Source organism: Xenorhabdus anantnagensis, from assembly GCF_028598555.1.
In the GTDB taxonomy this organism is placed as follows: Bacteria; Pseudomonadota; Gammaproteobacteria; order Enterobacterales; family Enterobacteriaceae; genus Xenorhabdus; species Xenorhabdus anantnagensis.
In genome coordinates, this window is sequence record NZ_JAQRFN010000010.1 from 1 (window position 1) to 57,432 (window position 57,432).

At 41.8% G+C, this 57,432-nt stretch carries 55 protein-coding genes, 9 tRNA genes and 9 pseudogenes (1 of these 73 only partly in view); 37 read left to right on the forward strand and 36 right to left on the reverse strand.

All coding sequences use genetic code 11. The annotated features are described in order from the left end of the window. Positions 1–67 precede the first annotated feature (67 nt). Positions 68–760 carry a DNA adenine methylase gene (locus tag PSI14_RS09370; protein ID WP_273575662.1) on the reverse strand — a complete coding sequence of 231 codons (693 nt, stop codon included), beginning with the start codon at positions 758–760 and terminating at the stop codon, positions 68–70. Here PSI14_RS09370 and PSI14_RS09375 point away from each other — a divergent pair. The 3 genes from PSI14_RS09375 (at position 731) to PSI14_RS09385 (ending at position 1,926) form a co-directional block, all read left to right on the forward strand. Beyond that, positions 731–889: a hypothetical protein gene (locus tag PSI14_RS09375; protein ID WP_273575663.1), complete on the forward strand. Its 159-nt coding sequence runs from the start codon at positions 731–733 to the stop codon at positions 887–889. The two genes, PSI14_RS09370 and PSI14_RS09375, sit on opposite strands and share 30 nt — an antisense overlap. 264 nt (positions 890–1,153) lie before the next feature. Next, positions 1,154–1,579: a hypothetical protein gene (locus PSI14_RS09380; RefSeq protein ID WP_273575664.1), complete on the forward strand. Its 426-nt coding sequence runs from the start codon at positions 1,154–1,156 to the stop codon at positions 1,577–1,579. Beyond that, entirely contained in the window at positions 1,579–1,926 is a 348-nt protein-coding gene (locus PSI14_RS09385) for a DUF3969 family protein (RefSeq protein WP_273575665.1), read from the forward strand. The genes PSI14_RS09380 and PSI14_RS09385 overlap by 1 nt, the downstream gene beginning before the upstream one ends. A gap of 276 nt (positions 1,927–2,202) precedes the next feature. Here PSI14_RS09385 and PSI14_RS09390 read toward each other — a convergent pair whose 3' ends face one another. After that, entirely contained in the window at positions 2,203–2,601 is a 399-nt protein-coding gene (locus PSI14_RS09390; RefSeq protein ID WP_273575059.1) for an antiterminator Q family protein, read from the reverse strand. Next, on the reverse strand, positions 2,594–3,259 hold the full coding sequence (locus PSI14_RS09395; RefSeq protein WP_273575666.1) for a helix-turn-helix domain-containing protein: 666 nt from the start codon (positions 3,257–3,259) through the stop codon (positions 2,594–2,596). The genes PSI14_RS09390 and PSI14_RS09395 overlap by 8 nt, the downstream gene beginning before the upstream one ends. A 104-nt stretch (positions 3,260–3,363) precedes the next feature. Here PSI14_RS09395 and PSI14_RS09400 point away from each other — a divergent pair. The 5 genes and pseudogenes from PSI14_RS09400 to PSI14_RS09420 form a co-directional block, all read left to right on the forward strand. Continuing rightward, positions 3,364–4,047, forward strand: a pseudogene (locus PSI14_RS09400) (IS6 family transposase); the annotation flags it as partial. Positions 4,048–5,173: 1,126 nt separating this feature from the next. After that, a pseudogene (locus tag PSI14_RS09405) lies at positions 5,174–5,299 on the forward strand (hypothetical protein); the annotation flags it as partial. A 71-nt stretch (positions 5,300–5,370) separates the two neighbouring features. Beyond that, a pseudogene (locus tag PSI14_RS09410) lies at positions 5,371–6,362 on the forward strand (Tn3 family transposase). Between the two features lie 419 nt (positions 6,363–6,781). Further along, positions 6,782–7,222, forward strand: a complete 441-nt coding sequence (locus PSI14_RS09415; protein WP_273575667.1) for an EndoU domain-containing protein — start codon at positions 6,782–6,784, stop codon at positions 7,220–7,222. A gap of 8 nt (positions 7,223–7,230) precedes the next feature. Then, a complete protein-coding gene (locus tag PSI14_RS09420; RefSeq protein WP_273575668.1) occupies positions 7,231–7,698 on the forward strand; it encodes a hypothetical protein in 468 nt (155 codons plus the stop codon). Between the two features lie 63 nt (positions 7,699–7,761). Here the strand turns inward: PSI14_RS09420 and PSI14_RS09425 are convergent, their stop codons facing one another. The 4 genes and pseudogenes from PSI14_RS09425 to PSI14_RS20365 all read right to left on the reverse strand — a co-directional run. Then, positions 7,762–7,905 (reverse strand): hypothetical protein, encoded by a 144-nt coding sequence (locus PSI14_RS09425; protein WP_273575669.1) that lies wholly within the window; start codon positions 7,903–7,905, stop codon positions 7,762–7,764. Positions 7,906–8,230: 325 nt separating this feature from the next. Beyond that, the gene (locus PSI14_RS20165) at positions 8,231–8,524 is read right to left on the reverse strand and encodes a hypothetical protein (RefSeq protein ID WP_370688840.1); all 294 of its coding nucleotides are present in this window, start codon (positions 8,522–8,524) and stop codon (positions 8,231–8,233) included. Between the two features lie 309 nt (positions 8,525–8,833). Continuing rightward, the gene (locus PSI14_RS09435; RefSeq protein WP_273575670.1) at positions 8,834–9,262 is read right to left on the reverse strand and encodes a hypothetical protein; all 429 of its coding nucleotides are present in this window, start codon (positions 9,260–9,262) and stop codon (positions 8,834–8,836) included. Beyond that, positions 9,234–9,365, reverse strand: a pseudogene (locus tag PSI14_RS20365) (IS982 family transposase); the annotation flags it as partial. The gene PSI14_RS09435 and the pseudogene PSI14_RS20365, both read right to left, overlap by 29 nt. 64 nt (positions 9,366–9,429) lie before the next feature. Here PSI14_RS20365 and PSI14_RS09440 point away from each other — a divergent pair. The 6 genes and pseudogenes from PSI14_RS09440 to PSI14_RS09465 form a co-directional block, all read left to right on the forward strand. Next, positions 9,430–9,870: pseudogene (locus PSI14_RS09440) on the forward strand (IS110 family RNA-guided transposase); the annotation flags it as partial. A gap of 303 nt (positions 9,871–10,173) precedes the next feature. Next, positions 10,174–11,121: a glycosyltransferase family 9 protein gene (locus PSI14_RS09445; RefSeq protein WP_273575672.1), complete on the forward strand. Its 948-nt coding sequence runs from the start codon at positions 10,174–10,176 to the stop codon at positions 11,119–11,121. A 468-nt stretch (positions 11,122–11,589) separates the two neighbouring features. Continuing rightward, on the forward strand, positions 11,590–11,961 hold the full coding sequence (locus PSI14_RS09450; protein WP_273575673.1) for a YkgJ family cysteine cluster protein: 372 nt from the start codon (positions 11,590–11,592) through the stop codon (positions 11,959–11,961). Positions 11,962–12,102: 141 nt separating this feature from the next. Continuing rightward, the gene (gene mtnK / locus PSI14_RS09455; protein ID WP_273575674.1) at positions 12,103–13,368 is read left to right on the forward strand and encodes an S-methyl-5-thioribose kinase; all 1,266 of its coding nucleotides are present in this window, start codon (positions 12,103–12,105) and stop codon (positions 13,366–13,368) included. 9 nt (positions 13,369–13,377) lie between these two features. Continuing rightward, complete coding sequence (mtnA, locus tag PSI14_RS09460; RefSeq protein ID WP_273575675.1) at positions 13,378–14,478, forward strand: S-methyl-5-thioribose-1-phosphate isomerase; 1,101 nt, start codon at positions 13,378–13,380, stop codon at positions 14,476–14,478. A 21-nt stretch (positions 14,479–14,499) separates the two neighbouring features. Continuing rightward, complete coding sequence (locus PSI14_RS09465; RefSeq protein ID WP_273575676.1) at positions 14,500–15,144, forward strand: L-fuculose-phosphate aldolase; 645 nt, start codon at positions 14,500–14,502, stop codon at positions 15,142–15,144. A 235-nt stretch (positions 15,145–15,379) separates the two neighbouring features. Here PSI14_RS09465 and PSI14_RS09470 read toward each other — a convergent pair. From PSI14_RS09470 to PSI14_RS09500, 7 genes are all read right to left on the reverse strand, one after another. Beyond that, positions 15,380–15,455 (reverse strand) — tRNA-Val (locus PSI14_RS09470). Between the two features lie 21 nt (positions 15,456–15,476). Continuing rightward, positions 15,477–15,552 (reverse strand) — tRNA-Lys (locus PSI14_RS09475). A 30-nt stretch (positions 15,553–15,582) separates the two neighbouring features. Further along, a tRNA-Lys gene (locus PSI14_RS09480) sits at positions 15,583–15,658 on the reverse strand. A gap of 30 nt (positions 15,659–15,688) precedes the next feature. Beyond that, positions 15,689–15,764: transfer RNA gene (locus PSI14_RS09485), tRNA-Lys, on the reverse strand. A 45-nt stretch (positions 15,765–15,809) separates the two neighbouring features. Next, positions 15,810–15,885: transfer RNA gene (locus PSI14_RS09490), tRNA-Val, on the reverse strand. Between the two features lie 44 nt (positions 15,886–15,929). Continuing rightward, positions 15,930–16,005: transfer RNA gene (locus PSI14_RS09495), tRNA-Val, on the reverse strand. A gap of 35 nt (positions 16,006–16,040) precedes the next feature. Continuing rightward, positions 16,041–16,116: transfer RNA gene (locus tag PSI14_RS09500), tRNA-Val, on the reverse strand. Positions 16,117–16,385: 269 nt separating this feature from the next. Between PSI14_RS09500 and gltX the strand changes: the two genes are divergently transcribed. The 3 genes from gltX (at position 16,386) to PSI14_RS09515 (ending at position 18,301) form a co-directional block, all read left to right on the forward strand. Beyond that, complete coding sequence (gene gltX / locus PSI14_RS09505) at positions 16,386–17,861, forward strand: glutamate--tRNA ligase (protein WP_273575677.1); 1,476 nt, start codon at positions 16,386–16,388, stop codon at positions 17,859–17,861. Positions 17,862–18,081: 220 nt separating this feature from the next. After that, positions 18,082–18,157, forward strand: a tRNA-Ala gene (locus tag PSI14_RS09510). Positions 18,158–18,225: 68 nt separating this feature from the next. Beyond that, positions 18,226–18,301: transfer RNA gene (locus tag PSI14_RS09515), tRNA-Ala, on the forward strand. A 47-nt stretch (positions 18,302–18,348) separates the two neighbouring features. Here the strand turns inward: PSI14_RS09515 and PSI14_RS09520 are convergent. From PSI14_RS09520 to PSI14_RS09555, 8 genes are read right to left on the reverse strand one after another with little or no spacing between them, the layout of a single operon-like run. After that, a complete protein-coding gene (locus tag PSI14_RS09520; RefSeq protein ID WP_273575678.1) occupies positions 18,349–18,894 on the reverse strand; it encodes a GNAT family N-acetyltransferase in 546 nt (181 codons plus the stop codon). A 6-nt stretch (positions 18,895–18,900) separates the two neighbouring features. Continuing rightward, the gene (locus tag PSI14_RS09525) at positions 18,901–20,076 is read right to left on the reverse strand and encodes an arginase family protein (protein ID WP_273575679.1); all 1,176 of its coding nucleotides are present in this window, start codon (positions 20,074–20,076) and stop codon (positions 18,901–18,903) included. Continuing rightward, positions 20,000–21,835 (reverse strand): ABC transporter ATP-binding protein, encoded by a 1,836-nt coding sequence (locus tag PSI14_RS09530; RefSeq protein WP_273575680.1) that lies wholly within the window; start codon positions 21,833–21,835, stop codon positions 20,000–20,002. The genes PSI14_RS09525 and PSI14_RS09530 overlap by 77 nt, the downstream gene beginning before the upstream one ends. Beyond that, on the reverse strand, positions 21,836–22,513 hold the full coding sequence (locus tag PSI14_RS09535; protein ID WP_273575681.1) for a 2OG-Fe(II) oxygenase: 678 nt from the start codon (positions 22,511–22,513) through the stop codon (positions 21,836–21,838). Continuing rightward, positions 22,503–23,249 (reverse strand): cupin domain-containing protein, encoded by a 747-nt coding sequence (locus PSI14_RS09540; protein ID WP_273575682.1) that lies wholly within the window; start codon positions 23,247–23,249, stop codon positions 22,503–22,505. The genes PSI14_RS09535 and PSI14_RS09540 overlap by 11 nt, the downstream gene beginning before the upstream one ends. A 14-nt stretch (positions 23,250–23,263) precedes the next feature. Further along, complete coding sequence (locus tag PSI14_RS09545) at positions 23,264–24,457, reverse strand: hypothetical protein (protein WP_273575683.1); 1,194 nt, start codon at positions 24,455–24,457, stop codon at positions 23,264–23,266. After that, positions 24,454–25,611, reverse strand: coding sequence for a hypothetical protein (locus tag PSI14_RS09550; RefSeq protein ID WP_273575684.1), 1,158 nt, complete (start codon positions 25,609–25,611; stop codon positions 24,454–24,456). Before PSI14_RS09550 ends, PSI14_RS09545 begins: the two co-directional genes overlap by 4 nt. Positions 25,612–25,662: 51 nt before the next feature. Next, positions 25,663–25,821, reverse strand: a complete 159-nt coding sequence (locus tag PSI14_RS09555) for a hypothetical protein (RefSeq protein WP_273575685.1) — start codon at positions 25,819–25,821, stop codon at positions 25,663–25,665. A 726-nt stretch (positions 25,822–26,547) separates the two neighbouring features. On the opposite strand from PSI14_RS09555, the gene PSI14_RS09560 reads away from it, so the two are divergent. Beyond that, positions 26,548–27,894 carry an MATE family efflux transporter gene (locus PSI14_RS09560; RefSeq protein WP_273575686.1) on the forward strand — a complete coding sequence of 449 codons (1,347 nt, stop codon included), beginning with the start codon at positions 26,548–26,550 and terminating at the stop codon, positions 27,892–27,894. A gap of 76 nt (positions 27,895–27,970) precedes the next feature. Here PSI14_RS09560 and PSI14_RS09565 read toward each other — a convergent pair whose 3' ends face one another. From PSI14_RS09565 to zipA, 5 genes are all read right to left on the reverse strand, one after another. Next, positions 27,971–28,723, reverse strand: a complete 753-nt coding sequence (locus tag PSI14_RS09565) for an SDR family NAD(P)-dependent oxidoreductase (protein WP_273575687.1) — start codon at positions 28,721–28,723, stop codon at positions 27,971–27,973. A 77-nt stretch (positions 28,724–28,800) separates the two neighbouring features. Then, entirely contained in the window at positions 28,801–29,016 is a 216-nt protein-coding gene (locus tag PSI14_RS09570; RefSeq protein ID WP_273575688.1) for a DUF3820 family protein, read from the reverse strand. Positions 29,017–29,138: 122 nt separating this feature from the next. After that, positions 29,139–30,329 (reverse strand): NupC/NupG family nucleoside CNT transporter, encoded by a 1,191-nt coding sequence (locus PSI14_RS09575; protein ID WP_273575689.1) that lies wholly within the window; start codon positions 30,327–30,329, stop codon positions 29,139–29,141. Between the two features lie 170 nt (positions 30,330–30,499). Further along, on the reverse strand, positions 30,500–32,518 hold the full coding sequence (ligA, locus tag PSI14_RS09580) for an NAD-dependent DNA ligase LigA (protein WP_273575690.1): 2,019 nt from the start codon (positions 32,516–32,518) through the stop codon (positions 30,500–30,502). 60 nt (positions 32,519–32,578) lie between these two features. After that, positions 32,579–33,532, reverse strand: a complete 954-nt coding sequence (gene zipA, locus PSI14_RS09585) for a cell division protein ZipA (protein WP_273575691.1) — start codon at positions 33,530–33,532, stop codon at positions 32,579–32,581. 220 nt (positions 33,533–33,752) lie between these two features. Here zipA and cysZ point away from each other — a divergent pair, with 220 nt between their 5' ends. From cysZ to crr, 5 genes are all read left to right on the forward strand, one after another. Then, complete coding sequence (gene cysZ, locus PSI14_RS09590) at positions 33,753–34,529, forward strand: sulfate transporter CysZ (RefSeq protein ID WP_273575692.1); 777 nt, start codon at positions 33,753–33,755, stop codon at positions 34,527–34,529. Between the two features lie 253 nt (positions 34,530–34,782). Beyond that, positions 34,783–35,736 carry a cysteine synthase A gene (gene cysK / locus PSI14_RS09595; RefSeq protein WP_273575693.1) on the forward strand — a complete coding sequence of 318 codons (954 nt, stop codon included), beginning with the start codon at positions 34,783–34,785 and terminating at the stop codon, positions 35,734–35,736. Positions 35,737–36,468: 732 nt separating this feature from the next. After that, on the forward strand, positions 36,469–36,726 hold the full coding sequence (gene ptsH / locus PSI14_RS09600) for a phosphocarrier protein Hpr (protein WP_273575694.1): 258 nt from the start codon (positions 36,469–36,471) through the stop codon (positions 36,724–36,726). A 127-nt stretch (positions 36,727–36,853) separates the two neighbouring features. Further along, on the forward strand, positions 36,854–38,581 hold the full coding sequence (gene ptsI / locus PSI14_RS09605) for a phosphoenolpyruvate-protein phosphotransferase PtsI (RefSeq protein WP_273575695.1): 1,728 nt from the start codon (positions 36,854–36,856) through the stop codon (positions 38,579–38,581). A 47-nt stretch (positions 38,582–38,628) separates the two neighbouring features. Further along, positions 38,629–39,138 carry a PTS glucose transporter subunit IIA gene (gene crr / locus PSI14_RS09610; protein ID WP_273554926.1) on the forward strand — a complete coding sequence of 170 codons (510 nt, stop codon included), beginning with the start codon at positions 38,629–38,631 and terminating at the stop codon, positions 39,136–39,138. Between the two features lie 188 nt (positions 39,139–39,326). Here crr and cysM read toward each other — a convergent pair whose 3' ends face one another. From cysM to PSI14_RS09645, 7 genes are all read right to left on the reverse strand, one after another. Further along, a complete protein-coding gene (cysM, locus tag PSI14_RS09615) occupies positions 39,327–40,208 on the reverse strand; it encodes a cysteine synthase CysM (protein WP_273575696.1) in 882 nt (293 codons plus the stop codon). A 133-nt stretch (positions 40,209–40,341) separates the two neighbouring features. Then, positions 40,342–41,430 carry a sulfate/thiosulfate ABC transporter ATP-binding protein CysA gene (gene cysA / locus PSI14_RS09620; protein ID WP_273575697.1) on the reverse strand — a complete coding sequence of 363 codons (1,089 nt, stop codon included), beginning with the start codon at positions 41,428–41,430 and terminating at the stop codon, positions 40,342–40,344. 10 nt (positions 41,431–41,440) lie between these two features. After that, the gene (gene cysW, locus PSI14_RS09625) at positions 41,441–42,319 is read right to left on the reverse strand and encodes a sulfate/thiosulfate ABC transporter permease CysW (protein WP_273575698.1); all 879 of its coding nucleotides are present in this window, start codon (positions 42,317–42,319) and stop codon (positions 41,441–41,443) included. Next, positions 42,319–43,152, reverse strand: a complete 834-nt coding sequence (gene cysT, locus PSI14_RS09630) for a sulfate/thiosulfate ABC transporter permease CysT (RefSeq protein WP_273575793.1) — start codon at positions 43,150–43,152, stop codon at positions 42,319–42,321. Before cysT ends, cysW begins: the two co-directional genes overlap by 1 nt. Beyond that, entirely contained in the window at positions 43,149–44,186 is a 1,038-nt protein-coding gene (cysP, locus tag PSI14_RS09635) for a thiosulfate ABC transporter substrate-binding protein CysP (protein ID WP_273575699.1), read from the reverse strand. The genes cysT and cysP overlap by 4 nt, the downstream gene beginning before the upstream one ends. Before the next feature lie 186 nt (positions 44,187–44,372). After that, entirely contained in the window at positions 44,373–44,951 is a 579-nt protein-coding gene (locus PSI14_RS09640) for an RpoE-regulated lipoprotein (protein WP_273575700.1), read from the reverse strand. A 550-nt stretch (positions 44,952–45,501) separates the two neighbouring features. Then, the gene (locus PSI14_RS09645; protein ID WP_273575701.1) at positions 45,502–45,924 is read right to left on the reverse strand and encodes a GNAT family acetyltransferase; all 423 of its coding nucleotides are present in this window, start codon (positions 45,922–45,924) and stop codon (positions 45,502–45,504) included. Positions 45,925–46,243: 319 nt separating this feature from the next. Between PSI14_RS09645 and PSI14_RS09650 the strand changes: the two are divergent. The 4 genes and pseudogenes from PSI14_RS09650 to PSI14_RS09665 all read left to right on the forward strand — a co-directional run. Beyond that, a pseudogene (locus tag PSI14_RS09650) lies at positions 46,244–47,078 on the forward strand (tyrosine-type recombinase/integrase); the annotation flags it as partial. Positions 47,079–47,282: 204 nt separating this feature from the next. Next, a complete protein-coding gene (locus tag PSI14_RS09655) occupies positions 47,283–47,495 on the forward strand; it encodes a primase-helicase zinc-binding domain-containing protein (protein ID WP_273575702.1) in 213 nt (70 codons plus the stop codon). Further along, positions 47,461–47,994: pseudogene (locus PSI14_RS09660) on the forward strand (DNA primase); the annotation flags it as partial. The gene PSI14_RS09655 and the pseudogene PSI14_RS09660, both read left to right, overlap by 35 nt. Positions 47,995–48,344: 350 nt before the next feature. Further along, a complete protein-coding gene (locus PSI14_RS09665) occupies positions 48,345–48,824 on the forward strand; it encodes an Hcp family type VI secretion system effector (protein WP_047965205.1) in 480 nt (159 codons plus the stop codon). On the opposite strand, the gene PSI14_RS09670 is transcribed toward PSI14_RS09665, so the two are convergent. Further along, the gene (locus PSI14_RS09670; protein ID WP_273575703.1) at positions 48,821–49,243 is read right to left on the reverse strand and encodes a hypothetical protein; all 423 of its coding nucleotides are present in this window, start codon (positions 49,241–49,243) and stop codon (positions 48,821–48,823) included. The genes PSI14_RS09665 and PSI14_RS09670 overlap by 4 nt on opposite strands. Continuing rightward, the gene (locus PSI14_RS09675) at positions 49,221–49,907 is read right to left on the reverse strand and encodes a hypothetical protein (protein WP_273575704.1); all 687 of its coding nucleotides are present in this window, start codon (positions 49,905–49,907) and stop codon (positions 49,221–49,223) included. Before PSI14_RS09675 ends, PSI14_RS09670 begins: the two co-directional genes overlap by 23 nt. Before the next feature lie 516 nt (positions 49,908–50,423). Between PSI14_RS09675 and PSI14_RS09680 the strand changes: the two genes are divergently transcribed. From PSI14_RS09680 to PSI14_RS09725, 10 genes and pseudogenes are all read left to right on the forward strand, one after another. Continuing rightward, entirely contained in the window at positions 50,424–50,720 is a 297-nt protein-coding gene (locus tag PSI14_RS09680) for a hypothetical protein (protein ID WP_273575705.1), read from the forward strand. A 136-nt stretch (positions 50,721–50,856) separates the two neighbouring features. Further along, a pseudogene (locus tag PSI14_RS09685) lies at positions 50,857–52,014 on the forward strand (phage major capsid protein). Positions 52,015–52,056: 42 nt separating this feature from the next. Further along, the gene (locus tag PSI14_RS09690; RefSeq protein ID WP_273575706.1) at positions 52,057–52,605 is read left to right on the forward strand and encodes an HK97 family phage prohead protease; all 549 of its coding nucleotides are present in this window, start codon (positions 52,057–52,059) and stop codon (positions 52,603–52,605) included. A gap of 2 nt (positions 52,606–52,607) precedes the next feature. After that, positions 52,608–53,831 carry a phage portal protein gene (locus tag PSI14_RS09695; RefSeq protein WP_273575707.1) on the forward strand — a complete coding sequence of 408 codons (1,224 nt, stop codon included), beginning with the start codon at positions 52,608–52,610 and terminating at the stop codon, positions 53,829–53,831. Beyond that, positions 53,828–54,166, forward strand: a complete 339-nt coding sequence (locus tag PSI14_RS09700) for a phage head closure protein (RefSeq protein ID WP_273575708.1) — start codon at positions 53,828–53,830, stop codon at positions 54,164–54,166. The genes PSI14_RS09695 and PSI14_RS09700 overlap by 4 nt, the downstream gene beginning before the upstream one ends. Continuing rightward, positions 54,159–54,461, forward strand: a complete 303-nt coding sequence (locus PSI14_RS09705) for a head-tail connector protein (RefSeq protein ID WP_273575709.1) — start codon at positions 54,159–54,161, stop codon at positions 54,459–54,461. The genes PSI14_RS09700 and PSI14_RS09705 overlap by 8 nt, the downstream gene beginning before the upstream one ends. Beyond that, positions 54,461–54,895 (forward strand): HNH endonuclease signature motif containing protein, encoded by a 435-nt coding sequence (locus PSI14_RS09710; protein WP_273575710.1) that lies wholly within the window; start codon positions 54,461–54,463, stop codon positions 54,893–54,895. Before PSI14_RS09705 ends, PSI14_RS09710 begins: the two co-directional genes overlap by 1 nt. 176 nt (positions 54,896–55,071) lie before the next feature. After that, a complete protein-coding gene (locus PSI14_RS09715) occupies positions 55,072–55,431 on the forward strand; it encodes a phage terminase small subunit P27 family (protein ID WP_273575711.1) in 360 nt (119 codons plus the stop codon). 12 nt (positions 55,432–55,443) lie between these two features. Next, positions 55,444–57,105, forward strand: a pseudogene (locus PSI14_RS09720) (terminase large subunit). Between the two features lie 279 nt (positions 57,106–57,384). Further along, positions 57,385–57,432 carry the beginning of a helix-turn-helix domain-containing protein gene (locus PSI14_RS09725; protein WP_273575794.1) on the forward strand. 204 nt of this gene lie beyond the right edge of the window, so 48 of the gene's 252 nt are visible here — the first part of the coding sequence; the start codon lies at positions 57,385–57,387; its stop codon lies beyond the right edge, outside the window.

Below are 57,432 nucleotides of genomic sequence, written 5' to 3' on the forward strand. Positions count from 1 at the left end.
GGTTAATAGGAGGTCGATATCGGAATTCCGATATCGAATGAATATCAAATAGTTTTGAATGGATTGGTCATTTCATCATAAACAGCGATTCAATTGATGTCGTTTTTGTTCCTGAGATACCGCTAACTACCTCGCGCGACCAAATGCAATCAAAATCATCGGGCGCAGTGTATTCACTGACCAATACAGTGCAGCGATTCGATAATTCACGCACCCAATCCCAGAACTCAGCTGTATTAAATGCGTCGCGGTATTGCCGGGTGTTCGCATAGGGTGGGTCACAGTAGACCACAGCGCCATCTGGGATATTCAGTTCTTTATAATCAGTGCACAACAATTGCACGCCATCCAGATCACCTATCTGACGTTGGATATTGTTGATAGCCTCCGATTGGTAATCACGAATGCCGGATTTTGTCAGTGTGGCGCCTGCGTACCCATCGAACCACTTACCCGCGTAACTACAGTTGAACCCCACCCATCCTGTTAGATGTGGGATTTCATCCTTGTTGTTCTTTATTGCGTAATACTGCTCTCGTGATATTTGTCTTGGAGGTTGCCAGCCAGAGAGTAAGGCTCTCCACATTTCAATCAAATATTCGTGGCTGTCAGCAGCAATAACAGGACCAGCATGTTTGGTATTGATATGACTCACCATGTTCATACCACCCGCAAACGGCTCAACATAAACCGTCTCTGTCGTTAAGTGCGCCAAAATGAAGGAGGCGATATGTTTCGCGATACGGGATTTACTTCCCATGTATTTCACTGCTCCGCCTCCCTCTCTGTTGGTGCAGCCAGAAAACAAAAAGGCCACGCCATGCGCAGCCTTGAATTGGTTATCCGTGATCAAATAACACTATCCGTTATCAAATGGTGTTATCCGTGATCAAACGGGATTTTGAACTACCCAGGATTCTTAGGTAGTTGGGTTGTAAATTAAAAGATTTCACTCACCATATAATTTTTAATAATCAACTTCATTTATCTTTTATTTATCTTTTATTCATATTTTATCCGAAATAAATCAGTTCTGGTTTTAATTCCGTTTAGTTGGGTATCTATATAATGCTTCATATTACACCAGAGTCATTCTAATTCTGTTGTGAGAATACCTAAAACCGACTGACTTATATTGAGGATATTTAACATTATGAAGCGATTTGCAAAGGTTTTATTTAGTTTTGTATTGGTATTACTTCCCTTTTCGGGACACAGCTTTCAAGCGCCAGATACGGCGACAAACATACATCAAATCTCACTCATTAAGATTCCAAAAACTCCGAAAACTCCGAATAAACAAGGAAATGAATTAAGTAGCATTAAGCATACTTACAAATCAATCAAGGATGCACCGCAATATCCTAAAGGGTTTAGGCCAGTCCAAGATGGAACAACTAAGCATATTATTAACAGGAAAGACTTATTGCGGGATCTAAGAAAAGTAAAAGCAGGAAAATGGTATAAAGTGTATAAAAATGGTAGTGTTAATGGAAATAAAGTGTCCATTCATTATTTTCAGCATGAAAGTGGTCAAGTATTTAATGTGAAAGTAGTGAATCGCTGGAGTATAAAGTAATGAAACTTAGTTATACTATTGAACAGAAACATGCAGAGAAATTCATTGGTTTTCTAATCGTAGGAGTACTGTATTCTCTTGAAAAAAAAATAATATCTATTGATGAAGCAGAAGGATTTATATTTCAGCCCGATGAAATAAAATCATTGAAAAAAATAAATGCATCCCGTGAATTAATTGATATTATTGAAGGAGGCTGTCAACTTGAAGATGTGGAAAGTTTAATACCTGAAAAACTTCCAAAAAATATTCGCGAATTGCTGCAAGAAACATTACTAGTCATCAGAAACAACAAAGAAATTGGACGATTAGTAGAGAAAGTAATCACGGTGAAATCAAACTGGTAGATAAACATAGAAGGTTTACCTAACCTAAACTGTGTTATTGGTGTTTCTCTGAATTAGGGAAACGCCAATTAATCCTACCGATTCAATTCGCGCAGTTTCTATAACACCAACTCAATACAGTTCACTGAATATTATGTGCCGTGGGCACGATACCCGACTCGACGGTTTTAGGCATCCCTTCCAGAAAGCAAAAAATCCCGCCGAGGCGAGGTCTGATAATTCAATAAGCTGTGTGACATTGCTATCACTCTTATCACAATATACCGACTTTTGTAATTACGCAACTCTATTAACGATTTCTTTTTGTACGCATTTGTCCAGTTCCAGAACCACATCAGAAACGGCCAGTACCCCTTCAATAAATCCCTCAGCAGCCTGTAACCGTTTTGCCACCTCGTTGTGGGAAATGCCTAACTTAGTCCCCATTGTTCTTAATGGTGAGGCCTTAATGTAGTGCAATACGATCAATTGGTAGGAATACGGGTTATGCTTCTTTAACCGCAGAACGGCGGCATCAATCGCAATTCCATCATCATCACAACATTGGGCGCGGGTCTTTCTGGTGCTGGGAACCAGACCTTTAAACCCTGCGGCAATGGGTTCCCAGTCAACGTCACTATTCCCCTCACTGGCCCATGCGCCCCACTGATTAAGTATTATCCGCATATCACGCATTCGCACACTCCCCCACCAGATTGAGGATAATCCTGTCGGTCAGCTCACGATCATGGAACCGCTCTTCCTCCAGCACCCATTTACAGACGTCGATAGCCTCTTGGCGGTTCACGGCTTGGAGGGTGACCAGTTTTTCTTCAAGGTAATCTTCCCGGTCATAGACATAATATCGTTCATCGCCATACCCGCCCGGATTAAGTTCCTTGTCGGCCACATTGCGCATCTGATATAACCAGTCCCAATACAGGAACTCACGCACTACATCAGATAATGTATGCGGTTCGGGAAGCTGTTCAGCAAACCCTTTCGCCGTTGCTTTGCGTAATTTCTCGGTTTCGTGAACCCGATCACCACGCATACAGCCTTCCGCCAGCTCTTTTTCGTTCCAGTAGTAACCTGCCTCATAGATTTCTGCCAGTTCACCCACCAGCATTAATTTTTCCGGTTCAGTCAGTTCCAGTGCACCTTCGTAGCTCTCAAAGGTTCCCCTGACTTTCGCTGCTTCACTGATCTGCTCCTTCGCACGATCAATATAGCCCTGTGGGTTATCCATGCTCAGGGTGCCAAAGGCAATCTGGAGGGCATGGGCACCCGATTTCATCAGGTAATCAGCGTATTTCGTTTGGGCCTCTTTGGGCGTGATTTTCAATTTCTTCAAGGCCGCTTCTGCTGCCTCAAGGTGGGCGGGCGGTTCTGTCGCATTAAGGCAAAGTTAGCTAAGATATCTGCTTTTATTGTATGGTCTCATCATGTCTTTAATTCAAAAAAACCTTCAAACGTCTCCATTATCCGACTGATATTATGGCTCAGTGTATTCGCTGGTATTTAGCTTATGCCTTGAGTTTACGCAACCTCGAAGAAATGATGGCTGAACGCGGTATTAACGTTGATCATTCAACGTTGCACCGTTGGGTTACTCGATTAGTGCCGCTATTGGATAAGGCCTTTCGTCGGCATAAACGTCCTGTGGGGCGTCGATGGCGTATGGATGAAACTTACATAAAAGTCAAAGGGCAATGGAAATATTTGTATCGCGCTGTCGATACCGCCGGTCAAACGATTGACTTCCTACTGACCGCTAAACGCGATACGGCAGCTGCATTGCGTTTCTTCCGCAAAGCCATACGCCATCAAGGTAAACCCGAGGTTGTGACGATAGACAAAAGTGGCGCTAACACGGCAGCCTTAGAAACGCTCAATATTGGTAAACCCGAAGAGGAAACTATTGCGATCCGACAAAGCAAATACCTCAATAATTTGATAGAGCAAGATCACCGTAATATCAAACGTCGAACACGCTCGATGCTCGGGTTTAAATCCTTTCGGCTAGCCCAAACGCTGCTAGCGGGCATAGAAATCATTTCGATGTTACGTAAAGGTCAATATGTTCAACCGAAAGGAAAGACCTTATCACCCGCAGCCATGTTTTATCATTGGGTCGCCTAAATAATCAGCAATGCGCCTTTATTCAAACTCTTGTCGTTAATGCGACAGAACCGAATTTCCGCCCTCAGCCACAATCACGTCAATTCAACACTATCTGGAACGCTATTTGTCTCTTGACCGTATTGGTATTGATACCCTCGGGTCGCGAATGGTAGATCCTGCTTTTATGGATTATCTCTACAAATTAGCGCTTCGATACGATGCCAGAGATATCAGGCGGTTTAAAGAAAACAAACGTTACGCTTTAATGCTTTGTTTCCTGCTGGAGACAGGGAAAGTACTGTTAGATTATCTGGTGAAAATGCATGACCAGTACATCATGGATATGTTGCGTAAGGGAAAACAAAAATACGAAAAGAAACACCGTGAATTTCGTCAGCGTCAGAAGAAAGCTATTGATATCATGCTGGAGACAACACATTTTCTCCTGAATTGGTTGGATGATAAACCCTTAAACAAAGCGGATCTGTGGCACAGGATTGATGAAAAGAGACTGCTGAAATCGGTGGCAGACTTGCACATCTTTAAACAACTGGAAGAACGTGGATATGGCGATATTCTGCTGGCTCGTTATCCCAGTTTGAGAAAATATTTCCCAGCGTTCCTGCATCTGCCATTTCAGGCTAAACCGGGAACGGAGTTACTTCTGAAAGCGATTCAAGTGATTCGCCAGCTTGACGCCGGTGAATTGCAAAAACTGCCTCAAGATGTACCCACCGATTTTATCCCTCGGGAACTTCGGCGTTCTCTGAAAGGAAAAGAAGGTAAAATCCAACGTAATGCTTGGGAGCTGGGTGTGGCGATTGCTATTAAGGAAGCCTTACGTTCCGGAAATCTGTTTATACCCAAGAGTAAACAGCACATCTCTTTTTGGGATTTGATGTTAAATCAGCATCATTGGCAAGATACCCGTGATTCTGCCTACCATGACTTTCAGCTCCCTTTCAAAGATCAGATAAAAGCACACTTGCTCCTACGTTTTCATCACAGTGTGGAGGAAGCAGAAAAGTACTTTGCACGGGATAGTTTTGCTGAAATTACGGAAGGAAAACTCAAACTGAAACGTTATGACAAGGCCGATACTCCGCAGGAAGTAAAAAAGCTACAAAAAGTCATTGATGCCAGTATGCCTTCTATTCGTATTGAACAATTACTCATTGAGGTGGACAGAAAAACGAATTTCACACGCCACTTTATTCCTGTACAACAGCATCAATCCAGACCACCGGAATTTGACAAGACACTGATTTCAGCCCTGATTTCTCAAACGACTAATTTGGGTGTGGTCGCAATGAGTGCAAGTGTTGATGATACACCGTCGATATGCTGCGACATGTCTTGCAATACTATGTGCGTGAAGAAACCCTTACCGCAGCCAGTGCCGAGATTGTTAATCAGCATCATCAGTTACCATTCAGTGAAATACATGGAACGGGTCAAACATCGTCATCCGACGCACAACGTTTTCGTATCCGGGCTGACAGTTTATTGGCAGCATATTACCCCCGGTACTATGGTTACTATGAAAAAGCGATAGGGATCTATACCCATGTGTCTGATCAATATTCGGTATACAGTACGAAAGCTATTTCTTGCAATCCAAGAGAAACGTTATATGTCCTTGACGGTCTTCTGGAAAACAATACTATTTTGAAACCCCAGGAACATACCACAGACACACACGGCTATACCGAGATAATCTTCGCTTTGTGCTATTTACTGGGATATTACTTTATGCCTAGGATACGTGATCTGAAGGATCAACAACTTTACCGGGTGGAGCGTCATGTCAATTATAGTGTATTCATGCCGCTGTTGAATAAAACCGCCGATCTCAGCATCATTGAAGAGCAATGGACGAAATGATTCATGTGGCTCAGTCACTCAAAAAACGAACCGCCCCGGCGCATGTGATTGTAGAGCGCCTGACCAACAGTTTTCCTTCCGACAGGTTATCAAAAGCCTTCACCAATTTGGGGCGAGTTATCAAAACAGAGTATATCTTACGCTATATTACCGATGAAAATTTACGTCGTACCGTTCAACGCCAACTCAACAAAGGCGAATACCGTCACAATTTGCCACGCTGGATCTTCTTTGCCAATCAGGGAGAATTTACGACCGGTGATTATGTAGAGATCATGAATAAGGCGAGTGCCCTAAGCTTGGTATCTAATGCGATTCTATACTGGAATACGATCCGAATTAGCCACATTGTTGATGAGCTCCGGCGGCAAGGTGAAACACTGGATAACGAGATACTCGCACACATTTCTCTATTGCCTTATAAACATGTAATGAATGTGAAACCGTAAGTTTCTGTTCAAATGTTCCCGCTAGTCCATTGTAGGCATTTTGTTGTTCTAGACTCGGAGTTTGAAAATCGGTATTTTTTTAGTTCAGTTTTGGTGACCAATATTTCAGCATCAGCCAATTTAAGCCAAATTTTATCTACTATCAATGATCAAATTCATTAATTTATTAAACGAAATTAAAATTATTATAAATCAGAATGCTTATATTTATAATCCAGTAAATCATTCATTTATTATAAATTAAATTCAGATGGTTATTTAAAAATTAATCTAAAAAAACTATTTCCTCTATTTAAATTAATGCTGTAGTTTCCAATTTCACATCTGCATATTCTGTATGTTCCTAGTTATAGAGTAATAGTAAATACCTCATGTCAAAGCGATATGACCAATTTTTTATTGTAAAATAGGAAATAATGATGAAAAAATTATTTGTCGCCATTCTGACGATTTTTTGTGTGGCATTCGGTTCACTGTCTCATGCGAACTCTGTGGTAAATCCCGATAAAAAAGCCTGTAAACATAATGTCGTTAATGAACTTAGGTCATTTAATGGCAAAACTTACAAAATTGGAAATCAAACTTTTAAATTAGATAGAAAAGGAATGAAACACATCCTCGAGCGACATCACCCTTATTTCTGGAATGGTACAACCAAACCGACTCAAACGTATTTTTCTTGCAAAATGTCAGTAAAAGAGATTATTCACGCCATTGAGAGTATAATGAAAAAACACAGAAAGATTTTGTTGCGGGAAGGGGCTGGTCAATACCAAATTGAAGGACGATACAAAGGTAAGCTGTATGTCGTTGGATTTAACAGGGGAAGAATAGGCCAGTTTTATCCGAAGTTAGAATAGAGGTAAAAATGATATATACAAATATAAACATAAGTACATATATTAAAGTTGGAGATGAATTTATTGATATATTTCAATATGAAGGTGATATAAAAGACATTGATTATATCGATGGCGCATTGGAATTAACCATCAATGGTAAGCCCCTTATCACTAAATTAATGTGGGACTACATAGATCAAATTTGGAGTTATTTTTCTAAAGGATTGTCATTAGTATATGAAAATCAGGAGTTTAAATGTTATTTTCCTGATCAACCAATAGAAGTGAAGTTCATCCCATTAAAAGGGCATAGACGAGTATGTGTCAGTGTAAATTGTCATTCAGAGGTTAAAACTTCTATCGATAAAAATGAATTTTTAATTGCGATGAAGGATCATGCAATTAAATTCTTTGAAAGGCTGGAATATTTAAAATCCTCAACAATGGGGGCACGTGTATATGCCATGCGATATCTAGAAAAAATAAAATTATAAATCAATTAATACAAGGCTAATTTGGCCGTTATACTCATTTCAACATGAATGACGGTCGTTTTTTTATCTGTACGGGGAGCGCAAGGGAACTTCCCCCCTGCGCTCCCACGGAACCGGACGTGACAGTCTCCCGTCATCCGGCTCTTGTCGTTGACCGTTCGCGCCGCGTACAAATTTCCCAGTGTGCAAACAAACCAGGCTTAACACTCTTTATCCTTCTTAACCATTCATATGCCTGAATTCTGGCGGAATTGCTATAGGGTAAAGAAATACCAAAATACTATTGAGTCGCCATACCATTTCTAGATGAACTTCGAGATGCACAGTTCCTTTAAGATATGTTCTAATACGCAATATACCACCGCCAATGGACAGCCATTGCCCATCTTTTTTCTTGAATCATTAAATATATCTCTTCCATAAATAACTACCCAAAAACCATAACTACGCAACTATTTCGTTTAAAAACAGTCACAAGAACACATTTTTTGCTGTCAGCATTGATAATCATCAGATATTTGAACTTAGAGTCTCAGTGGCCCCAAACTTCAACGTTGTCCACACTGCCATATTTTCTGGCCTTATGACGTGCCACTTTTTCATCGAATGGCTGCAATTGGAGTTCTGGATGCTGGAGACGGGCAACAAGAGAAGCCCACGGTTTTTTGGGACCTCCAGAAGTGATTCTGGCCTGGTATTGATCAATAGCGTGTTGAGTCACCAGAACGGGACCGATCGCCGGTGTGCTGATCTCGTCATAGGTTTGGGTGTAGACCTGCTTGTCTGCATCAAGGAGTTCTACATTACCCTCTCTCAGCTCATCCATGAACTCTATGCTCTGTGATACTTCAATGGAGACCTTTTTCAACCGGCCAGAGAGGCAAGACGCGAACTTAACAGCGAATTTCTTGCTGGATTTACCCAGCGCCAGCTTCTTGATGGCTCCTTTGGAAACTACCAGCTTGTAACCGGAGCCTGCTCTAGGTTCTCGGCAGAACACTTGCTTGTCCAATGCCAGATAGCGTATAGCAATTAGTTCCGCAACAGATCGGATTCTTCATGGTCAAAGTCAATACGGCCATCAAGTATGCCCTTACGTTTTGTTCCAACGCACCAAAATACAAGAGCCGACTTGTTAGATGTCTTCTTCGATACTGTCGTCAGTATCATCATGGTCTTTTACTCCGTAGTCGGGAAGGTGATTGGCTTCGCCATCAACTTCCCTTTTGTTAAGATTTACTTTGATGCTATCACGGGTTTTCAAAATGCAACTCCCGCCAAACTGCCCTATTAGGGATCGTTTCAGAAAACGGGATTCGTCGATGTCCAGGCTTGACTCGCAGTACACGGGCAATTTTGGATACCCAAATTCCAGCGCAATTTTCTCGATATCATCAACCAGTGAGTCATTGATCAAATCGTGATTGATATCGCAGTAAGAAACACTGGCATTGCAGCATAGTTTGCCTCTATTAATCAGGTGATACATTTTCTGATAGAAGAAAAACTCAAACAGGTAAGGGTCTAAGTTAACCTCAGTTTTGTTTAAGCATCGCAATTTCATGGGTACGTAAACCTAAGCTCGGCTTTTTCGGCTGGAAGGTATAAGCAATGAGTCCTGATATAATCTCCAGTAAAAAGCCGACTACGCTCCGATGCCTTGAATAATGAAATGGCCCCCTCCCCAAATCGGCTTCAGTGAGCCATGCTGAATATATGAAGAGGTGTCCCATGGAACAAATTATCGGAATTGATCTGGCAAAGCGAGTTTTTCAGTTAAATATCGTGTCTTCTTCTGGGAAATCGATTCAAAACAAAGTGGTGTCCCGTGAAAAACTTATGGCTTTCATGGCCCAACAGCCGTCTTCAAGGATAGTTATGGAAGCCTGTGGCAGTGCCAATTATTGGAGCCGCCAATTCAGACAATTTGGGCATGAAGTCAAACAAATCAGTCCTCAATATGTCTCGCCTTTCAGAATGGGCAGCAAGAATGATAAAAATGACGCCATTGCCATTGTGGAAGCTGACAGTCGTCCGGGTATGCGTTATGTGCCGGGAAAAACGATAGAACAACAAGATATTCAGTGCCTGCACCGAATTCGTCAGCGTCTGATGAAAAATCGGACAGCGCTGATTAACCCGATACGGGGATTTGGACTGGAATATGGTATCTTTAGTTCCCTTCTTAAACGAAGCTGAAGTTAAGGAGATAGTATGTCTGACGTTATTAAGCCTGAACATTTAAAAATAGAACAAATATTTTTATTTAAAATCAACTAATTAACTATCATATTTCATTTCTGCAGACGCTCGCAAAATCATCTAAACACCATCAATAACAATTCTCTATAGTTCAATATTTGAACAAGTGCAGTTTTTATTAAATAACAAAACTCAATATCATTGTTTTCTATTTTTGGCTATAGTTACACAAATTATAAACGATAAAACTTGTTTCATTTTAATAGCCTCCATATGAAAATAGCCATCTTACGTCGAAATGGACTTGGTGATCTTATTTGCACTCAGCCATTAATAAAATTCTTACAGAAAAAATATCCCAACGCAGAGATCAATCTATTTATAGATATGGGTAATGCTGAGCTTGCTCATTATTTGTGCCCTAAAATCAATATCCACATTATTCCCAGAGGAAATAAATATCTGTCTATTTTTAAAACTGCGTTAGCATTTCGTCGAAAAAAATTTGATATTGCTATATCGGCCAAACCAACGCCGATGAAGTTAAATAATTTATTTCTATGGTTATTAGGCGCGAAAAAACGCTATGCCGTTGTTACAGACAAACAGTGGCATTCTAAATTAATTAACTATCCAGTGAAGCAAGTGCAAGTCAACGGTTATCATCAGGCCTTAAAAGTATTACGCACATTTTCATCTATTGAGAACAAATTATCCCCTGAATTTTTTCCTTATATTAAATTTGAAAATGTGATTCAGACTGCTGAACATCAATCCCCCAGAGTTTTATTTTCTGTTTCCAATAATAGAAAAAATAGTCTCATTAATAATGAGAACCTAACTCTAATAGCAAATAAAATACTAGATAATTATCCAGAGACAAAATTTATTATTTCTTCATATAAACAGAATACTCCTTTAGCCGAGGATTTAAGAGCGCGTATAGGAAAAAATAGTGAAGTTGTAATATCTGACTCACTAAATTCTTTTTTAGCTTTATTGAACAGTATGACATTGATTATTGTCGGTGATGGTGGTATCTGCCATTTAGCTGCTGCATTACAAAAAAATCTTATCGCCTTTTACGGTGTGACAATGCCTGAAAATTGGGCTCCACTGGCTACAGAAGATAAATGTATTATATTTTACGATCCTAATGATGTTAACAATATCGATTTAGATACAGTCTATCCAGCTATATTCTCCTTGCTTAAAAAGTAAATAATAAACTGCAAGTTGTAATCAATAGCACTACAACTTGCAAAAATAAACCCATCATCAAAAAATACGCTCATCATTATGAATAAATATTTGATCTATTTTGGAAGGTAATTTTAGCTCCATATCCACTCTCTATTTCACTGAAACTACTATATTTAGTTTGCCAAAAAACGCTTCAAGTTCCAATTCTTATTACTAAAACTATTAAATTAACATTAAAAAACAATTCATAACCAAAGAAACAATAACTAATTATAACTATAACTTATCCACCAATACTTTAATAGGAAGTAATTTATTTAATAATTTCAAACACATCCAAATAATATAAATTTTTCTTGAAGAAATATATAATTTGGCAACATAATCTCTTTTAAAGAGACTCGCTTTTTTATTGAAAAGCAGCCTTTGAGGATAAGGTAATTTTACCTAAGTTTATGTCTTAAACATCAGATAGTGACATCTGGTATGAGTCAAACGTTAACTTCTCAATCTAAGTTACAGGATAATGTCTGTATTAGCTGTGGTGCTTGCTGCGCCTACTTTCGTGTTTCATTTTATTGGGCTGAAGCTGAGGATGGCGGCGGTACAGTTCCCATATCCACGACAGAAAAATTAAATGATTTCATGCGTTGCATGAAAGGAACAAATGAACCCCATCCCCGATGTATCAATTTATGCGGTGAAATTGGTGAGTCGGTCTCCTGCTCCATCTATGACAAAAGGCCCTCTCCTTGCAGAGAATTTCCTCAAGCTTGGGAAACTGGCGATTATAATGAAAGTTGTGATCGTGCCAGAGCGGCTTACGGCCTTCCTCCCCTGCCAAAACCTCAAACTTAACTGATGTTTAATGTTAGTTCCATCACAGACACCATACTTTTGCATATCTATAGTTAACAAATGTAAATTCCATTACAGCAGAATAAGTTATCGCTGTGCAGTTTATGAACGTTCCTTCATGAAATTATCAGGATGAAAATAATGTCTGCTCATGTCCCTACAGGATATATCCCACAAACTTGCGAATCTTTACCTCACTATCTTGCTGAAAATTTACCAACAACCATTTCACTTGGCGGTTCCCCTGAAACTTGGCAAATTCAAGAAGTGGGTGATGGAAATCTCAACTTAGTATTTATTGTCTCCGGAAAAGAAAAGACGATTGTCGTGAAGCAAGCCCTGCCTTATGTACGGGCGGCGGGGGAATCATGGCAGCTTTCTCTTGTTCGTTCTCATTTTGAATATCATGCCCTGATTGAAGAAAAAAAAATCGCCAAAGAATATGTTCCTGATGTCTATTTTTATGATGAGAACATGTCTCTCTTTGCCATGGAGTATTTATCTCAGCATATCATCCTACGTAAGTGGCTCATTGCTGGGGAAAAACTTCCCCATCTCGCAGAAGATATTGGAATTTTCCTTGCAAATACGTTGTTTCATACTTCCGATATTGGAATAACGGGTAAAGAGAAAAAAAATCTCATTGCCTGCTTCGCTAACAATCATGAACTTTGCAAGATCACTGAAGATCTGATTTTCACTGAACCTTATTTCAACGCAGAGAGAAATAACTGGACGGCCCCTCAGCTTGACGACGAAATCTACTCCATCTGGCAAGATCGAGCACTCATTCAAGCAGCCATGCAATATAAGTATCAGTTCATGACGCAAGCACAAGCCCTGCTGCATGGTGATCTCCATTCCGGCTCAATCATGGTGACGCCAAATTCCACCAAGGTGATTGACCCAGAATTCAGTTTCATGGGGCCAATGGCGTTTGATATCGGTAACTACATCGGTAATTTATTGATGGCTTATTTTGCTCAGCCAGCCCTACGAGAAAATAATGCACAATGTGTTGATTATCAAACATGGCTTCTGGAGCAAGTAGAAACAACTTGGTCAGTGTTTGAGCGTCATTTTCGTCAATTATGGAATGAGAAAGAGATTGGGGATGCTTATCCTGTTGTGCTTTATCAGCAAGGTACATTCGATGCATCCTTCTTGAAAACAGTACAAGATGACTTTCTATCTACTTTATTTAAGGACACGCTCGCTTATGCTGGCCTGGAAATTAATCGCCGTATTGTTGGATTTTCTGGTGTTGCCGATTTCAAGCAGATTGAAGATCAAAACCAGCGCGCCATCTGTGAAAAGCGGGCGCTGAAATTGGCGCGGGAATTGATAGTCAATCGAGAAAATTATCCCAATTTTTCGCTAATTAAACGTTATATTGCACAGTGTTAAGAGGTTGATATGAAAATTAATGGCACTCATTACCGTTCTGTCTGGCTTGCTGACGATGGTCATACCGTCGAAATTTTCGATCAAACCAAGTTCCCTTTTGAAGTGCAAACTATTCAACTACGCACTATGCAGGATGCAGCAACAGCCATAAAAGAAATGTGGGTGCGGGGAGCACCTTTGATTGGTGCTGTTGCCGCATATGGTATGGCTTTAGCAATGCGTCAAGAAAATAGCGATGTGAATCTGCGGCAATCTTACGATATTTTGGTTAAAACCCGCCCCACCGCAATCAATTTAAAATGGGCATTGGATCGGTCATATCGAATATTGGAAAATATTGACTCTTCGTTACGTGCAGAAACTGCTTACCATATTGCCAATGAAATTGCAGATGAAGATGTAGAACTCTGCCGCAACATTGGTGAGCATGGCTTAAAAATAATCCAAAGCATGGCAAAGACCAAATCAACAGGTGAAGCGGTCAATATCCTGACTCATTGCAATGCTGGCTGGCTCGCGACGGTAGACTGGGGAACTGCACTGGCTCCCATTTATATGGCGCATGATGCAGGGATCAAAGTCCATGTCTGGGTTGATGAAACCCGCCCACGTAACCAAGGTGGACTAACTGCTTTCGAATTAGGTTCACATGGTATACCACATACTTTGATCGCAGATAATGCCGGGGGGCATTTGATGCAACATGGCAAAGTGGATCTCTGTATTGTCGGCACAGACCGGACAACCGCCCGTGGTGATGTATGCAATAAAATCGGTACGTACCTCAAGGCATTGGCAGCCAAAGCTAATCAGGTGCCTTTTTATGTTGCCTTGCCATCCCCTACGCTGGATTTTACGGTCTGGGACGGCGTAAAAGAAATTCCCATTGAGCAGCGTTCGGGCGAAGAGCAATCGCATGTATATGGCATTACACCTGAAGGTACGCGAAATTGGGTCAATACAGCACCACAAGGAACATTTTGTGGAAATTATGCCTTTGATGTTACACCTGCTGAATTTATCACCGGACTGATCACTGAACGTGGAATTTGCGATGCCAGTGCGGAAGGATTACGGGTTCTTTTCCCTGACTTATGTGGGAAACCGTAGTTATCATTCAAGGTAATAATGATGAATAGAGAACAAATCGCACAAGAGATTATTGAAACTTGTCTCAAAATGAACGCGCTCGGACTGAATCAAGGAACGTCGGGTAATATCAGTGCCCGCTATCAAGACGGTTTTTTGATTACCCCCAGTGGGGTGCCTTATGAAAAGCTAACACCCGATCAAATTGTGTATGTCAGTAATCAAGGCGAGTATGCAGCCAATAAAGTACCTTCAAGCGAATGGCATTTTCATCTCTCTTGCTATCAAGCACGTTCTGATCTTAATGCCGTTGTACATAACCATGCTGTTAATGCAACAGCAGTCTCCATTCTCAATCATGCGATACCTGCCATTCACTACATGATTGCTGTTACAGGAATTGATCACGTTCCCTGCATTCCCTATGCCACTTTCGGGACGGCTGAGTTAGCTGACAATGTGAAAAAGGGGATCTCGTACAGTAAAGCATTACTGATGCAGCATCATGGCATGATTGCAATGGAAGTTAATCTGGAAAAAGCACTGTGGTTAGCAAATGAGATTGAGGTATTGGCACAACTTTATTTAAAAGTGCTTCCAATTATGGAAACAGTACCGATACTGCCTCCGGCAGAAATACAACGTATTTTGGAAAAATTCAAAAGTTATGGATTAAAGACAAAATAACTGAATATTTCATCTAAAGGCGTATTATCTTATGATATTACAGATGATACGCCTTTATTTTGTTCAATTTGATAACAAAAAATCCGCAGTAACTTCATCAATGATCAAGCCAGCACGGAGCAATGAATTTTCATAGGGAATAAATTTTAATGGAATATGGTTTTAGAAGAATATGATTTTAGGGAGATATGATTTTAGTGGAAGAAAGTGCCAGATAAAAAATTCTGAGATGAAGTGGTGGGCGATACCAGATTCGAACTGATGACCCCCTCCTTGTAAGGGAGATGCTCTACCAACTGAGCTAATCGCCCACTTCAATCTTCATACCTAAATGGTGGGTCGTGCAGGATTCGAACCTGCGACCAATTGATTAAAAGTCAACTGCTCTACCGACTGAGCTAACGACCCGATTAGGTAATTCTGATTTTTATATCTAAATGGTGGGTCGTGCAGGATTCGAACCTGCGACCAATTGATTAAAAGTCAACTGCTCTACCGACTGAGCTAACGACCCAATTAGATAATTTTGATTTTGATATTTGAATGGTGGGTCGTGCAGGATTCGAACCTGCGACCAATTGATTAAAAGTCAACTGCTCTACCGACTGAGCTAACGACCCATTCTAAATATCAATATGATATTGCTACGAAACAACCAGATGAAGTGGTGGGCGATACCAGATTCGAACTGATGACCCCCTCCTTGTAAGGGAGATGCTCTACCAACTGAGCTAATCGCCCACTTCATGATGACTATAACGACATCAATACCACTGATTTATGATTGGTGGGCGATACCAGATTCGAACTGATGACCCCCTCCTTGTAAGGGAGATGCTCTACCAACTGAGCTAATCGCCCAATCATAAAATCATTTTTTATCACAACGAGAAATATGGTGGGCGATACCAGATTCGAACTGATGACCCCCTCCTTGTAAGGGAGATGCTCTACCAACTGAGCTAATCGCCCCGTCGTGATGGAGTCGCATTATAGGGATAGTTCGGGGTGAGTCAACGCTTTTTATTACTAAAATAATCGTTCGTCGTAAAATTAAACAGAATGAAACATTTATAATCACGCGATGGTATCATTTGGTCAATTTATTTTGGCTTTTCTCAATAACCTATAATTAACGCCATTGAGGAATTGATGTGCAGTGATAAAATAACCCCCACTATTGTTACTTTGATCATACAAAACGCACTCTAAAAAGAGAAACGTAATTAAGGCAATTCCTGATGAGTAAAATTAAAACCCGTTTTGCACCAAGTCCTACTGGCTATCTTCATGTTGGTGGTGCGCGTACTGCTCTTTATTCTTGGTTATACAGTCGCCACAATAAAGGTGAATTTGTTCTTCGCATTGAAGACACCGATCTTGAGCGTTCAACTCAAGAAGCCATCGACGCAATTATGGACGGTATGAACTGGTTAAATCTGAATTGGGATGAAGGCCCTTATTATCAGACCAAACGTTTCGACCGTTACAATCAAGTTATTGATGAAATGCTGGAGCAAGGTACAGCTTACCGCTGCTATTGTTCCAAAGAGCGTTTGGAACAACTGCGTGAAACTCAGATGGCAAATGGTGAAAAACCTCGTTATGACGGACGATGCCTTGATAGCGCGTGCCAGCATAAGCACGATGAACTACATCACCATGAACTACATCACCATGAACTACATCACCATGAACTACACCACGATAAACCACATGTTGTGCGTTTCCGTAACCCACAAGAAGGTTCCGTCATTTTTAATGACAGCATCCGTGGCCCGATTGAATTCAGCAATCAGGAACTGGATGATTTGATTATTCGCCGCACCGACGGCTCACCAACCTATAACTTCTGCGTTGTCATTGATGACTGGGATATGGAAATCACCCACGTTATTCGTGGTGAAGACCATATCAACAATACTCCACGTCAGATCAACATCTTGAAAGCCCTCGGCGCCCCGGTTCCAGAATATGCCCACGTTTCCATGATCCTTGGCGACGATGGTAAAAAACTATCCAAACGCCACGGAGCTGTCAGCGTAATGCAATATCGCGACGATGGCTATCTGCCTGAAGCACTGTTGAACTATCTGGTTCGTCTGGGTTGGTCACATGGTGATCAGGAAATTTTCAGTGTTGCAGAAATGACTGAATTATTCAGCCTTGATGCCATCAGCAAATCCGCCAGTGCATTCAACACTGAAAAGCTGCAATGGCTGAACCATCATTACATCAATACCCTGCCGGCAGAAGAAGTTGCTGTACATTTAGCATGGCATATTGAACAACAAGGTATTGATACTCGTACTGGCCCAGAGCTGGTTGATTTGATCAAACTGCTGGGTGAGCGTTGTAAGACACTAAAAGAAATGGCTGAATCTTGCCGTTACTTCTATGAAGAATTTGCTGAGTTTGATGCAGATGCTGCGAAGAAACATCTGCGCCCTGTTGCTCGCCAACCATTGGAAGTTGCCCGTGCGAAACTGGCAGCGATTACTGAATGGACACCGGAGAATATCCATCATGCCATTCAGGTGACGGCTGATGAACTGGAAGTGGGCATGGGTAAAGTAGGTATGCCACTGCGTGTTGCTGTAACAGGGGCAGGCCAGTCTCCGAGTGTTGATGTAACAATTCATGCTATTAACCAAGCACGTTCACTGTCTCGTATTGATAAGGCTCTGGCTTATATTGCTCAGCGTGAAGCACAATAAATCGTCATTTGTAAATAATGACGCATAAATAAGCTATACGACTCAAAATCATATTATGTGAATAATAAAGGCACTCAATTTATTTCAGTGCCTTTATTTTTTGCTCTCAAAATTGGTTATTGATGGCTTTTCCAGCGCTTACACAGAGAATATTAATGAATCCATTGACAGAAATCTCTGGGTCTCATATGATTCGCCCCGTTCCACAGGATTTTGATTTGGGGCTATAGCTCAGCTGGGAGAGCGCTTGCATGGCATGCAAGAGGTCAGCGGTTCGATCCCGCTTAGCTCCACCAAATACTCTTATTACCTGCCGATAAAACAGTAATCAGTATTTGGTATTCAAAACCTGAACCACATTTGTGGGGCTATAGCTCAGCTGGGAGAGCGCTTGCATGGCATGCAAGAGGTCAGCGGTTCGATCCCGCTTAGCTCCACCATATTAATCCCTTGTTATTAAAGCGTTTTTTCCCTTCACTTGAATCCTCTAAAAAAGATATCCCAACATATCTATCTTTCCATTCGGCCAGTCCTTGTCTCTTATCGCCTTCACAAGAAAACAATCTGAAAGATCGCGTTCAATCAAGGAAATACTTTCCACATCTTCAACAGCAAGCCATTTTGTTATCGCTGGTGTAACTTGCTTAAAGCCATTTGCCTTATAAAGTGCATCGTTATCTCCCATCAAAACAAGAAATTCTACGTTAGAAGTTGCTGCTAATTGTTCAATAGTCTTCAGGAGATTTGTAGCGATTCCAATGTAGCGATGGCTTGGTTTAACACAAAGATCAATGACACCCAAAATCCGAACAGTTTTACCACCGACTTTTATCACTCGGTGATCAACCCCCATATGACCAATCAGTGTATCACCTTGAAAAACCAGATATCGGAAATGAGGCAATTGCTTGAAATAAGATCGTCCGTCGAAAGTGTCAGGAAAACATTCATCCAGAAGATTCACAATCTCAGCAGTCATTACAGTGCCGATTTCATATTCATTGATCGAAAGTAATTTATAATCGTCAATCATCAAATATCACTCACTCATAACAGATAAAATTTGTTCAGCAATGAAAGGAGACTCTTCTGTTGTCCCCGCTTCAACCAAGGATACGCTATCGATAACCTCTTCCTGAAGTATTTTTCTTATCATGTTGATTAACTTCTCCAACGACCATCCGCCGTTGATGGGGCTGCACACATTAGGGACAATTGATGGATCGAGAATGTCAATATCGACAGATAAATGGGTATGTATTTTTTCACTTTTAGCCTTAAGCAATTTAGCCTTAAGCGATTTAGTCTTAAGCAGAATAGGATGATACTCAGAAGCGTAAGTTAGTGGAAAACCTTGGTTAATCGCTCGTTCAATCGGTGAAGGATTATCACGGCAGCCAATCAAAAAAGCTTCGTTAATTGTTCCTTCCGCGAGCAGACTGAGTAGAAAGTTTGAATGAGCAATTGCCTCAGAAGGAAGTTTGTAGCTTGAACCATATAGATCGTGATGCGCATCAATGTGGATATATCTTATTTTAGTATCGCTTGCCATTGAAGCTCGCAATGCTTTCAGAATGGCCCAGGCCACACGATGGTCACCGCCCAAAACCCCGAGACGCTTGCCTGCATGAGAAGCTAATAAACTAACCTGACAAAGATGTTGTATACACAGTTCAGTCGGATTCATAAAAGGAAATACACCGAGAAAAGGAAGGTCTTTTCCGTTAAGCTGATCAATAATGCTGGCAAGTCCAAGAGCCGTCGAATGCCTGATGTTAGTCAGATGGCAAAACGGCAAACCTACCCAAATAGTATTAATCGGAAGCGGCCCGCAAAACCACTCCTTCACAGGATACGCTGCTGCGTGATCGGGAAATTGCTCTTCATAAAACGAACGGCCAGCAACTGGAAAAATTGTATCGTTAAGACCAAAGCACAAAAGCCGCGCACGCAAGAGGCTTTCGATATTATTCATACTTATCCCTTCACGTTGTAACTCTTCGACCGAGTACCATTCACGTGAGAGATTGGCAAGTTGCTGCAAGGGAGCAGGTAACGAGACTGGAGGATTGTCGTAACACTTCAGCCATTTGCTCGTAACCCATTCCACCCGTTTATCCAATTTTAATGAAAACATATCAAACCTCAGTAGAGAAAATGATTGACTGGTATAGACTGGATTCGCGTTGTAGTTCACTGTGGGTTCCAGACGCAACAATAATCCCCTCGTTCAATACAAGCACGCGAGTGCATTTCTCCAAAATATGTTCATCGTGGGATGCAACCAGAACCGCCCCCTTGTGAGCCGCTGCTTGCAATGAATGAGCGATTTTCAAGCTATTAGTGAGATCCAAGGCGCTCGTCGGTTCATCAATTAACATGACAGAAGCCCCCCGAAAAAAAGCCCGCGCCAAAGAAACCCGTTGGGCTTCTCCCCCTGACAAACCAGCCATTTCCATATCAGAATACTTGTCGAATCTGCTGATAAAATTCGCCACAGAAGCCATTTCGATGGCTGACTGCAAGGCGCTATCCTCTCCCTCCATTGGTTCTTTCAAGGCCAATTCTTTCAAGACCAAGTTCTGCCTTAAATCGACCGGAAATATCGCACTGGCTTGAGAAATGTAAGTGATATATTGTCTAAATTCGTCTTCTTCAATTTTTTCAATACTAATGCCCTGATAGAAAATTGATCCATCACTTGGTTCTATAAGCCTTGCCAACAAGCGCAACAAAGTGGATTTACCACTGCCGGATTCCCCCGCAAGTCCGATCATCTCTCCGGGGTGAATATCAAATGAAATACCATTCAAAATTCTAATCGGTTGATTGCTCTCGGAGCATCCGTTATATACCAGACCAGATACTTGCAAAGGCAAAGCTGACGAATTAGTGGCAATAGCGTTGCTATTTAATGAGTTTTGGATCGGCAAAGGTGGTACGGAGGAACGATCTACAACATGATCCACAAACAGCGATAAACGCTCCATTGACACAATTCCTTTGGAGATCGCCTTGGCTGAACCACTGATATTCTCCAGTGGCCCCATAACCATTGCAAAGTAAGCCAGAACCGCGACAAACTGCCCTAGCGTTATATCAATCGGCGCTGAGTTTTTTCCCAGCAACCCCGGCAAACATAGTGCCCAGACGATCAGGAGACCAAAAAGATTTATGCATGATGTGATAAACATAAAGCTGGTCGAGCGGAAGTGTGCTTTATTTGCCAGCCTCGTGACGTCTTGGCTCTCTCGCCCAATGGACTGGTTGACCCAAGGCTGAGCACGAAAAGAAACAACTGTTTCATACGCTGCGAGTGCGGAAGTAATGAATCCGATCATCCGGTCAAACTTCGGCGATGCATCGGCAAAGTAACGCCTTACTTTTTGCCCATTCCGATAAAATGCGAGAGAAAAGAAAATAGATATCGTAATTAATATTACGCCGAGCAGTGGATTTATTGAAAAAACGATAAGGCACAAGACTAATATCATTATCGCCGATGAAATTAAGTCAGTGAGTGCGAATCCAAATAAATCCCAAAGCGATTCAATATCCCGGCTAAAGAATGACAATATTTTTCCACGATCATTTTTAAAAAACGGTTCGTGTTGAGAGCCTTCATGAAAGATAGTCTTGGCTAACTTTGCCCTCAGATAATGGGAAATTTTTTCACTTTGCGAAGCCGCCGTGTAATTTGCCCATGCTTTCAAACCCGAAGCAACCATTTGAATCAATAGATAAATTATTACAAGCCTGATGGCCTGACTAAATAAAGTCTCCTGACTCATTCCGTCCTGTACAGATGAAATTGCATCTATAATCTTCCCAAAAACCAGAGGGGCGGCGGCCGAAAGAATCGTTGCCGCAATAGTCAAAAATAACGTTATGGTATATGGCAACCAAAAGATACGCCCAATAATTGCAAAAGGGCGTAGCTTGCCTTTAATCGCGTTGATATCAATGCGTTTCATTCAGAGCAACCAACCGGAAAACGCAAGTCGGCAAAAATGAATTGAAGGATCAACAGATCCAGAAGGAATACCGTGGTTTGTTTCCGGTGAAGGCACAAATAAGACACTTCGGTTGGGGATTGCCGGTATTGCTGTTTTTTGTCCACGATAATCAAACACGAGATCGGCTTGTTCTGGAAACATCCCTTCGCCACCAAAATACAGTAGTAACGTAAGCTTATATCTGGCAGCATCGGGAACATAGTCTGTGTGCATGTCCAGAAAACAGAACGGGGTATAAGCCGTCAGTGAAAAATTTGTCTGATCCCAGTGACCAATCAGCGCCCTGATTTCAGCGCTCCATCCCTTAATAACCTCGGTTCTGATTTGAGAAACCAACCCGACCTCATCATTATCCTGATGGAGTGAATGGTAAAGGTAGCTAAACCCTGAGTACCGGGATTCCATTTGTTTATTAAGCAGTGAACGGATTTTTTGAACATTGGCTAATGATTGTAACGGAAGAACTTTGGCTTCAGTTGTTCCTTTAACTCTTGTGCGCCAGCCTGTACCTTTATGCCAAGATTTAATGACCTCTTGGTTCAGATTCTGGAATACATCGTTTGGCAAAAAGTTGTCCCGATATATAAAACCCGCATTTTCCAGCGTATCTTTCATTGAACCTGTTTCACTTAGCATGAGTCTTCCTTTTTTGTTCTGTCAGAAGAATAGCTTGAAGGACGTGCGAATATTTAGGCGCTTTTATGTTCATTGACGCCAAAATACTATCGACTGATCGGCGTAGAACCAGATTTTTAGAAAAACAGATAGAAGAATCTTTGTAAGTTACGCTATGCCACCAATTTTCCGGTATCCAGACCATTTCACCGGGATTTTGCTCGAACTGGAATGATGGCATCGCACGCTCTGCGGCTGGTACATCCGGCTCCCAGAACAACCATTCCTTTTTCCCTGAAAACAACAAATTCCAGCTTGCTGTGCCGAACATATCCTGATGAGCCTTTACAGACATCGTTCCGGGGCCGATGATAGCCCATGCAAAACGCGGAATTTGCTCGAAATCATAAAGATCCAAAATACAACCCAGATTTGGTGAAGACTCAATAAGCTGCTCTGTAACAGTATCAATTACCTTTTGTAAGGCAGCAGAGCGACATTTTTTATGAATAGGCCAATGAGCCACATGACCGTTAAGTATCGCTTCAGATGAGATCTCCGTTGCACTTTCCCACCATCTCGCCAAATTACTTAATGGGGTATTTTTGACAAAATCCCCTTGTTTATCAGTGACCTCAATTACCACTTCACCAAACTGTCTAAAAAAATCCGACGCACTCCTATAGGGTAAGGTATCAAATATCGGCAAGCTCAGGAGTGCTGGCTTCGTATCATCAAAATCGTGATGTGTTGTCATTTTATTTCAGCGGTTCACAAACACGCTGCTCCCTTGGTTGCAATTAACCAACCGAGTAATACTGTGCCTTTATCGCCTCTCTTCATAGCGTCCTTAAATAAGGACATATTAAAATCAAATGTTCCCATTTGGACGGCAGCTTTAAATGTTTCGATATGCTGAGGCTCGGATAAAGATGCATGGTGTCCACGTGAGTACACATGCAACAAACCTTCATTCTCAATCAGTTGTACATTTGATTTGTCTGTGATCTTAAATACAGTCAATTCTGTTGGAGGACTAGAGGTATCTATTGGAAATACCTCAATAAAGTAGTTATTGCTGCGGTTGCGTGTGCGAGCATGCTCAAGGAGTTTTTCGAAGCCAATAGTCGAGGCAACATTCCAGACCTTCGGGAACATATCAGGATCGGGCCTGCTTTCGAAATTCCGGCGATAATCCTTGGCTGATTCCTTAACGGGCGCAAAAAGACCTAGCATATTGAGGGCAGAATTCATTTGAAGCCGATAATTTTGCCGTGTCAGAGCCAATGAGATTACAACACTCACCCCCTGCGGACTTCTGCCAACATGGTAATAATCGGCGGGAAGAAAAAAACACCCGCCAACTTCCATGGGATACGTAACAGACTCTTGTTCTGATACGGAATCAAGCGGTCTGGCAAGATCACCATTATAGGTAGCCAAATACTCTTCACTCGACCACAAGATCATTTCTTTTGCACAAGGGCCAAGATTAAAGTGAAAAACACGATCCGTTGCATCGTCGATATGAACCCCAAAAGGCGTTTCTTCGTATTTTCCAATGATCAGATGGTGCTCAATAGAAATACCTTCTGGTTCAAATTGAGTACTAAAATCTCCGATGAATTTTCTTGATGTTTCACTGAGGTCATTGGATAAAAGTGCAGCATAATTGACAAAAATTAGAAACGGCTCACCGTCAGTAACCTCGTCCCAATTGATCGATTCCAGACTTGGGTAACGGCTCAGTATGATGACAAATGCTTTCGCTTCAAACGGCCCCAATTGCCTGCCACCACGATAAATTCGACAATTTTTATTAATTTTAGAACCCAACTCTCCAGCCAGATTATCTAAACACTCCTTTACCATTTCCATGGTATAGGGATGATCGACATGATTTTTCCCGTATGGATGGCGAAAACGCTCAGTAAGATCATAAAACTCATCGAACAGATTCATCATTGCAACACCTCAAACGTGCCTGTATCTATGAAAAATTTCAGCAACAAGAGCTTCTGTTTTAATGTTTCTCTTCCGCCTGACAACAAAGACAGGAAGTTCTGAACATCAAATATTTCTTTTTGAAGAAAATGATCGAAAATAGACTCTTCCAGAACCTGCTCATACACATGATGGTATCCGCGTGAATACACTAATGTTGTGTGATTAAGTGGGGCGATTTTTACACCCGCAGATTTGGATGGCCTGAGTGTTGTTCGCTCTGTTATTGCCGACATATCAAAGAATTTCTTCGCAGGTGAATAGCGAAGGTAGTGATTTGAAGCATTACGAAGGCTATTAAGCCATATAAGATCCTCAAAACTGAGATGCCTCACATCACATTTTTTCATTTCAGACATTACATCGAAGAAAGAACCAATGTTTTGTGCTTCCCTCGCTACCGCTTTTCCTGCACTCACAATGTCCACCACAATAGCAACGGCGGTTGATAGAGTACTGTTTAGCCCTACGTGATACCGTTCAGATGGCAAGACAAACGCTTCGCCCGGTTTAAAAAAATATTTTTCGGGATCGGCATGTATAGATGCGGGATTGAGTATGTTACGAACCTTGCCGAACTGTTTGAGAATGTCTTCATTTTGCCAAAGGGCAATCCCCTTCTCTCCTGGGCCAAGATTGAACAGGATCGTGCGATGGCTGGAATCATCAATGTGAACCCCAAAAGGCGTGGAGCCGTAAGCACCAATAAACAATATGACATCGAAGGTAATTTGCTGGTTGGGATAAAGTAATGCAATTTCTTCCGCATGGATACCCGCTGTTTCTTGAAGTATCTCGGACCATTGCAATGAACCATTGACAATAAGACCTGCATTTTCCCCTAATTGTGGTGTTTCCCCAGCAAAAGCATTGAAAATAGATTTTTCAATGCTTTCAGGTGCCAGATCGTATTCAAGGAATCGCTCAGCCAAAGAATAATCTTCTTTCCCGCCAACATATCCGCGAAAATAATTCATCTTGGACGGACTTTGATCCCATTTTACCCCGTTCAGGGCACTTGATATGTGCTCAAAGGAGAGCGGAAATGTTTTGAGGTCTCGAACTAAATAAGGCCCAATAAGCCCCTTAGACTCTGTATATATTTCTTTCCACATTCTCACTCTCCTCAATTAATGATTAATTACAATATTTATACATGAGAATATTTATACATGAGTACGAGGACCGATATCGCGACGTGGACCAGCGTCAAATCCAATATACTCTTCCTTATCGCCAGAAATTTCTCTAAGGGCATTTTCGAATTCCTTATCATCCTGAGACATAGCATTAATAGTTTCATTATTTGATATTGTCGGAGACATAATGACCTCTTTATTTATATTCGTTATCAATCAAAAACATACCGTATTTAGTATTTATTAACGGCACATTCAGTAGAATTGATCGCCTTTATTTTGTCAATACGCGGAGATTTATAAATATTAAAATATATATAAAATTAATATTATGCAACTTAGTCCATATTAATGATCCATAATTAAAAAACAATCAAGAAACAAAAATAAATAATTAGCCATATTAATATCCGAAAAAAATCAAAAAAATGCAACTCTTTAATAATAAAGAAGTAACTATAATATTCAAACATTCAAAGCCATTAAACATTCATGCATAAAATAAAGGAAAATAAATCTTACCAAGAAAGATTTATTTCTATATTGAATTGATTCAAAAAAGTTATTTCTTATCAATATATTACAAATTGGTCTTGTAAAAACTGGTTTTATGGAAATTTTATCAATAAAAACAATAAACAACTTGCATTAGATTATACTTTATGAGAACAATGTTTATTGTTTCAATCTTGCCTGATAATTACTTCCGGATCACAAAATCATGGCATTCCGCATTTAGCGTAAAAATTCAATAAAACCTTTAATTATAATCACTATAGTATAATATTTTTCCGTAACATACCTTTTAGTTAATCAAGCTGTGAAGTTTTGATTAAACTTCATTTAATTGCTCGATTATTTCGCATTTGCATTTGATAATTAACAAAAAATAATAATCCAATAAGGTAAATTATGCAGAAAACAACACTGTTAAGCGAAGTTAAATATCTATTTTTATTATCGAGTCCAGTTATAATAACTCAACTTGCCAGAACGTCTATGGGCGCAGTTGACTCTGTAATGTCAGGCCACTATTCAACGAATGATCTGGCGGCTGTATCTCTGGGAAGCAGCATTTGGTTTCCTATCTTTGTATTAGGCCATGGCGTCATTATGATGTTATCTGCTGATGTAGCAAGGCACAGATCTCATAATGATATCGAGGGAATTAAAGAGAGCATTAATAACTACATCTCTGCCTCATTAATTTTATCGATACCCATTATTATCTTCCTATTAGCCGCAGTGCAGTCTTTATCTTTTATTAGTATTGATGAGGATGTTGTAAATATCACAAAAGGTTATATTACCGCGATGGCATTTGGTGTGCCTAGTGTGATGATATTCAATGTCTTTCGTTCTCTATTGCAAGGGCTAGAAGATACAAAAGTTGCAATGTATATTTCCTGTTTTGCTTTGTTAATTAATATACCAGTCAATTATGCTTTTATATTTGGTAAATTTGGCATGCCAGAGATGGGCGGTATAGGAGCTGGTATAGCAACATCAATTATCAACACGTTCAGCGCCATTTTACTTGTTGCCTATTTCATATATAAAAAAGAATATAGTAAATACAAGTTTAAGTTATCGATCAGATTCAATGAAAAATTCAAGCGATTACTTGCAGTCGGCATTCCAAGTGGGATGGCACTCTTTATTGAAATGATTTTCGTCGATATCATTGCATTTGGCATTGCTACTCTAGGCCCTGTTTATATTGCGGCTAATAATATCATGCTAATTATATCCGCCATAATGTTTACTGTTAGCGGAGGATTTTCCGCTGCTGCAACAGTAAAAATCAGCTACTTAAATGCTAAGAAAGATAGCCGGTCAATATTACGCTTTAGCATAATGGCTTCCGGAATCGTTTCATTAATAGCCTTTATCTTATGTGCTCTTTTCTATTTGCATGCTGATTTTATTGTTAGTTTATATACAAAAGATATTCTTGTGATAAATATAGCGATCGGGATCGTGTTACTTTTATGCCTTTTCCATTTTTTTGATGCTGTTCAAGCCATATTATCGGGTATTTTTCGAGGATTACATGAAACCAAAATAGTTTTTTATGCTCCTCTTCTGGGCTATTGGCTTGTTGGGATCCCGCTGGGTTTTACCTTAGGGCTGACAGATATTATCACTGAAAGAATGGGACTGATTGGCTTTTGGTACGGTCTTGTTTTGGGCTTACTTATCAATGCGGTAACACTCTCAATGATATTGAAAGCAAAATTTAAAAAACTGGCAAAATAAACCACATCAAGAGCCTATCTCTGTATCTGCTAAAATTGTAGATAAATTGAAATGAGATGGCTCTTAATTTTTTACGCTATTGTGCCGTATAACCACCATCAATCGCGTAAAAAGCACCAGTCGTAAATGAGCTTTCTTCTGACAACAAGAATGCCACTGTTTTCGCAACTTCTTCTCTGGTTGCCATACGTTTCATTGGGTGGCTATTTGCCATCCATTCCCTGACTTCTGCGGGTAGTGTTTGCATATATGGAGTATCAATATAACCCGGCCCAACAGCGTTAATACGAATACCTTTATCTGCAAACTCCAAAGCAACCGAACGCGTCAAACCAAGTACACCATGTTTGGCAGTTGTGTAAGGTGCAATACCAGGAATGCCCACAATACCGTTAGAGGAAGAAAGGTTAACAATAGCGCCTCCTCCGCTTTGAATGATAGCCGGAATACCATATTTCAAGCCGAAAAATGTCCCGCTGAGATCGGTATTAATCACATCATTCCAATCATCAATGGAATAGTCACAAATATTGATACCATGCGGGCCGGTAATACCCGCATTATTGACCAACATGTGTAATCCACCAAACTGCTCTACTGTGTTGTCAATCAATGCCTTGACCGAAAGGTGATCCCTGACATCGGCTTCCATCGGGATTACACATTGTTCTGTAGGATCTATCCGCTGTGCTGTCTGTTTGGCACGAGAAAATTGACGCCCAGTAATAATAACTGTTGCTCCCCGATGGAATAATTCTTCCGCAATGCTCTCTCCAACGCCCGTCGTTGCACCTGTGACAATAGCAATTTTCCCGTCAAAATAGCTCATATGATTCTCCGTCTAATGGATTGAAAAACAATCAATAGTTTCAATTAATCACGTAAGATATTTCAGAACCTTATCTATCAGGGCTTTTTCAACGGCTTTACCAGCGAATCCAAGCCTTCAATTTTTATCGCAAGAGTCATTTCCATCAATACACCCAATTTTCCCTGAGGGAATTCCCCTTTGCGGGCAAACCAAAGTAAATACTCTTCCGGCAAATCAATCAGCATTCGCCCCTTATATTTACCAAATGGCATAGCGGTGTTGGCTATTTCCAACAAATTTTCTTTATTCATGATGTCAATTCCGTTGCTTTGCGATATGTTGCCTTGCGATAAAAAACCACTCTATATAAAAAAAGTGACACCTGCCAAGATGTCACTTTCGATTATTCTTATCAAATCTAACGATGAAAAAATTAGATGCTCAAAATCAGACCTGTAATTGCAGCAGACAGGAAACTCACCAACGTTGAACCAAACAGCAGTTTCAGGCCAAAACGCGCAACAGTATTACCCTGTTTTTCATTCAATCCTTTAATGGCGCCTGCAATAATCCCGATGGATGAGAAGTTAGCGAAGGAAACCAAAAATACTGACAAAATACCTTTCGAACGCTCACTCAGTTGAGCAGCAATTTCTTGCATGCCCTGCATCGCTACAAACTCGTTGGAAACCAGTTTTGTTGCCATGATGCTGCCCACTTTCAGTGCTTCATCACTTGGAATGCCAATGATCCATGCCAACGGATAGAACACATACCCCAGGCATTCCTGAAAGGTAATACCAAATATCAAGTGAAAAATTGCATTGATACACGCAATCAATGCAATAAACCCAATCAACATTGCAGCAACAATCAAAGCAATTTTGAAACCCGCCAGAATATATTCGCCCAGCATTTCAAAGAAGCTTTGCCCCTCGTGGAGGTTGCTCATATGGATTTCTTCTTCGCTCTCAACAGAGTAAGGGTTGATGAGCGATAAGATGATAAAGGTGCTGAACATATTGAGAACCAACGCCGCGACGACGTATTTTGCATCCAGCATCGTCATGTAAGCACCAACGATAGACATAGATACCGTGGACATGGCAGTTGCCGCCATCGTATACATCCGGCGCTCAGACATTTTGCCCAGAACGTCTTTGTAAGCAATGAAGTTTTCTGATTGACCCAGAACTAATGAGCTAACCGCGTTGAAAGATTCCAGTTTGCCCATGCCGTTTACTTTAGACAACACTGTACCTATCGCACGAATAATAATTGGCAATATTTTGAAGTGCTGCAAAATACCAATCAAAGCAGAAATGAAGATAATTGGACACAATACATTCAAGAAGAAAAAGGCTAACTTCGCTTCTATCATGCCACCGAAAATAAATTTGGTGCCTTCTGCCGCATAAGACAATAGATGGACAAATAAATTGTCAAACCCTTTAACTATCCCCAAACCCGCGTTAGAGTTCAGGAAGAACCATGCCAAAAAAAGTTCAATTATAATCAACTGAATAATATAACGAACCCTAATATGCTTCCGGTTATTACTCGCCAAAATCGCCAGACCACCAATCACGATCAATGCGAGGAAAAAATGAAAAATATGAGACATAATAAAAAGCTCCCAACATGATGTTGTGCAAATTTATAACTGTATTTTATGGTATGCATAATAGAAAATTTTGATTGTTATCACATTAATTTACTGTTCAAATGGTCGCAAATTTCTATTTAGCCAACCCGATCACACTTTGGTAATCATATCATTAAGTGAAAAGTGTATTATTCACCCAATAAACGGAGCATTTCCTCTTCATCAATAACAGCAATTCCCAACTCATTGGCTTTAGCTAACTTGGAACCCGCTGCTTCGCCGGCAATAACCAGATCTGTTTTTTTAGACACGCTTCCGGTGACTTTGGCACCTAAAGCTGTCAGTTTATCTTTGGCTTCATCTCGGGACAGGCGGCTCAATGATCCTGTCAATACCACTATCTTGCCGGTAAATAGGCTGTCAACCTCATCCAAACGCGGACTTGCAGCCGACTCCCAGTGGATACCAATATTGTCAACCAAATCATCAATCACTACCTGATTGTGCGGCTCACTAAAGAAATTCACGACGTGGCTGGCAACAACGCCTCCCACATCCTGCACCGCAATCAGAGCCTCAATATCTGCTGCACGCAATTTTTCCAATGTACCAAAATGAGAAACCAGATTAGTGGCTGTCGCTTCACCGACTTCACGAATGCCCAAAGAGTAAATAAAACGGGCGAAAGTGGTTTTCTTAGACTTCTCCAAGGCAGTAATGACATTTTGTGCAGATTTAGGCCCCATTCGCTCAAGGCCAGTTAATTTTCCGGCAGTCAGACGGAAAAGATCAGCCGGTGTTTTGACATACTCTTTATCCACAAGCTGCTCAATAATTTTTTCGCCCATGCCATCAACATCCATGGCTCGACGGGAAACAAAATGTTTCAGCGCTTCTTTGCGCTGCGCTCCACAGAATAAGCCTCCTGTACAGCGAGCAACGGCTTCTCCTTCGACACGTTCTATATCTGAACTACAAACCGGACAATGTTCAGGGAAAATCACTTCCTGAGTTTCTGCGGGTCTGCTTTCATAAAACACTCCCACCACTTGTGGAATAACATCTCCGGCACGGCGAATAACTACCGTATCACCAATGCGCAGCCCCAGACGTTCAATTTCATCTGCATTGTGCAGTGTGGCATTACTTACTGTAACTCCGGCCACTAACACAGGCTCTAAACGGGCAACCGGAGTAATGGCGCCAGTACGTCCTACCTGAAACTCAACATCACGAACGATAGTCATCTGTTCTTGAGCCGGAAATTTGAAAGCTGTCGCCCAACGTGGTGCTCTGGCAACAAAACCCAATCTTTCTTGTAATTTGAGGGAGTCAACTTTGATTACAACCCCATCAATATCAAAGCCCAGCGTTGGTCGTTGCTGTTCAATATCATGGTAAAAATCCATCACCTGCTGAGTACCCTGACATAACTTCATTTTGTCACTGACAGGCAACCCCCACCGTTTGAACTGCATCAGGCGTTCGTAGTGACTTGCCGGTAATTCTCCGCCCTCCAGAACACCAATACCATAACAATAGAAAGTCAGCGGGCGTTTGGCAGTAATGCGAGGGTCAAGTTGACGCAATGAACCGGCAGCCGCATTGCGGGGATTAGCGAATACTTTATTTCCTGTACGGCGCGCTTCTTCGTTGAGTTTTTCAAATCCGCCTTGTTTCATGAAAACCTCACCGCGAATTTCAACGCGGGCAGGAATATTATCTCCTTTCAAGCGCAAGGGAATCGCGCGAATGGTACGGACATTGGCGGTAATATTCTCCCCCGTTGTCCCATCACCACGGGTCGCAGCCTGTACCAACTCCCCATTTTCATACAGCAAACTGACCGCCAAGCCATCCAGTTTTAGTTCGCAACAAAATACCAAGTCCTGACTGTCTTTCAGACGATCACGCACGCGCTTGTCAAAGGCAAGATAACTTTCTTCGTCAAACACGTTATCCAGAGACAACATCGGGATCTCATGGCGTACCTGTTCAAACGCCGTTAATGGTGCTGCACCCACGCGTTGGGTAGGGGAATCAGCGGTAATTAGCACTGGGTGTTGCTCTTCCAGTGCTTTTAATTCCCGCATCAAACGATCATATTCAGCATCAGGGATCTCCGGCGCATCCATAACGTGATACAAATATTCATGATGACGCAATGTTGTTCTTAATTCGTTGATTTTTTGAATAATATTTTCCATGACTTCTCACCAGAAATGAAAAAACCCCCGACTGGCGGGGGCTGATACTAAAAAGAAGGGTTATTCACCGACGTTGAGCGTATTGCGGATACGCGCTTTATAGAGTTCGATCATCTGAGGTGTAAGCATTTTGCGTTCACCATCCAGAACTACGCCTCCTACATCAGCAGCGATACGCTGCGCTGCCTGCAACATCAGTTTAAAATTCTGATTGGAATCACCATATGAAGGTACAAGCATAAACATGGAGATCCCAGGAGTAGTGAAATCTGTCATTTGGTCTGGATCAAATGAACCAGGTTTTACCATGTTAGCTAAACTGAACAACACAGCACCACTACCTGATGGATTCAAGTAACGATGGAAGATATTCATGTCACCAAACCGGAAGCCTGCCTGCAAAATGCTTTGAAACAAAACTTCACCATTCAGCTCCTGCCCATGATGAGCGGCAACATGCAATACCAACACTGTTTCTTTCTGGGTGTGCTCAGATTCAGAAAGCACCTTACGTTCTTCTGCACTTTCTTCTGTTTTTAACTGCCCTGCCACAACTTCAGAGCCTGACTCCGCTATCCCAGCTTCTTTTGATTCAGCGGATTCAACCAGATCGAACAACCCAAGCTGCGGTTCTTCCTGTTGATCATCGACACCCTTCACTTTGGTTGCGGCTACATCAGAATCAGATTGATGCCTTGCAAGTAAAGGATCCAAACCATTATCAGGCTCTAGTGATGAAGATTCAGGCGCACGACGTTCGATAACTGGCTCAGCACGATGTTCAGCATGCGGTTTTGCCGACTCCTGAACACGCGATTTTGGCGTATTATCAAACAGCTCATCGCCATCATTATCCCCTGACTCTTCCTGACGCCCCTGTTTATGACGTTTAACTGGGCGATCACGAAAGAGTGATGAACGCTCTTTACGGCTGGTCCACAACCCATGTAATAGCAAAGCTATTATGGCTATCGCACCAACAACGATTAATATCAGACGCAAATCCTGCATCATTGCTATCTCTGTTGTTTAAATTAATTGCCACCACGGCGGAATATTCTTTAGATAAGAGTATTTGTCAAATAAGACAAGTGCAAGTCTCTACCCACTTTTCTTACCATAAAGTGATATTCCCTCTGTTTTTTCGGATGTTTTTTGCCCACAAAACTACTGGTCAGTAGAAAATCCTGCCTATATCATACCGTTTCAATCATCCAGGAGAGAATAAGAAAATATGACGAATTCGACAAAGTTGCCAAAACATCCAAATGGATTCCATTATATTATGCAAGGTTGGCAACTGATAACCCGCCCTGGTATTAAGCGATTCGTTTTATTACCGTTATTGGCCAATATCTTATTGCTAGGTGGTTCATTTTGGTGGCTATATCATAAACTGGATGGCTGGATACAATGGACTCTCGATAAAATACCTGATTGGATGCAATGGTTAAGCTATTTAATTTGGCCGCTTGCGCTTATCTCCATTTTATTGATTTTTACCTATTTTTTCAGCACACTCGCTAATTTTATTGCTTCTCCATTTAATGGATTGCTGGCAGAAAAACTGGAAGCTGATCTGACAGGCATTCCAGAACCAGATACTGGCGTTATCGACTTACTCAAAGACACTCCCCGTATTCTGAAACGCGAAATGGTAAAAATTCTTTACTATATTCCTCGTGCATTTGCCCTATTGTTGCTTTACTTCATTCCGGTAATAGGCCAGACCATCGCCCCTATCCTTTGGTTTATTTTCAGTGCCTGGATGCTGGCGATCCAATACTGTGATTATCCATTTGATAATCATAAGGTCAGTTTCACCACCATGCGCAATACCTTGCGCCAAGACAAAATAGATAACCTTCAATTCGGTGCGGCAGTCAGTGTACTGACCATGATCCCTATTGTGAATCTGTTCATTATGCCCGTTGCTGTTTGCGGGGCGACAGCAATGTGGGTTGATCGCTACCGTGCCCAGCATGCCCTGAATCACAGTTCATCAAGCTAATTTAGCTTCTGCCAACCCGCTCTTCGCCGACTGTTTTCACTAACTGTTTTCGCCAACAACAAAGCCCCTGATAAACATAAATATGTCAGGGGTTTTGCTAAAAAGTTATACCAATCTGAAATAATCCAACTACTATAAACTGGTTATCAAATATTCTTTTATATAATAAGAATAGATTGAAACTTTATTTCCATAAATAAGATGTTAGCGTATGGTTGATCAGTATTTACGGTATTTTAGGGGCAATCGAGCAATGAGCAAAATTTATGAAGATAATTCGTTGACTATTGGTCACACTCCGCTGGTACGTTTAAAGAATTTCGCAAATGGTCGCATCTTGGCAAAAATAGAATCCCGTAACCCCAGCTTCAGTGTAAAATGCCGCATTGGTGCTAATATGATTTGGGATGCTGAAAAACGAGGCATCCTGACCCAAGATAAAGAACTTATTGAGCCGACCAGTGGTAATACAGGGATTGCACTGGCCTATGTTGCTGCTGCCCGTGGTTATAAGCTGACACTAACCATGCCTGAAACGATGAGCCTTGAGCGTCGTAAGCTACTGAAAGCTCTGGGCGCAAATTTGGTGTTGACCGAAGGCGCAAAAGGCATGAAAGGTGCTATTGATAAAGCTAATGAAATTCGTGACAGCGATCCTGACCGTTTTATCCTCCTGCAACAATTCAGCAATCCAGCCAACCCAGAAATTCATGAAAAAACCACTGGCCCTGAAATTTGGGAAGACACTGATGGCAATGTAGACGTTTTCGTTGCTGGCGTAGGAACTGGCGGTACAATCACCGGTGTTGCCCGTTACTTGAAAAATACACGTGGTAAACAAGTCACTATCGTTGCAGTAGAACCAGAAGACTCACCTATTATCAGTCAAAAATTGGCAGGCGAGGAACTGAAACCAGGCCCGCATAAAATTCAGGGAATCGGCGCTGGCTTCATTCCTGATAACTTAGATTTAACATTAGTTGACCGTGTATTTAAAATCAGCAATGAAGAAGCGATTCAAATAGCACGCGAAGTTACTGAAAAAGAAGGAATTCTTTCTGGAATTTCTTCAGGTGCAGCTGTTGCGGCGGCCATCAAAATATCCCAAGAAGATGAATACAAAGATAAAAATATCGTGGTAATTCTACCTTCTTCAGCTGAACGTTATCTGAGTACAGCGTTGTTTGCTGATCTAAATAACGATTGAAAATCACTCTATAGAATTTTTCACTATATCGACAAATATTGACAAAAAAGCACTTCAAGGGTGCTTTTTTGTGCATCAGATCAAAGTTTAAAACTTTCCTAGATGATTTATTCAAGTAGCTTTAGTATTTAACCAGTAATTATTTTGATGCACGAAATTAATCGCCAAGCTGGCAGTAGAAAGGTTATTCAATTCGACCATGACCCAGATAACGTGTATTAACACCAAATCAACAATTGAATGCATCAAATATGTTAATTTTTGGATAATGATGATTAAAGGCCCAATAAATTTCGAGTTACAGTTAACAAAACAATAACTTGAAAGACGAAGGGAATACGCTTTATACCTAATGGATTTCAAGATGCGTCGCGGCGGCCAGGGAGCGAATCTCCGGGAGCATAGATCACTATGTGACCGGAGTGAGTGAGCGCAGCCAACAAAGAGGCAGCTTGAAAGACGAAGGGTATATATCATTATCATTTTAATGGTTGTACAAGTCGAAGCGAATTCAACTATCCCCAATGGGTTTCGAGTTGCAGCGCGATAGCGAGGGAACGAATCCCTGAGAGCATAGCCAACTATGTGGCCGCTAACTATGTAGCCGCTAGCTATGTGGCCGGGATGAGTGAGCGTAGCCAGCAAAGCTGCAATTTGAAAGACGAAGGGTATACACTAACTTTAGAATTCTCTTAGCTTATCAACGAACATTTAAGTTATTGAGGAAATACTATGTTCCAGCAAGAAGTTACCATTACTGCACCAAACGGCCTCCACACTCGCCCTGCTGCACAATTTGTCAAAGAAGCAAAAGGCTTTGCTTCCGACATCACACTAACTTCTGGAGGCAAGTCTGCCAGCGCAAAAAGCCTATTTAAACTGCAAACGCTGGGATTGACTCAAGGTACAGTCGTAACGATTGCTGCTGAAGGCGAAGATGCGCAACAAGCTGTTGAGCATTTAATTAAATTGATGGGTGAATTGGAATAATCACCTGCCCAATCAAGCCAATCAATTTCATTCAGTTCATCCCCGGGTTTTATTGATCCGGGGATATTCAGAGCCTCCTTCCTGAAGGCTTAGTGAAAGGTAATTACCCGCAGTAAGGTCATATAATATGATTTCAGGCATCTTAGTATCACCAGGAATTGCTTTCGGTAAAGCGCTATTGCTGAAAGAAGATCCCATCATTATCAATCAGAAAAAAATTATTCCTGAACAAGTCGAACAAGAAATTTCCCGCTTTAAGCAAGGCCGCGATAAATCTTCCGCACAATTAGAAATAATTAGAAAAACAGCCGAAAAAAATCTAGGTGCAGAGAAGGCCGAAATCTTCGAAGGCCATATTATGTTGCTGGAAGATGAAGAGCTAGAACAAGAAATTATCACGCTTATTAAGAAAAATCTGGCAACAGCAGATGCAGCCGTTTATTCCGTGATTGAAGATCAGGCCAAAGCGCTGGAAGAACTGGATGATGAATATTTGAAAGAGCGAGCTGCCGATGTCCGTGATATTGGCAAGCGCTTGCTGAAAAATATTCTGGATATGCCAATTATCGACTTAGGTTCCATTGAAGAAGAAGCCATTTTGGTTGCCAATGACCTAACCCCCTCAGAAACCGCACAACTCAATCTGGACAAAGTCCTCGGTTTCATCACTGATCTTGGTGGCCGAACTTCCCATACGTCTATCATGGCTCGCTCTTTGGAATTACCCGCCATTGTTGGTACAACCAATGCGACCAAACAAATCAAAACCGGCAGTTATCTGATTCTGGACGCAGTCAATAACCACATTTACGTGAATCCATCCGATAGCGAAATCGAGAAACTAAAAACCGCGAAAAGTGAGTATCTGACAGAAAAATCCGAACTGGCAAAACTGAAAGACTTACCGGCCATCACATTGGACGGTCATCAAGTTGAAGTTTGCGCCAACATCGGTACGGTGCGTGATGTCCTGGGTGCTGAACGCAATGGTGCCGAAGGTGTCGGCCTATACCGTACTGAATTCCTGTTTATGGATCGCGATTCCCTACCAACTGAAGACGAACAATTTGAAGCTTACAAAGCAGTTGCGGAAGCCGTTGGTAATCAAGCCATCATGATTCGGACGATGGACATTGGTGGGGATAAAGATCTGCCTTACATGAATCTGCCAAAAGAAGAAAACCCATTCCTCGGCTGGCGTGCGATCCGGATTTGCCTTGACCGTAAAGAAATCTTACATTCTCAATTACGTGCTATCCTGAGAGCTTCTGCATTTGGTAAACTTCGCATTATGTTCCCAATGATTATTTCAGTTGAAGAAATACGGGAATTGAAAGCCGAGCTTGCGTTACTGAAAGAACAATTATGCAATGAAAACAAGGTATTTGATGAATCGATTGAAGTCGGCATCATGGTGGAAACACCTGCTGCGGCAACCATTGCTAAACATCTTGCGAAAGAAGTTGACTTTTTTAGTATTGGGACAAACGATCTAACTCAGTATACTCTTGCGGTAGACCGTGGTAATGAGCTGATTTCTCATCTTTATAACCCAATGTCACCAGCAGTACTGAGCCTAATCAAGCAGGTTATTGATGCCTCACACGCGGAGGGTAAATGGACTGGCATGTGTGGAGAATTGGCCGGTGATGAACGCGCTACACTGTTGCTCTTGGGCATGGGGTTGGATGAGTTCAGCATGAGTGCAATATCAATTCCACGCATTAAGAAGATCATCCGTAATACGACTTACGATGATGTAAAAGCGCTGGCAGAACAAGCATTAACTCAGCCAACCGCACAGGAATTGATGGATTTGGTTGATACCTTTACCAGAGAAAAAACACTCTGTTAAAAAATTAGCCAGAATACGGTCCCATTAAAACAATTAGGAGAAGATTCATGGGTCTGCTTGATAAATTAAAATCTCTGGTTTCAGACGATAAAAAAAACAGCGGCAGTATTGAAATTATCGCCCCATTGTCAGGTGAGATAGTCAATATCGAAGATGTTCCGGATGTTGTTTTTGCCGAAAAAATTGTTGGTGATGGTATCGCCATCAAACCAACCGGTAACAAAATTGTCGCTCCTGTTGATGGCACCATTGGTAAAATCTTCGAAACTAACCATGCTTTTTCTATCGAATCAGACAGTGGCGTTGAGCTATTTGTCCATTTTGGTATTGATACCGTTGAACTGAAAGGTGAAGGCTTTAAACGCATTGCTGAAGAAGGTCAGCGGGTACAAAAAGGCGATTTGGTTTTAGAGTTTGATCTGGCATTTCTGGAAGAAAGAGCTAAATCAACCTTAACTCCTGTTGTTATTTCTAACATGGACGAAATTAAAGAGTTAACTAAAGTAAGCGGATCAGTTGTTGTAGGTGAATCAGTCATCATGCGAATTAAGAAATAACAGAAAAAATCATTGAAGGAATATTTCCCTCTTTTTCTGTTAGATGATTCATTTTAATTGATGAGCTATTTGTGAATCGCCACTGTTTTATCAGTCTGGGCAGTAGAATGTCTGATAAAACAGGGCGGTTTTTCATAGATAAATCAAACACCAACAAAATTTAATACGTATAAAAAATGAAAGGAATACTAATTAAATACCCCGGTAGACAAGTACCTGTCACCACGATCACAAATAATCGCTACAATGACTGAACCCGGGTTTTCGGCCGCTATGCGTAATGCGCCGGAAACGGCCCCACCTGAGCTGACACCACAGAAAATGCCTTCTTTTTGCGCCAATAAACGCATTGTAGCTTCCGCTTCTGTCTGGGTAATGTCCAGAATCTGATCCACCAGCTCTTTCTGATAAATACCGGGCATATAGGCCGGGGACCAACGGCGAATACCGGGAATATGACTATTTTCTGTAGGTTGCAAACCGATAACCTGTACTTTGTCTGACTGAGATTTCAGATAACGGCTCACACCCGTAACGGTGCCTGTGGTTCCCATGCTGGAAACAAAATGTGTAACCCGTCCTTGTGTTTGCCGCCAGATCTCCGGGCCTGTGCTTTTGAAATGTGCTAGTGAATTATCAGTATTATTAAATTGATCCAGAACTTTCCCTTCTCCATTTTTCTCCATTTTTTGCGCCAGATCCCGCGCCCCTTCCATTCCCAATTCTTTACTGACCAAAATTAATTCAGCGCCGTAGGCCTGCATTGATGCCTGCCTCTCAAGGCTCATATTGTCAGGCATCAGTAATTTTAGGCGATATCCTTTGACTGCCGCGATCATCGCCAGTGCAATACCGGTATTGCCACTCGTTGCTTCGATCAGAACGTCGCCCGAAGCAATTTCTCCGCGCAATTCCGCTTGCTGAATCATCGAAAGTGCTGCCCTGTCTTTTACGGAACCCGCAGGGTTATTACCTTCCAGCTTCACCCAGATTTCCGCATCAACACTTTCTGTAATTCGCTGTAATTTTACCAGCGGTGTATTACCTATAAATTCTTCCAAGCTTGCCACAGCATTACCTAATTTATATGAGAATGGATAATCAAATAATCATATTAAGGAAACTGTAGCAAGATATTAAGCAAAAAATCCCTGCTCCCTTGCATGAAGGGAGATAGGGATTTCAATTTACCGATTAATTAAATCAGGCTGATTCAGCGAATTGCAAAACCTTTAATGACAACTCACCTGTATATAAGCGAGCACCTGTGCCCCCAATAAAATAGCGATTTCCCCTGACCGGAATGGATGAATCATCCTGCCAAATTAATGACAGGTATTCATCACCCCATCCTATCGGCTGAACAGATAATAGTGAAAAATGACCGCGCGGATTGACTTCCACGATCTGCACTGGCAAAGGACAGGAAGCTGTTTGCTTGGTGCTCAGTGTCATATCCCAAGGGCGGAAAAAAACATCAACGTTGCCTTGATGCAGTGGGGTGATATCCAATGGAAAAATTTTCCCGCCTATCCAGAGTTGGGAACCTTTAATTTCACCATTCAGTTTGTTTATTTCACCCATAAATTCAAGGACAAAGCGACTTTCCGGCTCATGCCATACTTGTTGAGGAGTGCCGACCTGTTCAATTCGCCCCTGATTCATCAACACCACCCTATCAGCCACTTCCATTGCTTCTTCCTGATCATGGGTGACAAATACGCTGGTAAATTTTAATTCTTCATGAAGCTGACGCAGCCAACGACGCAATTCTGTGCGTACCTGTGCATCCAATGCGCCAAAAGGCTCATCCAACAAAAGGATCTGCGGCTCAACGGCCAATGCCCTTGCTAATGCCACACGCTGTTTTTGCCCACCAGAAAGCTGCGACGGATAACGTTCTGCCAAATGGGAAAGTTGCACCATTTCCAATAATGTCATGACCTTGTGCCGTAATATTTCAGCTCTGGGGCGCTGGCGACGGGGAAGTACTGACAGGCCAAAAGCCACGTTATCAAATACCGTCATATGACGAAATAAGGCATAGTGCTGGAACACAAACCCGACACGCCGATCTTTTGCATGTAATCGGCTGACATCCTGCCCGTGAAATTTCAATTGGCCTGTACTCTGCTGCTCAAGCCCCGCGATGATCCTCAACAATGTCGTCTTTCCTGAACCCGATGGGCCAAGCAGTGCTATCATCTCACCGGATTCAATATCCAGTGAAATTTCATTCAGTATCTGAGATCGACCAAAAAATTTACTGATGTTATTGATTTCAATACTCATAACTCACTCCTTAACTGCCCTTGTGGCGGCTTAAACGCCATTGCAATGCACTTTTGACAATCAGAGTAATAATCGCCATCACCGCCAATAAAGCCGCTGCCGTAAATGCGCCAACCGTGTTGTAATCCTGATACAACAAATCAACCTGCAAAGGCAGCGTATAGGTTTCACCACGAATTGCCCCCGACACCACAGACACAGCACCAAATTCCCCAATCGCCCGGGCATTGGTCAAAACAACACCATATAACAATGCCCAGCGAATATTTGGTAATGTCACGTGCCAGAACATCTTCCAGCCAGATGCTCCCAATAATATGGCGGCTTCATCTTCTTGGCTGCCTTGACTTAACATCACCGGCACCAATTCACGAACAACAAACGGGCACGTTACAAATACCGTCACCAGCACCATGCCAGGCCATGAAAACATTAATTGAATGTCATAACTCCCTAGCCAACTACCTAACCAACCCTTGTCACCATAAAACAGAAGATAAAGTAGCCCCGCCACAACTGGCGAAACCGCAAACGGAATATCAATTAATGTCAGCAATAATTGCCTGCCGGGAAATTGGAAACGTGTCACCAGCCATGCCGTCGTAACCCCGAAAACCAAATTGAGGGGAACGGTGATAAGTGCAATCATCACGGTCAACCAGATAGCATGCAGCATATCGGGATCGAAAAGGTTCTGGGCAACCATGTCGATTCCTTTGGAAAAGGCGGTCAAGAAAATCCATGCTATCGGTATGACCAACAACAGAACCGAAAAAAGTACGCCAGTGCCGATCAGTAACCATTTTCCCCAATTGATGGAGGGACGTTGTGCCACTGTATGTCCAAAAACCGAGTGTCCAGAAACAGAATGTTCGGAAGATCCCGTCATCAATGTCCTCCTATCCGTTTACCGAAGCGGCTTTGCAATATATTGACGCTAAATAACAATAATAACGACGTGGCAAGGATGACCGATGCAATCGCGCTGGCAGCCGGATAATCAAATTCTTGCAGGCGGACAAAGATCATCAGAGAGGCGACTTCGGTTTGCCAGGCAATATTGCCTGCAATGAAAATCACCGCACCAAATTCCCCCAAACTACGCGTAAAAGAGAGTACGGTTCCGGCAATCAATGCCGGCGAAAGCTCAGGCAAAATGACCCGTTGAAAAGTTTGCCAACGGCTTGCTCCCAATGTCTGTGCCGCTTCCTCATATTCGGGGCCTAATTCTTCAAGAACAGGCTGAACAGTGCGAACAACAAAAGGCAGGCTCGTAAATGCCATTGCAACTGCAATTCCCAGCCAAGTATTAGCAACTTTGATGTCAAGATTGCCAAGCCAGGCACCATACCATCCGGTCGCAGAAAAGAGTGTTGCCAGCGTTAAACCCGCAACGGCTGTCGGCAAGGCAAATGGCAAATCCATCAAACCATCAAGTAAACTGCGCCCCGGAAATTGATAACGCGTTAATATCCAAGCCAGCAACATGCCAAAAACCATATTAAACAAACTGGCAACTGCGGCGGCCAGTAATGTTACTTTGTAAGCAGCAACAACCTGCGGGTTGATGATAACCTGCCAATATTGCTCCAATGTCATATTGGAAAGCTGTACGACAAGAGCGCTTAATGGCAACAGCAGGATAAGGCAGACATAAAATAAGCTATAGCCCAGACTCAGCCCAAATCCGGGCAAAACACGTTTGCTGAATACCGACATTATTTGCGCCCTTCTATCAATAACTGATCGAGCGTACCACCAGTATTGAAGTGAATTTTCATCACTTGAGGCCAACTACCGAATTGTTCTTCGAGGCGAAACAGTTTGGTTGCAGGAAAACGGGATTGCTGTTCTTTCATAACATTTTGATCAATCACACGATAATTAAAGCTGGCGATAATTTGCTGGGCATTCGGACTATACAGATAATTTAAATATGCTTTGGCAGCCGCTTCAGTACCGTTTTTCTGGACATTTTTATCCACCCAAGCCACTGGAAACTCAGCCAGAATATTCACCGGAGGCACAATGATTTGGTAATTATCTTCACCATACTGTTTGCGAATGTTGTTGACTTCAGATTCAAAGCTAATCAACACATCCCCTATTTCCCGCTCGATAAAGGAAGTTGTTGCCCCACGACCTCCGGTATCAAACACTTCCACATTCTGTAAAAAGCTCAGCATCAGTTGGCGAACTTTAGCGGGATCATGCGGATTTTTTTGCTGAAAAGCACCCCATGCAGCCAGATAGGTATAACGTCCATTACCTGAGGTTTTGGGATTTGGGAAAATTAACTTCACATTATTTCGCGCCAAATCTTCCCAAGTCTGGATATGTTTGGGGTTACCTTTGCGTACCAGAAAAGCCATTGTGGAATAATAAGGAGAACTATTATTCGGCAAACGCTGCTGCCAGTTGGCGGGAATGAGATTGCTGTGATCGTGCAAAACCTGAACATCTGTGACTTGATTATAAGTAACGACATCAGCCCGCAATCCATGCAAAATGGCCAACGCCTGTTTAGATGAACCGCCATGGGATTGTTTGATGGTCAATTTATCCTGCGGGTTCTGCGCATTCCATTGCTTTTTGAATTCAGAATTCAAGTTCGAGAATAATTCTCGCCCAATGTCGTAAGAACTATTCAACAGCTCGACAGCCAAGGAGCTGGAGCTATAAGCGTTGAGACTGGCAAAAAGCAATAAGGTAGCCACTCTGCCCAATAATTTATTTTTTATTGCCATTATTTTCATCCAACACCTTACTCATCACGCTATTTGACATCCCTTTCTTTACTGTATCCAGAATCTTTATAACAGGGTAGTTTACTGTCCTATGTTTTATATACCGAATTTTTATGAGAAATGATGAAAAGCGATAAGGTGTAGATGTAAAAAAAGACTTTTTTACGTGATATCAAACCATTTTTTGGAATTTTATCAGGATTTCCAAACAATACGCGAAATTTTCCAATCCTTCAAAACATCATCAGAAGGCATTAACCCTTCAGGGCCATTCCAGGTTCCGGTAAAAACATAACTGACGTGCTGGCTTTGCGGAGCAGTGCAAACGACGGTAGGCTGTGTAGTGGCATAATGGGAGCGCTGACATTCCCCAAATGCCTTTTTATACAGATCAGAGAAAGGGGTTCCTATTTTCGTCCCCCAAACTGTTTTAATCCCGTCATCCAATATGTCAATGCGATTAACTTTACCATCAACCAGACCGTGAAATTCCAGTTTCACCTGACCATCTTCCATGCCCTGAACCACACTTACCAATTTACCATTCTGCATTTCCATGCCACTACGCAGACGGTATTTTCCCGCCAAATTTTGTTCGATTGCGGATTGAGTCATGTCTGTTTGTTTATTGATTTGCCCCATTCCCTGCTCAGAAACACTCAAAGAACTGCCAAACCAGTTAAAAGGAGATAAGGCAGGCCATGATGCTCTTAATGTTCCGGCGCAGGCCGTTAACAACAAGGAGCAGCCCACTAAGCTAGTCGCTGCCATCATCCTTTTATACTTTAAGTGCTTATGTTTTAGATAATTATGCTTGGAACACTTAACTGCAAAAATTTTATTCATCACTGTTTTTTACCTTAGCTCTGTGGAACTGCTACTTAATGTATATCAGACCACATTTTCAAAAAAACATTCAGTTGTGAGTGCACAACCGTTCAGAAACAAACACATCATAATTATATTTATAAAATCTTATTTATTAAGCATTGCACATCTATTTACAAAATAAATGGTATACTTAAGAAATATCAAATTTCTATCATCAGAATGAGTCTAACTGGATTGTCCTGCAAGGCAATTCCAAACAGAAATATCAATGCCATTTGATATCTAATAATAAGAAAGGGGATATTAAAGTGAGCCATCACACTAATCACATCAACAAGGAAAAGAAAAAACCTGTAATTTTAGAGAATCGCCTTATCGTAAAAAACAGACACATGAGAAAATTAATAAATTATATTAAGACCATAGAAAAAATAATAGCCAAATAGCATAATACTATTCAGCCATTTCATAGTTTCTATATTTAACAAGCAGTTCAATCAATAATCAAGCGCTTGCTAAACATCATATTTTCTTGGCCTAAATAATCATATTCCATCTTTTCACACATACAAATTGTTGCATCATTCTCTTCTGGAACCATAATCAAAATACCTGGACAGCCTCTTGCCAATAATTTTTTTTCAAGGCGGGAAATCAGCGCATTAGCTATTCCCCTACCCCTGAATTCTGGATGAACTCCCAGATAATAGGCATGACCACGGTGCCCATCATAGCCGCCCATCACTGTACCAACCACTTCCCCCGCGACTTCAGCAACCAGAAATAAATCAGCATCATGGGTGAGTTTACGCTCAATATCTATTTCTGGATCATCACCAGAATTAATCAAATCACAACGTTCCCAAAGTGTGATAACGGCTTCAAAGTCGTCTTGCCGAAATACCCGAATTTCCATAGTTAGTAAGCCTATTTAATAAGCAATTGAATCAACGTTAATTATCACTGCTTTTATTTTGGAATCAATATGAAAATGCGTTTACTGATACTAACAGGTATACTACTGGTCTTCATAATTAACCAAAATGAAAGCAGAAATGAATATACCTAATATATATTAGTTTAATGTTTTTATGTTTGTCCATGATTATTATTTTTATATTAAAATCAAACAATTGCTTATTCGATTACCTGTACATTGTTCCAGTGCTTATTGACGTTTTACCCCTTTTGCAGCACACTGCGTATAAACAATTATATAAATATCTTTAGTGATCATGGCTGCCGAACTAAACAAGCTCAGTGACAAAAAACTTAAAACCCTACACGGAAAGGAACAAGATTGAATTTTTTGCCGATGGTGCTGGATTAAGTGCAAAAGCATCTAAAGCTGGTGGTATTAGTTGGGTTTTTACCTACCGACTTGATGGTAAAAAGTTAAACCGCCTTACCATTGGGCGCTATCCTGATATCCCCCTCAAACAAGCTCGTGAAACACGGGACAAATGCCGTAACTGGTTGGCCTCTGGTAAAGATCCAAAGCTGCAATTTAATTTAACGATGCAGGAATCATTAAAACCAGTCACTGTAAAAGACGCTATCGAATATTGGATAGAACACTATGGCAGAGAAAACCGAGTAAATATTGATAGCTTCATTCGTCAATTAGGAAAGCATATTTATCCCCACATTGGGGAAATGGCATTATCTGACTGCGAAATAATATATTGGCTGCAATGCTTTAATAAAATGAAAAAGAAAGCTCCTGTGGCTTCTGGTTCTGTATTTCAACTGTGCAAGCAAGCTCTAAAATTTTGCCGAGTAAGAAGGTATGCAGTTAGTCATGTATTAGATGATTTAACTATTCAGGATGTTGGAAAAAAACAAAATAAAGGTCAGCGGTATTTAGAAGATAATGAACTTGGTCAATTATGGGAATCCATAAGCTCAGGAAGCTACCTGCCCTATTATAATAACTTATTGAAAATTTTGATTGTATTTGGTTGCCGGACGAGAGAGATCAGATTATCTAAATGTTCAGAATGGAATTTTAATTCTATGTTATGGACTGTCCCAAAAGAAAATAGCAAGACAGGTGAAAGAATTATTAAATCGCATTGTATACAGGAAATCCGACCCATTAGATCAGACTTCATTTCGTGCGGGTTTGTGTACCTCATTATATGAGGTCATTCTTGAACAAGTCAGCCAACACTGTTCAGAAGAGTTACACGATTTACTTTCACTAGCCTGTGATATTAATCAGGAAGTCTACTATTCGCTTTATGCAGCGCTTAATAGCGAGGACGAGTGATCATGAGTCAGGGAAATAATAACTCCAGAAGCCGCCCAATTGATGTTATTCGTGCGGTAAAGCAATCCGCCGCCAGTCACTGGCAACTGTTGTTGCCTGCGTGTGGGATTGACGTTCCGTTAAAGGGTAAGCATGGTGCTTGTCCGATATGCGGCGGCACTGACCGCTTTCATTTTATAGATGGCAGCCAGCCAACGCGGTGCATTGTTGGTTGAGCGCTATAGCAAGGTCGCGGTCAATCCTGATAGTGAAATGGTTTATCACTATAACGATACAACATGGGAAACCGTGTCGGATAATGAGCTGCGCCGTGCAATGGTGGCAATCTTTGACCAGCACGAAACCCCTTACAGCCCAAACGGGATTAATAACGCTATCTATGCCATGAAATTACAAGTGCCGGTTATTGGCGAACAACGGTAGGATTTAATCGGCTTTCGTAATGGTGTGTATGATTTATCGACACAACAATTTACTCCGCACCAGCCAGAACACTGGCTCATCAATCATAATGGCATTGTCTTTACGCCGCCTGTAATGGACGAAAACCTGCCGGATCACGCGCCTAACTTTTACCGCTGGCTATCCCATGCGGCAGGGAGCAATGAGCACAAAATGAATCGCATCAAAGCGGCCTTGTTTATGATTCTGGCAAACCGTTATGACTGGCAGCTATTTATTGAAGTCACAGGCGAAGGCGGCAGCGGTAAAAGTTAGGCGCGTGATCCGGCGGGCATTAAGGCGGTTACAGGCGGCGACCTGTTTGGGAGGGTAATTAGTGCATGAAAATACTTTTATGTCTTGATATACATCAACACATAATTAAAATTATCAGCTTAAATAACTTATTAAGAACTATCAGAAAAGATATTATTTCAGATAATAATTATCAAAAATACTCAATGTAATATATTGCTCTTGTTAAGTGATAGTATTTATGATTTCTAATTTATATTTTTATCATTGTCATTTTGATTTATAGTAAATTATGAATGTGGCTATTGACAAGCAAGAGAATAGTTATATATTTCGTGTTGAGTAGATAACAAACACAAGGAAAGGAAATGGCTAACATTATTTACATGACCTTAAACGGCAAAAAGCAAGGGTTGATATCGGCAGGTTGTTCAACCTATGATTCAATAGGTAATAAATATCAAGAAGAAAATAAAGATAAAATATTGGTTTATTCTGTAGATCACGACATTAGCAGAGAACAGAATGTAAATCATCAACCTATAATAATAACAAAACCAATAGATAAATCATCTCCATTATTAGGAGTTTCAATATCAAATAATGAGCATTTAGATTGTCTGCTTGATATATATAGGAATAGCTCAGCCGGAGGGTTAGAAAAATTTTACTCTATCAAATTAACGAATGCCACTATAAAAAACATCTCCAGTCACTATCCTAACTCACTAAGCCACAATGATATGCAACCATATGAAAGTATAACAATTTCATATGATAGCATAACATGGACACATCACATCGCTGGTACATCAGGCTACAGCATAAGAGAAGAGAATGTATTTTAATTCTTCTCCACTAAAAACAAAATGGTACTCTCAGTATCATTTTGTTTTATACTTATAATGGTGTTATCCTTACGCCAGCGTTCATCTTTCCAATACTTATCATAGTATTTTATAAAACCCATGTTTTCAGTGTATTTTATTAATTCTGCCAGACGACTCAATTTTACATTTGAAAAGATAATTTCGTTAGTCATGGTATTATTACCATCAGGGGAGTCATAATATATAATATAATCATTTGAAATTAAAGGCACACTCTTAATTTCATCAAAGGTAAACGAGTAATAATAAATAAAATTTCTTTTTGTATATGATAAATTAACATTCGCTAATAATGCGAAAAAAAGAATAACGCCAATAGCTAAAATAAATATAACCATACATATACGTATGAAATTACTCAACCGCAATCCCAGCATATTCTTTACCTATATTAATCCAGCTTGCATCTTCAATAAACATTATGTCCTGACCAGTTTTTATATCGCTTATAGGCGTTATTGTATTTAAAAAACTAGGCAAGGGAACATTATAAGGAATTGTATTATTTGGATACTTTTCAGGATCAGGGAATAATAATGGCTTAAAAGACTTATTTTTATATTTTCCTATAGCTCCGTAGTAATCCCATCGTTTATATGCTTTTTCTTTACTTACTACCCCTACTTGAGGTAAATAATTAATCCCGTTGATAGCCTGATAAAAACCGAATAAGTTAGAAAGCAAATCTTCACCACTATATCCACTATCTGAAATTAAAGTAAAAGGAAAGGAGTCTTGATATGATTCAAATGAATGAGTTGTATAAATCATAATAGTAAGAGCAACTCTTTTTTTGTCATATAAAGATAAACCTCTTCTAACTCTCCATCTTGTTTTTATAGATGTTCCTAGGCTACGCCCCCTACCCATATATTGGACATATCTAACGATAAAATGCGATTTATTAGTAGTTTCATCCCCCAAGGCAAGAGAAATCATCAACTTTCTTGCATCATCACCATTAGCATGCCCTAAATCTAACCATCCTAATTTTTCTGTATAGACCAATCGTCCATTTTCTATATCAGATCTTTTAGTCATTAGAACTCCTGTAATTTAGTTAAGTGTTCCATAAAATCTTAGACGCATGACACTAAACAAAATAATTAGTAGAATAATTTTAACAGAAATCAGCTATTCTACCCTCACACTAAATTCCTGTAGAATATGATGATATAATTACTTACTAAATTAGTAAATATCAATATTTTCGTAAGAAATAATCATAATCTTAGATTATAAACATGATTAGTTAATAGTATAGAGTATTTTTTTCACAAAAAATTATATGTTAATTTTTAACATATCAGCAACAAGGTGTTTTCAAATTTATTTTTTATAGTAAATAATATCATCTTAAAACTGTAACCTTTATTTAATTACTTAAAATAAATTTTACTCAGTAATATTACACTTGATTGATTTTTAAGTTAACTACTCTGGTTTGGTTTTTAAACCAATGAAATAATATGAAAAAGATACTGATTATTTTTATTTTATGGTTGTGGGAACCCAACACCAAAAGTTTTACCAAAATCAGAAGTTCTTCCTGATGCTGTGATAAACGAACCATATCAAGCATCAATTACCATCACAGGAGGCGCATTAAATGAAAAAAGCGTTTGGGTAAAAATTCATCCTATTGGCTCAGGACTAACATGGAATCCAAAAGAAAGTTCTTTCCAATGGGAAGGAAAAGAAGAAATAAAAAAAGATTATCATCATATAAATATAACAGGCATCCCAAAGAAGACAGAGCTGATAAAAATTGAAGTGGTAGGGTTTACTTTGGGTACAATGTACCCAGGGAAAGATTTCGATAAAACCTATACTATAAAAGTAAAAAACAAATAGCTTTAGTAGAATGGTGATTTAAGTCGCCATTTTTATATTTTCGTATACTCACTCAACATAACAAGGATTCTTTCTTATTATTTTTCATGGTGTTAAAAATTATTTATTGCAAAAATAAATTAACTACAAAGACACCATGAAAAAACTACTCGAATTACGCCAACAGAAAACCGATTTAACCCATCAAATGCGTTCGCTGCTCACCAAAGCCGAAGATGAAAAGCGTTCATTGAATGCCGATGAAGCTAAACAGTTTGACAAACTGCGCAGCCAATCTGATGCCCTGAATACGGGAATCGCCTGTTATGAGGCGCTGTCTGATGAAGAACGCAATCAGGCAAGCAAACCCCAACCGACCAGTCAAAAACTCAGCAATAACGAACTGCGCCACTATATTCTGACGGGTGAAACCCGCACCCTGTCTACGGGCGTTCCCTCAGAGGGCGGCTATACTGTTATCCCCGAACTGAATAAGCAGATCATGCAGCAATTGGCTGATGAATCGATCATGCGCCAAATCTGTACGATTAAAACCACACGCAGCAACGAATATAAGCAATTAGTTTCGGTCAGTGGTGCGGCGGTGGCACACGGGGAAGAAGGCAAGGCACGCGGTGAGACGGCGACACCGAAGATGGAAGAAGTCAGCATTAAGCTGTTCCCTATCTACGCTTACCCCAAGACTACCCAAGAAATTATCGATTTTAGCGATGTGGATATCTTAGGCTGGTTGACCTCAGAGATTGCCGATACGTTCGTGGATACCGAAGAAACGGATCTCGTGAGTGGTGACGGTAGCAAAAAAGCGAAAGGCTTCCTGTCCTATCCCCGTGACGTGAAAGCCGACAAGGTGCGTGATTTTGGCACGCTGTAAAAACTGGAAGCCACTACGCTTGAGGCCGATAGCCTGATTGATCTTAAGTTCCTGCTTAAGAACAAATACCGTAAAAATGCGGTGTGGGTGATGAACTCCACGACTGCCGCCAAAGTGCAGAAGCTGAAAAACGGCAACGGGGATTACATCTGGCGCGAACGCCTGCAAGCCGGTGATCCTGATATGTTGCTGGGCTTGCCTGTCCATTATCTAGAATTTATGCCGGATGATGCTATCGGTCTGGGTGACTTCAAACGCGGTTACTTCATCGTTGACCATGATACCGGCACGCGTACCCGTCCTGACAATATCACCGAACCGGGATACTACAAAGTACACACTGATAAGTACTTGGGTGGCGGTCTGGTGGATTCCAACGCAATCAAAGTGCTGGAAATCAAAGGCACTAAAGCGGGTTAACGATAAGGGGCACGATGCCCCTTTGTAGTCTGGAGTCTACCAATGAAAAATGATTTTGAAATCCGCACCGCTTCCCTTTCTGCCAGTGATAAGAAACTGACAGGTTATGTAATTAAGTGGAACAGCCGATCACAAGTTTTGTGGGATGAGTTTGTCGAACAGTTCGCCCCGAATGCGTTCAGTGCCAGCTTAACGGCAAATACTGATGTTCGAGCATTGTATGAACATGATCACATGAACCTGTTAGGCCGTACTACCTCCGGCACATTGCAACTTGCCGAAGATACCACCGGACTACGCTTTGAGTTAACCCCGCCTGATACCCAATTAGGCCGTGATGTACTGGCACTGGTTGAACGGGGTGATATTTCCGGTATGTCCTTTGGTTTTCGAGCCATTAAAGATCAGTGGGATGTTGGTCAGGAGCCTTATATCAGAACCGTTTTAGAAGCGGAACTGAGGGAAATTACCATCACCAGTTTACCCGCCTATCCTGAAAGCGGCGTTGAAATCGCCAAGCGTTCTCTGAATGCGGTTAAGCCTAATCATGTTGATTTGCGTCATTACTGGCTGCAACTGTCCGAGGTGTAACTATGTGGCCTTTTAAGCGAAAAGCCCCTGAAACCCGCAGCATGACGATTGATGAGTTTCTTTCTCTGGCAGGTATGACTAACACCAAATCCGGCGAGCATATTTCACCCTCGACAGCCGAAGGTCTGCCCGCGGTAATGAATGCCGTTACGGTGATCAGTGAAGCAGTGGCGACCATGCCTTGCTATCTCTATCGTGTTCAGCACCAGAACGGCAAAGAATCCCGCGAATGGCTCAGTGATCATCCTGTCGACTATTTGCTGAATGAGTGTCCGAATGACTGCCAGACCCCGTTTCAGTTTAAACGAACGTTGATGCGTCATTGCTTACTCAATGGTAATGCGTATGCAGTCATAGTCTGGGGAAAAGATGGTCAGCCACAATCCTTGCACCCTTACCCACCGTCAGCGGTTGTCCCTCAGCGGCTATCCGATCACCGGTTCTCATACACCATCACAGAGCCTTATAGCGGCAAGGTGAAAACCTACCTACAGGAAGAAATCCTGCATCTGCGTTATGCCACCGAAGACGGCTTTCTTGGGCGATCACCTGTCACCATTTGCCGCGAGACATTGGGGTTAGGGCTGGCACAACAACGCCACGGAGCCAGCATCATGAAAGACGGCATGATGGCGGCAGGGGTTATCAAGTCCGCTGAGTGGCTGGATGGTACAAAGGGCGCTAAGGCACTGGAAGCTCTAGAACGTTACAAGGGCGCTCGCAATGCAGGGAAAACACCCATTCTTGAAGGCGGGATGGAATACCAACAATTGGGGATGAGCAATCAGGATGCGGAGTGGCTGGCCTCCCGACGCTTCACGATTGATGATATCGCCCGTATGTTCAACGTCAGCCCGATCTTTTTACAAGAGTATTCGAACAGTACCTACAGTAACTTTAGTGAAGCGTCCCGCGCCTTTCTGACCATCACTATGCGCCCGTGGCTTGCCAACTTTGAGCAACAAATCAAAGCGGCCTTACTGATGGCCTCACCGAAACAGGGCATTCGTTATCAGGTGGAGTTCGATACCGCCGACTTACTACGCGCCAATCCGAAAGAACGCTTCCAGAGTTATGAGACGGCGATTAAATCCGGTGTCATGTGCCCGAATGAAGCCCGTGAACGGGAAGGTCTATCACCCCGTGCCGGTGGTGATAAATTCAGTCAGGCATGGAAACAAACTTTTGAGGTGAAGAAAGCTAATGAACCGGAGGGCAAGGAATGAGAGCGGGCGCATTAAGAGATCGGGTGATTATCCAGAAAAATGAACAAACCCGTTCACCGGGCGGTTCAGTGATTAAAGCATGGGTGGATGTTGCCGAAGTCTGGGCGGAAGTGAAATTTATCAGCGGTCGGGAACTGGTTGCTTCTGGGCGGATACTTTCCGAAGCCTCTGTACGTATCTGGTTGCGCTACCGGAACGATATCACCACTGCCCACCGGATTATCTATCAGGGTGATAGTACCCACAGTCAGACCTTTGCCATCGCTGCCGTTATTCCCGATCCGAAACGGACTTACTTAGAGCTGCTTTGTAAGGGAGGCGTGAAACATGCCTGATATCGATATCCCTCTGAGTGAAATCAAACAGCATTGCCGGATAGATGAAAGCAATACTTTAGAAGATACCTTACTCAAAGGTTATGCCGATGCTGCATTGGAAGTCTGTCAGCAACATATTGGCAAGCGATTTGGTGAGGGCTTGGTATTCAGCCCTGCGATCAAAGTCGGCTGTTTACTTTATATTGGTTTACTGTATGAGAATCGGGCAATGGCGGCAGATAAGGAACTGAAAGAAATCCCGTTCACCATTAAATCATTGTGGTCTGTCTATCGTGATATAGGTATCTACTGATGCCGTGGCAACCTTTAAAGCGTTGTAGTTATCCGAGTTGTCGTGAGCGGGTAACGTCTGGTCGATGTGAGCAGCACAAGCGGGAAGCCAGACGACAACAGGACAGTAAGCGAGGAACACGAACAGCACGCGGTTATAGTAATCAATGGGGTAAGTATCGGTTGATGTACCTTAAGACGAATCCCTTATGTGTGATTTGCCTGAAAGCCAGTATCTACACCCCTGCCACCATTGTTGACCACATTATCCCGATAGACGGCGACAGTGATGTGTTGTTCTGGCCTGACTTCAATCACCAGTCAATATGTCATAGCTGCCATAACACCAAGACGTTTAAACAAGACCCGATAACCAAGCAGAAGCGCAAGCGCGGTGAGTATCGGGAACAGGAAGAAAGAGCGGCAAAGCTTCGAGGCTGGTTAGTTGCAGACTGAAACAGTCACATCATTATTTGATATTAATTGCAAGAAAAACAGTTTCAAATGAAATGATCGGGGGTGGGGGAGTAAAAAATGACAAACGTCCCTCTCAGAGGAACCGCCCGCCTCCTCGAATTTTTATGCATGGCACTTTTTTCAATAGCAGTAATCTTTATAGGAAACAATATATTATGGCAAGAGCACCCAAACCCCCTGAGTACTTAAATGATATCGCCGCGCAACAATGGAAATCGAAAGCCAAAATTCTCAACGAGCGTGACGACCTAAGCCCGGCTGACTGGAACAACCTAGAACTGTATTGCGTCAACTATGCAATCTACCGTAAAGCCGTGGCCGATATTGAAGTGCGCGGGTTCGCGGTGGAAGGCTCACGCGGCGCGGCAACCAGTAACCCGTCACTGAAAGCAAAAGCCGATGCGGAAAAAATCATGATAAAAATGTCGTCATTGCTGGGCTTTGATCCGGTATCCCGCCGTCGTAATCCGATAGAAAGCGATGAACCCGATGATTTAGATGTGCTGATAGCCTGAGTAAGTTCAATGATGAACGCATGGGAACAGTACGCTTTGGATGTCGAAAACGGCACCATTCCGGCCTGTAAACGGGTAAAACAGGCCGTGAAACGCTATTATAACGACCTGAACAACCCGCTTTATACGTTCGATACCGAAGTCGTAGAACGCTTTATTGGCTTTTCCCGCCTCTGTCCGCACGTCAAAGGTCACTTGCGTGGTAAGCCGATAGCCTTAGAACCGTGGCAGCAATTCGCTTTTGCTAACCTGTTTGGCTTCAAGGTCAAGGCCACGGGTCGCAGAAAGTACCGTAGCGCCTATATTCAGGTGCCACGCAAAAATGCGAAATCCACGGTTGCCGCGATATTGGCGAATTGGTTCTTAGTGATGGAGTCAGGCCAGCAGGATATTTACACCGCCGCCGTGAGCCGTGATCAGGCACGTATCGTGTTTGATGATGCCCGCCAGATGTGCCTGTTATCAAAGCCCCTGAAAAAACGGGTGACTATCCAACAACACAAAGTAACCTACCCGAAGAGCAATAGCCTGTTAAAGCCGCTAGCGGCGAAAGCTGCCACGATTGAAGGCACAAACCCCAGCCTGGCGATTGTCGATGAGTACCATTTGCACCCCGATAACGCCGTGTACTCTGCCCTTGAACTGGGGATGGGCGCACGTCCCGAAGGTGTCCTGTTTGCCATTACCACGGCGGGCAGTAACATGATATCCGCCTGTAAACAGCATTATGATTATTGCTGTCAGATACTGAATGGCGAAGAGTAAAACGCATCGTTATTCGCCCTGATCTACGAACTGGACGACGAGAACGAGATCGATGATGAAACACTTTGGATCAAGGCTAACCCCAATCTCAATGTCTCGGTAGACAGTGACGCTTTGCATGACACGATACGGAAAGCCCGCGGTATTCCCTCACAATGGACGGAAATGTTAACCAGACGCTTTAATATCTGGTGTCAGGGCGAAACGCCGTGGATGGGTGAAGGTGCTTGGAAAGCTTGTCAAATGGAGTATAACGAGCGCGATCTTAAGGGGCTGGAGTATTACGCCGGACTGGATTTATCGTCAATAGGGGATATCACCAGCGTGTGTTACACGTTCCCTGTGGATAATGAATTGTTATTACTGACCCGCCATTATTTACCGGAAGCCCAGTTACAGAATCCGGCCAACAAGAACCGGGCGGTTTATCGTCAATGGGCACAAGCAGGCTGGATACGTACCACACAAGGCGATTGCATTAATTATGACCGTATTCGTGACGACATTCTCAAAGACAGCCAGCACTTTGATATCAAGCTGGTGGGCTTCGACACATGGAACGCCACACACCTACGAACACAATTACAGGGCGCGGGGATTGAGGTCGAGCCGTTCCCACAAACCTATATGCGATTTAGTCCCGTTGCCAAATCAACCGAGGTGTTTGTTAACCGCAAGGTCATTCGTCACAATGGCGATCCGGTTCTCTCATGGGCAATGTCCAATGTGGTGATGGAGACCGACGCTAACGCCAATATCAAACCGAACAAGAAGAAATCGGCGAACAAAATCGACCCGGCAATAGCGTTCCTGATGAGTTTTGGTACATGGCAGATAGAGCATGAAGATTTTGCTTTTACCTTAAGTACAGAACAGCAACAGCGCCTTAAGGCGTTTAATGGGATATAGCGTAAAAAGTTAAGCGTTTATACTGATTCGCTTATTGAGTCAGATAAACCAATCAGTTAAAGTAGCTCCGCCATTGACAAAATCCAGTGGTAAGGTTTCGCAGCCTTGTAATGAACTATCCACTGGTAGGATGTTTCTACCAGTGTGTCTGTTATCGCCCTTTCAATGGTGGTTCAGGCAGGGGAGGCTTTGGCCTCACCGGTTGATAGTTCCCGGTACTGCGAACCCTGTCTGAATCGCCACCATCAATTTTATCAATTAATGGAAGGGGTAGCAGGAATGAATAACGTTAGAAATGACTGGCATCAAGCCGATATTATTGCTGCA

What these genes read in the sequence shown, in the direction of transcription:
- zipA (WP_273575691.1), bottom strand. Translation starts at nt 33,532, where the DNA reads ATGATGCAGGATTTGCGTCTGATATTAATCGTTGTTGGTGCGATAGCC.
- PSI14_RS09675 (WP_273575704.1), bottom strand. Translation starts at nt 49,907, where the DNA reads ATGACTAAAAGATCTGATATAGAAAATGGACGATTGGTCTATACAGAA.
- PSI14_RS09450 (WP_273575673.1), top strand. Translation starts at nt 11,590, where the DNA reads ATGAGTCAAACGTTAACTTCTCAATCTAAGTTACAGGATAATGTCTGT.
- PSI14_RS20165 (WP_370688840.1), bottom strand. Translation starts at nt 8,524, where the DNA reads ATGGATGAGCTGAGAGAGGGTAATGTAGAACTCCTTGATGCAGACAAG.
- ligA (WP_273575690.1), bottom strand. Translation starts at nt 32,518, where the DNA reads ATGGAAAATATTATTCAAAAAATCAACGAATTAAGAACAACATTGCGT.
- PSI14_RS09375 (WP_273575663.1), top strand. Translation starts at nt 731, where the DNA reads ATGTTTCGCGATACGGGATTTACTTCCCATGTATTTCACTGCTCCGCC.
- PSI14_RS09570 (WP_273575688.1), bottom strand. Translation starts at nt 29,016, where the DNA reads ATGAATAAAGAAAATTTGTTGGAAATAGCCAACACCGCTATGCCATTT.
- PSI14_RS09435 (WP_273575670.1), bottom strand. Translation starts at nt 9,262, where the DNA reads ATGAAATTGCGATGCTTAAACAAAACTGAGGTTAACTTAGACCCTTAC.
- PSI14_RS09560 (WP_273575686.1), top strand. Translation starts at nt 26,548, where the DNA reads ATGCAGAAAACAACACTGTTAAGCGAAGTTAAATATCTATTTTTATTA.
- cysK (WP_273575693.1), top strand. Translation starts at nt 34,783, where the DNA reads ATGAGCAAAATTTATGAAGATAATTCGTTGACTATTGGTCACACTCCG.
- PSI14_RS09540 (WP_273575682.1), bottom strand. Translation starts at nt 23,249, where the DNA reads ATGACAACACATCACGATTTTGATGATACGAAGCCAGCACTCCTGAGC.
- PSI14_RS09555 (WP_273575685.1), bottom strand. Translation starts at nt 25,821, where the DNA reads ATGTCTCCGACAATATCAAATAATGAAACTATTAATGCTATGTCTCAG.
- PSI14_RS09415 (WP_273575667.1), top strand. Translation starts at nt 6,782, where the DNA reads ATGAAAAAATTATTTGTCGCCATTCTGACGATTTTTTGTGTGGCATTC.
- PSI14_RS09645 (WP_273575701.1), bottom strand. Translation starts at nt 45,924, where the DNA reads ATGGAAATTCGGGTATTTCGGCAAGACGACTTTGAAGCCGTTATCACA.
- PSI14_RS09465 (WP_273575676.1), top strand. Translation starts at nt 14,500, where the DNA reads ATGAATAGAGAACAAATCGCACAAGAGATTATTGAAACTTGTCTCAAA.
- PSI14_RS09380 (WP_273575664.1), top strand. Translation starts at nt 1,154, where the DNA reads ATGAAGCGATTTGCAAAGGTTTTATTTAGTTTTGTATTGGTATTACTT.
- PSI14_RS09370 (WP_273575662.1), bottom strand. Translation starts at nt 760, where the DNA reads ATGGGAAGTAAATCCCGTATCGCGAAACATATCGCCTCCTTCATTTTG.
- PSI14_RS09710 (WP_273575710.1), top strand. Translation starts at nt 54,461, where the DNA reads ATGCCGTGGCAACCTTTAAAGCGTTGTAGTTATCCGAGTTGTCGTGAG.
- PSI14_RS09565 (WP_273575687.1), bottom strand. Translation starts at nt 28,723, where the DNA reads ATGAGCTATTTTGACGGGAAAATTGCTATTGTCACAGGTGCAACGACG.
- PSI14_RS09655 (WP_273575702.1), top strand. Translation starts at nt 47,283, where the DNA reads ATGAGTCAGGGAAATAATAACTCCAGAAGCCGCCCAATTGATGTTATT.
- mtnK (WP_273575674.1), top strand. Translation starts at nt 12,103, where the DNA reads ATGTCTGCTCATGTCCCTACAGGATATATCCCACAAACTTGCGAATCT.
- crr (WP_273554926.1), top strand. Translation starts at nt 38,629, where the DNA reads ATGGGTCTGCTTGATAAATTAAAATCTCTGGTTTCAGACGATAAAAAA.
- PSI14_RS09700 (WP_273575708.1), top strand. Translation starts at nt 53,828, where the DNA reads ATGAGAGCGGGCGCATTAAGAGATCGGGTGATTATCCAGAAAAATGAA.
- PSI14_RS09390 (WP_273575059.1), bottom strand. Translation starts at nt 2,601, where the DNA reads ATGCGTGATATGCGGATAATACTTAATCAGTGGGGCGCATGGGCCAGT.
- PSI14_RS09695 (WP_273575707.1), top strand. Translation starts at nt 52,608, where the DNA reads ATGTGGCCTTTTAAGCGAAAAGCCCCTGAAACCCGCAGCATGACGATT.
- PSI14_RS09420 (WP_273575668.1), top strand. Translation starts at nt 7,231, where the DNA reads ATGATATATACAAATATAAACATAAGTACATATATTAAAGTTGGAGAT.
- PSI14_RS09705 (WP_273575709.1), top strand. Translation starts at nt 54,159, where the DNA reads ATGCCTGATATCGATATCCCTCTGAGTGAAATCAAACAGCATTGCCGG.
- cysP (WP_273575699.1), bottom strand. Translation starts at nt 44,186, where the DNA reads ATGAAAATAATGGCAATAAAAAATAAATTATTGGGCAGAGTGGCTACC.
- PSI14_RS09640 (WP_273575700.1), bottom strand. Translation starts at nt 44,951, where the DNA reads ATGATGGCAGCGACTAGCTTAGTGGGCTGCTCCTTGTTGTTAACGGCC.
- PSI14_RS09670 (WP_273575703.1), bottom strand. Translation starts at nt 49,243, where the DNA reads ATGCTGGGATTGCGGTTGAGTAATTTCATACGTATATGTATGGTTATA.
- PSI14_RS09550 (WP_273575684.1), bottom strand. Translation starts at nt 25,611, where the DNA reads ATGTGGAAAGAAATATATACAGAGTCTAAGGGGCTTATTGGGCCTTAT.
- PSI14_RS09520 (WP_273575678.1), bottom strand. Translation starts at nt 18,894, where the DNA reads ATGATTGACGATTATAAATTACTTTCGATCAATGAATATGAAATCGGC.
- mtnA (WP_273575675.1), top strand. Translation starts at nt 13,378, where the DNA reads ATGAAAATTAATGGCACTCATTACCGTTCTGTCTGGCTTGCTGACGAT.
- PSI14_RS09715 (WP_273575711.1), top strand. Translation starts at nt 55,072, where the DNA reads ATGGCAAGAGCACCCAAACCCCCTGAGTACTTAAATGATATCGCCGCG.
- PSI14_RS09545 (WP_273575683.1), bottom strand. Translation starts at nt 24,457, where the DNA reads ATGATGAATCTGTTCGATGAGTTTTATGATCTTACTGAGCGTTTTCGC.
- PSI14_RS09445 (WP_273575672.1), top strand. Translation starts at nt 10,174, where the DNA reads ATGAAAATAGCCATCTTACGTCGAAATGGACTTGGTGATCTTATTTGC.
- PSI14_RS09690 (WP_273575706.1), top strand. Translation starts at nt 52,057, where the DNA reads ATGAAAAATGATTTTGAAATCCGCACCGCTTCCCTTTCTGCCAGTGAT.
- cysW (WP_273575698.1), bottom strand. Translation starts at nt 42,319, where the DNA reads ATGACGGGATCTTCCGAACATTCTGTTTCTGGACACTCGGTTTTTGGA.
- cysA (WP_273575697.1), bottom strand. Translation starts at nt 41,430, where the DNA reads ATGAGTATTGAAATCAATAACATCAGTAAATTTTTTGGTCGATCTCAG.
- PSI14_RS09385 (WP_273575665.1), top strand. Translation starts at nt 1,579, where the DNA reads ATGAAACTTAGTTATACTATTGAACAGAAACATGCAGAGAAATTCATT.
- PSI14_RS09575 (WP_273575689.1), bottom strand. Translation starts at nt 30,329, where the DNA reads ATGTCTCATATTTTTCATTTTTTCCTCGCATTGATCGTGATTGGTGGT.
- cysZ (WP_273575692.1), top strand. Translation starts at nt 33,753, where the DNA reads ATGACGAATTCGACAAAGTTGCCAAAACATCCAAATGGATTCCATTAT.
- PSI14_RS09535 (WP_273575681.1), bottom strand. Translation starts at nt 22,513, where the DNA reads ATGCTAAGTGAAACAGGTTCAATGAAAGATACGCTGGAAAATGCGGGT.
- PSI14_RS09530 (WP_273575680.1), bottom strand. Translation starts at nt 21,835, where the DNA reads ATGAAACGCATTGATATCAACGCGATTAAAGGCAAGCTACGCCCTTTT.
- ptsH (WP_273575694.1), top strand. Translation starts at nt 36,469, where the DNA reads ATGTTCCAGCAAGAAGTTACCATTACTGCACCAAACGGCCTCCACACT.
- PSI14_RS09665 (WP_047965205.1), top strand. Translation starts at nt 48,345, where the DNA reads ATGGCTAACATTATTTACATGACCTTAAACGGCAAAAAGCAAGGGTTG.
- gltX (WP_273575677.1), top strand. Translation starts at nt 16,386, where the DNA reads ATGAGTAAAATTAAAACCCGTTTTGCACCAAGTCCTACTGGCTATCTT.
- ptsI (WP_273575695.1), top strand. Translation starts at nt 36,854, where the DNA reads ATGATTTCAGGCATCTTAGTATCACCAGGAATTGCTTTCGGTAAAGCG.